51 protein-coding genes and 2 pseudogenes (2 of these 53 only partly in view) are annotated in these 57,671 nt (G+C 55.0%); 17 read left to right on the top strand and 36 right to left on the bottom strand.

Features of this window, described 5'->3' with window-relative positions:
- Window positions 1-218, bottom strand: partial view of a dipeptide ABC transporter ATP-binding protein gene (locus FBY13_RS20995; RefSeq protein WP_255474521.1) — the 5' portion only. The gene continues 1,690 nt to the left of window position 1, outside the view; only the first 218 of its 1,908 coding nucleotides appear in the window; it begins with the start codon at window positions 216-218; the stop codon falls past the left edge of the window.
- On the bottom strand, window positions 181-1,140 hold the full coding sequence (locus FBY13_RS20990; protein ID WP_145395062.1) for an isoaspartyl peptidase/L-asparaginase family protein: 960 nt from the start codon (window positions 1,138-1,140) through the stop codon (window positions 181-183). The genes FBY13_RS20995 and FBY13_RS20990 overlap by 38 nt, the downstream gene beginning before the upstream one ends.
- Before the next feature lie 216 nt (window positions 1,141-1,356).
- Between FBY13_RS20990 and moeA the strand changes: the two genes are divergently transcribed.
- Complete coding sequence (gene moeA / locus FBY13_RS20985) at window positions 1,357-2,592, top strand: molybdopterin molybdotransferase MoeA (RefSeq protein ID WP_063878896.1); 1,236 nt, start codon at window positions 1,357-1,359, stop codon at window positions 2,590-2,592.
- Window positions 2,592-3,350 (top strand): molybdopterin-synthase adenylyltransferase MoeB, encoded by a 759-nt coding sequence (moeB, locus tag FBY13_RS20980; protein WP_063878895.1) that lies wholly within the window; start codon window positions 2,592-2,594, stop codon window positions 3,348-3,350. The genes moeA and moeB overlap by 1 nt, the downstream gene beginning before the upstream one ends.
- A gap of 144 nt (window positions 3,351-3,494) precedes the next feature.
- On the opposite strand, the gene FBY13_RS20975 is transcribed toward moeB, so the two are convergent.
- The 7 genes from FBY13_RS20975 to mntR all read right to left on the bottom strand — a co-directional run bounded on the left by FBY13_RS20975 (window position 3,495) and on the right by mntR (window position 12,505).
- A complete protein-coding gene (locus tag FBY13_RS20975; protein ID WP_063878894.1) occupies window positions 3,495-5,087 on the bottom strand; it encodes an ABC-F family ATPase in 1,593 nt (530 codons plus the stop codon).
- A gap of 332 nt (window positions 5,088-5,419) precedes the next feature.
- Window positions 5,420-5,821, bottom strand: coding sequence for an H-NS family nucleoid-associated regulatory protein (locus FBY13_RS20970; RefSeq protein ID WP_014606234.1), 402 nt, complete (start codon window positions 5,819-5,821; stop codon window positions 5,420-5,422).
- A gap of 710 nt (window positions 5,822-6,531) precedes the next feature.
- Window positions 6,532-8,058 (bottom strand): efflux transporter outer membrane subunit, encoded by a 1,527-nt coding sequence (locus FBY13_RS20965; RefSeq protein WP_096012191.1) that lies wholly within the window; start codon window positions 8,056-8,058, stop codon window positions 6,532-6,534.
- A gap of 1 nt (window position 8,059) precedes the next feature.
- A complete protein-coding gene (locus tag FBY13_RS20960) occupies window positions 8,060-9,628 on the bottom strand; it encodes a DHA2 family efflux MFS transporter permease subunit (RefSeq protein WP_063878891.1) in 1,569 nt (522 codons plus the stop codon).
- Window positions 9,625-10,770, bottom strand: a complete 1,146-nt coding sequence (locus FBY13_RS20955; protein WP_145395061.1) for an HlyD family secretion protein — start codon at window positions 10,768-10,770, stop codon at window positions 9,625-9,627. The genes FBY13_RS20960 and FBY13_RS20955 overlap by 4 nt, the downstream gene beginning before the upstream one ends.
- Window positions 10,771-10,912: 142 nt before the next feature.
- Window positions 10,913-12,022, bottom strand: a complete 1,110-nt coding sequence (locus FBY13_RS20950; RefSeq protein ID WP_063878889.1) for an SLC13 family permease — start codon at window positions 12,020-12,022, stop codon at window positions 10,913-10,915.
- A gap of 24 nt (window positions 12,023-12,046) precedes the next feature.
- Window positions 12,047-12,505, bottom strand: a complete 459-nt coding sequence (mntR, locus tag FBY13_RS20945) for a manganese-binding transcriptional regulator MntR (protein WP_013025174.1) — start codon at window positions 12,503-12,505, stop codon at window positions 12,047-12,049.
- 219 nt (window positions 12,506-12,724) lie between these two features.
- On the opposite strand from mntR, the gene FBY13_RS20940 reads away from it, so the two are divergent.
- On the top strand, window positions 12,725-12,913 hold the full coding sequence (locus FBY13_RS20940; protein ID WP_063878888.1) for a hypothetical protein: 189 nt from the start codon (window positions 12,725-12,727) through the stop codon (window positions 12,911-12,913).
- Window positions 12,914-13,394: 481 nt separating this feature from the next.
- Here the strand turns inward: FBY13_RS20940 and ompX are convergent, their stop codons facing one another.
- Window positions 13,395-13,907 (bottom strand): outer membrane protein OmpX, encoded by a 513-nt coding sequence (gene ompX / locus FBY13_RS20935; RefSeq protein WP_033737684.1) that lies wholly within the window; start codon window positions 13,905-13,907, stop codon window positions 13,395-13,397.
- 370 nt (window positions 13,908-14,277) lie between these two features.
- On the opposite strand from ompX, the gene rhtA reads away from it, so the two are divergent.
- The 5 genes from rhtA (at window position 14,278) to glnQ (ending at window position 18,538) form a co-directional block, all read left to right on the top strand.
- Entirely contained in the window at window positions 14,278-15,189 is a 912-nt protein-coding gene (gene rhtA / locus FBY13_RS20930; RefSeq protein ID WP_096012189.1) for a threonine/homoserine exporter RhtA, read from the top strand.
- Between the two features lie 322 nt (window positions 15,190-15,511).
- On the top strand, window positions 15,512-16,015 hold the full coding sequence (gene dps / locus FBY13_RS20925) for a DNA starvation/stationary phase protection protein Dps (protein WP_063878886.1): 504 nt from the start codon (window positions 15,512-15,514) through the stop codon (window positions 16,013-16,015).
- Window positions 16,016-16,335: 320 nt separating this feature from the next.
- Complete coding sequence (gene glnH / locus FBY13_RS20920) at window positions 16,336-17,082, top strand: glutamine ABC transporter substrate-binding protein GlnH (protein WP_063878885.1); 747 nt, start codon at window positions 16,336-16,338, stop codon at window positions 17,080-17,082.
- Window positions 17,083-17,159: 77 nt separating this feature from the next.
- A complete protein-coding gene (gene glnP, locus FBY13_RS20915; RefSeq protein ID WP_014593272.1) occupies window positions 17,160-17,819 on the top strand; it encodes a glutamine ABC transporter permease GlnP in 660 nt (219 codons plus the stop codon).
- The gene (gene glnQ, locus FBY13_RS20910; protein WP_096012188.1) at window positions 17,816-18,538 is read left to right on the top strand and encodes a glutamine ABC transporter ATP-binding protein GlnQ; all 723 of its coding nucleotides are present in this window, start codon (window positions 17,816-17,818) and stop codon (window positions 18,536-18,538) included. Before glnP ends, glnQ begins: the two co-directional genes overlap by 4 nt.
- A 35-nt stretch (window positions 18,539-18,573) precedes the next feature.
- Here the strand turns inward: glnQ and rlmF are convergent, their stop codons facing one another.
- Complete coding sequence (rlmF, locus tag FBY13_RS20905) at window positions 18,574-19,497, bottom strand: 23S rRNA (adenine(1618)-N(6))-methyltransferase RlmF (RefSeq protein ID WP_186440841.1); 924 nt, start codon at window positions 19,495-19,497, stop codon at window positions 18,574-18,576.
- Between the two features lie 239 nt (window positions 19,498-19,736).
- A complete protein-coding gene (locus FBY13_RS20900; protein WP_145395059.1) occupies window positions 19,737-20,843 on the bottom strand; it encodes an SDR family oxidoreductase in 1,107 nt (368 codons plus the stop codon).
- Between the two features lie 318 nt (window positions 20,844-21,161).
- On the opposite strand from FBY13_RS20900, the gene FBY13_RS20895 reads away from it, so the two are divergent.
- Entirely contained in the window at window positions 21,162-21,791 is a 630-nt protein-coding gene (locus tag FBY13_RS20895; protein WP_063878883.1) for a flavin reductase family protein, read from the top strand.
- Between the two features lie 3 nt (window positions 21,792-21,794).
- On the opposite strand, the gene hutH (FBY13_RS20890) is transcribed toward FBY13_RS20895, so the two are convergent.
- The 8 genes from hutH (FBY13_RS20890) to hutI form a co-directional block, all read right to left on the bottom strand.
- Entirely contained in the window at window positions 21,795-23,294 is a 1,500-nt protein-coding gene (gene hutH, locus FBY13_RS20890) for a histidine ammonia-lyase (RefSeq protein WP_145395058.1), read from the bottom strand.
- Complete coding sequence (locus FBY13_RS20885; protein WP_096012184.1) at window positions 23,291-24,085, bottom strand: ABC transporter ATP-binding protein; 795 nt, start codon at window positions 24,083-24,085, stop codon at window positions 23,291-23,293. The genes hutH (FBY13_RS20890) and FBY13_RS20885 overlap by 4 nt, the downstream gene beginning before the upstream one ends.
- A 1-nt stretch (window position 24,086) precedes the next feature.
- Window positions 24,087-24,818, bottom strand: coding sequence for an ABC transporter permease (locus FBY13_RS20880; protein WP_063878880.1), 732 nt, complete (start codon window positions 24,816-24,818; stop codon window positions 24,087-24,089).
- Window positions 24,819-24,829: 11 nt separating this feature from the next.
- Window positions 24,830-25,549: an ABC transporter permease gene (locus tag FBY13_RS20875; RefSeq protein ID WP_109717208.1), complete on the bottom strand. Its 720-nt coding sequence runs from the start codon at window positions 25,547-25,549 to the stop codon at window positions 24,830-24,832.
- A 12-nt stretch (window positions 25,550-25,561) separates the two neighbouring features.
- Window positions 25,562-26,410: a transporter substrate-binding domain-containing protein gene (locus FBY13_RS20870; RefSeq protein ID WP_145395057.1), complete on the bottom strand. Its 849-nt coding sequence runs from the start codon at window positions 26,408-26,410 to the stop codon at window positions 25,562-25,564.
- Between the two features lie 400 nt (window positions 26,411-26,810).
- Window positions 26,811-27,008 carry a hypothetical protein gene (locus FBY13_RS20865; protein ID WP_145395056.1) on the bottom strand — a complete coding sequence of 66 codons (198 nt, stop codon included), beginning with the start codon at window positions 27,006-27,008 and terminating at the stop codon, window positions 26,811-26,813.
- A 67-nt stretch (window positions 27,009-27,075) separates the two neighbouring features.
- Window positions 27,076-27,867, bottom strand: a complete 792-nt coding sequence (hutG, locus tag FBY13_RS20860) for an N-formylglutamate deformylase (protein WP_063878877.1) — start codon at window positions 27,865-27,867, stop codon at window positions 27,076-27,078.
- A complete protein-coding gene (gene hutI / locus FBY13_RS20855; protein ID WP_145395055.1) occupies window positions 27,864-29,081 on the bottom strand; it encodes an imidazolonepropionase in 1,218 nt (405 codons plus the stop codon). The genes hutG and hutI overlap by 4 nt, the downstream gene beginning before the upstream one ends.
- Before the next feature lie 84 nt (window positions 29,082-29,165).
- Here hutI and FBY13_RS20850 point away from each other — a divergent pair, with 84 nt between their 5' ends.
- Together FBY13_RS20850 and FBY13_RS20845 are read left to right on the top strand one after the other, a co-directional pair.
- Window positions 29,166-30,521 carry a formimidoylglutamate deiminase gene (locus FBY13_RS20850; protein WP_145395054.1) on the top strand — a complete coding sequence of 452 codons (1,356 nt, stop codon included), beginning with the start codon at window positions 29,166-29,168 and terminating at the stop codon, window positions 30,519-30,521.
- Window positions 30,518-31,063, top strand: coding sequence for a HutD family protein (locus FBY13_RS20845; RefSeq protein WP_145395053.1), 546 nt, complete (start codon window positions 30,518-30,520; stop codon window positions 31,061-31,063). The genes FBY13_RS20850 and FBY13_RS20845 overlap by 4 nt, the downstream gene beginning before the upstream one ends.
- Here the strand turns inward: FBY13_RS20845 and hutC are convergent.
- Window positions 31,047-31,802, bottom strand: a complete 756-nt coding sequence (gene hutC, locus FBY13_RS20840) for a histidine utilization repressor (protein WP_063878873.1) — start codon at window positions 31,800-31,802, stop codon at window positions 31,047-31,049. The two genes, FBY13_RS20845 and hutC, sit on opposite strands and share 17 nt — an antisense overlap.
- 303 nt (window positions 31,803-32,105) lie before the next feature.
- Here hutC and hutH (FBY13_RS20835) point away from each other — a divergent pair, with 303 nt between their 5' ends.
- Window positions 32,106-33,662 (top strand): histidine ammonia-lyase, encoded by a 1,557-nt coding sequence (gene hutH, locus FBY13_RS20835; protein ID WP_145395052.1) that lies wholly within the window; start codon window positions 32,106-32,108, stop codon window positions 33,660-33,662.
- 10 nt (window positions 33,663-33,672) lie between these two features.
- On the top strand, window positions 33,673-35,355 hold the full coding sequence (gene hutU, locus FBY13_RS20830; protein ID WP_145395051.1) for a urocanate hydratase: 1,683 nt from the start codon (window positions 33,673-33,675) through the stop codon (window positions 35,353-35,355).
- Window positions 35,356-35,501: 146 nt separating this feature from the next.
- Here hutU and FBY13_RS20825 read toward each other — a convergent pair.
- Window positions 35,502-35,669, bottom strand: a pseudogene (locus FBY13_RS20825) (MFS transporter); the annotation flags it as partial.
- Between FBY13_RS20825 and FBY13_RS20820 the strand changes: the two are divergent.
- Window positions 35,640-35,801 (top strand): annotated as a pseudogene (locus tag FBY13_RS20820) (substrate-binding domain-containing protein); the annotation flags it as partial. The pseudogenes FBY13_RS20825 and FBY13_RS20820 overlap by 30 nt on opposite strands.
- Window positions 35,802-35,943: 142 nt before the next feature.
- Window positions 35,944-37,107, top strand: a complete 1,164-nt coding sequence (locus tag FBY13_RS20815; RefSeq protein ID WP_096012175.1) for a M20 aminoacylase family protein — start codon at window positions 35,944-35,946, stop codon at window positions 37,105-37,107.
- On the opposite strand, the gene ybiB is transcribed toward FBY13_RS20815, so the two are convergent.
- From ybiB to FBY13_RS20795, 4 genes are all read right to left on the bottom strand, one after another.
- A complete protein-coding gene (ybiB, locus tag FBY13_RS20810; protein WP_063878868.1) occupies window positions 37,104-38,072 on the bottom strand; it encodes a DNA-binding protein YbiB in 969 nt (322 codons plus the stop codon). The two genes, FBY13_RS20815 and ybiB, sit on opposite strands and share 4 nt — an antisense overlap.
- Before the next feature lie 27 nt (window positions 38,073-38,099).
- The gene (gene dinG / locus FBY13_RS20805; protein WP_096012173.1) at window positions 38,100-40,262 is read right to left on the bottom strand and encodes an ATP-dependent DNA helicase DinG; all 2,163 of its coding nucleotides are present in this window, start codon (window positions 40,260-40,262) and stop codon (window positions 38,100-38,102) included.
- Between the two features lie 201 nt (window positions 40,263-40,463).
- Window positions 40,464-40,982, bottom strand: coding sequence for a GNAT family N-acetyltransferase (locus FBY13_RS20800; protein WP_145395050.1), 519 nt, complete (start codon window positions 40,980-40,982; stop codon window positions 40,464-40,466).
- Complete coding sequence (locus FBY13_RS20795) at window positions 40,979-41,542, bottom strand: helix-turn-helix domain-containing protein (RefSeq protein WP_145395049.1); 564 nt, start codon at window positions 41,540-41,542, stop codon at window positions 40,979-40,981. The genes FBY13_RS20800 and FBY13_RS20795 overlap by 4 nt, the downstream gene beginning before the upstream one ends.
- A gap of 147 nt (window positions 41,543-41,689) precedes the next feature.
- On the opposite strand from FBY13_RS20795, the gene FBY13_RS20790 reads away from it, so the two are divergent.
- Entirely contained in the window at window positions 41,690-42,424 is a 735-nt protein-coding gene (locus FBY13_RS20790; RefSeq protein ID WP_063881135.1) for a MerR family transcriptional regulator, read from the top strand.
- Between the two features lie 172 nt (window positions 42,425-42,596).
- On the opposite strand, the gene FBY13_RS20785 is transcribed toward FBY13_RS20790, so the two are convergent.
- The 8 genes from FBY13_RS20785 to bglX all read right to left on the bottom strand — a co-directional run bounded on the left by FBY13_RS20785 (window position 42,597) and on the right by bglX (window position 52,909).
- Window positions 42,597-43,328, bottom strand: coding sequence for an ABC transporter permease (locus tag FBY13_RS20785; RefSeq protein WP_096012171.1), 732 nt, complete (start codon window positions 43,326-43,328; stop codon window positions 42,597-42,599).
- A complete protein-coding gene (locus FBY13_RS20780; protein ID WP_109717200.1) occupies window positions 43,328-44,263 on the bottom strand; it encodes an ABC transporter ATP-binding protein in 936 nt (311 codons plus the stop codon). Before FBY13_RS20780 ends, FBY13_RS20785 begins: the two co-directional genes overlap by 1 nt.
- The gene (locus FBY13_RS20775; protein ID WP_145395048.1) at window positions 44,250-45,431 is read right to left on the bottom strand and encodes an ABC transporter permease; all 1,182 of its coding nucleotides are present in this window, start codon (window positions 45,429-45,431) and stop codon (window positions 44,250-44,252) included. The genes FBY13_RS20780 and FBY13_RS20775 overlap by 14 nt, the downstream gene beginning before the upstream one ends.
- Window positions 45,432-45,434: 3 nt before the next feature.
- The gene (locus FBY13_RS20770) at window positions 45,435-46,337 is read right to left on the bottom strand and encodes an ABC transporter substrate-binding protein (RefSeq protein ID WP_255474525.1); all 903 of its coding nucleotides are present in this window, start codon (window positions 46,335-46,337) and stop codon (window positions 45,435-45,437) included.
- Between the two features lie 209 nt (window positions 46,338-46,546).
- Window positions 46,547-47,080 carry an isopentenyl-diphosphate Delta-isomerase gene (gene idi, locus FBY13_RS20765; protein WP_145395046.1) on the bottom strand — a complete coding sequence of 178 codons (534 nt, stop codon included), beginning with the start codon at window positions 47,078-47,080 and terminating at the stop codon, window positions 46,547-46,549.
- Window positions 47,081-47,228: 148 nt separating this feature from the next.
- On the bottom strand, window positions 47,229-49,124 hold the full coding sequence (locus FBY13_RS20760; protein WP_063878859.1) for a methyl-accepting chemotaxis protein: 1,896 nt from the start codon (window positions 49,122-49,124) through the stop codon (window positions 47,229-47,231).
- Between the two features lie 179 nt (window positions 49,125-49,303).
- The gene (locus tag FBY13_RS20755; protein WP_096012167.1) at window positions 49,304-50,410 is read right to left on the bottom strand and encodes a suppressor of fused domain protein; all 1,107 of its coding nucleotides are present in this window, start codon (window positions 50,408-50,410) and stop codon (window positions 49,304-49,306) included.
- Between the two features lie 201 nt (window positions 50,411-50,611).
- Window positions 50,612-52,909, bottom strand: coding sequence for a beta-glucosidase BglX (bglX, locus tag FBY13_RS20750; protein WP_096012166.1), 2,298 nt, complete (start codon window positions 52,907-52,909; stop codon window positions 50,612-50,614).
- Between the two features lie 151 nt (window positions 52,910-53,060).
- On the opposite strand from bglX, the gene dld reads away from it, so the two are divergent.
- Window positions 53,061-54,764: a D-lactate dehydrogenase gene (gene dld, locus FBY13_RS20745; protein WP_145395045.1), complete on the top strand. Its 1,704-nt coding sequence runs from the start codon at window positions 53,061-53,063 to the stop codon at window positions 54,762-54,764.
- Between the two features lie 64 nt (window positions 54,765-54,828).
- Here dld and FBY13_RS20740 read toward each other — a convergent pair whose 3' ends face one another.
- Both FBY13_RS20740 and pbpG read right to left on the bottom strand, forming a co-directional pair.
- Window positions 54,829-57,294: a DUF3772 domain-containing protein gene (locus tag FBY13_RS20740; RefSeq protein WP_145395044.1), complete on the bottom strand. Its 2,466-nt coding sequence runs from the start codon at window positions 57,292-57,294 to the stop codon at window positions 54,829-54,831.
- A gap of 135 nt (window positions 57,295-57,429) precedes the next feature.
- Window positions 57,430-57,671: the 3' portion of a D-alanyl-D-alanine endopeptidase gene (gene pbpG / locus FBY13_RS20735; protein WP_063878854.1), read on the bottom strand. Its footprint extends 706 nt past the window's final position; 242 of the gene's 948 nt are visible here — the last part of the coding sequence; its start codon lies off the right edge, out of view; its stop codon occupies window positions 57,430-57,432.

Raw genomic sequence — 57,671 nt, 5'->3', positions numbered from 1 at the left:
GAGCCGGACTCTCCCACCAGAGCCAGTGTCTTTCCCCGGTAAACGTCGAGTGAAAGGTGGCGCACCGCCTCCGTCACGATGCCATCGTTCTGAAAACGCACGTTGAGATCGCGTACGGCCAGTACCTGATCGTCAGTTAACAGTGTTGCGCCGGGCGGCGTGTTCTGGACGGTCTCGCGGTCAGCTTTCACGGTAAATTGCCACCTCTGCGGCCTCATCTGCGCGGGCGCAAGCCCGGTACATGCCTTCACTGTTGAAGGGCAGCGCCACGTTGCCATCACGATCGATCGCAATCAACCCACCGCTGCCGCCTAACTCCAGCACGCTGTCGTGAATAACATTCACGCTGGCCTGTTGTAACGAGCGCCCGCCATAACGCATTTGTGCCGCCACATCGTAGGCGGCCAGCGTGCGAATAAACACTTCACCGGTGCCGGTACAGGATACGGCCACGCTGTCGTTGCTGGCATAACAGCCTGCACCGGGTAACGGCGAGTCGCCAATCCGGCCCACGTGTTTATTGGTCATACCGCCGGTTGAGGTGGCGGCGGCAAGGTTACCCTCATTGTCGAGGGCGACGGCCCCCACCGTGCCGAACTTACGATCCGGATCAAGCGGATCAACACTTTGCGCCGCGCCATCATGATCCAGCAGCGCGGTGTCGCTGCCGAGCGCGCGCTGCAGCTGCTCCCAGCGTTCGGGCGTAGAAAAGAAATCAGGTTCAACCTGTTCAAGGCCTTGCGCGCGGGCAAAATCTTCAGCGCCCATCCCCGTTAACAGGACATGAGGGCTGTTATCTAACAGCGCACGCGCCGCCAGTATTGGATTACGAATACGGGAAACGCCTGCGACGGCTCCGGCCTGTAACGTCCTGCCATCCATGATGCTGGCATCCAGCTCATGCGTCCCCTGCTGCGTAAACACCGCACCTTTACCGGCGTTGAATAATGGGCACTCTTCAAGCCGACGTACCGCCTCCGTCACCGTATCCAGCGCAGATGCGCCTTGAGCCAGCATGTTCTGCCCATGCGTTACAATCTCGTAAAGCGCCTGACGGTATGCCTGCTCTTTTTCTGCGCTCATCGCCGCACGGGTTATTGCCCCCGCACCACCATGAATGGCGATCGCTGCTTTAGCCATAGCGTTACCCTGTGGTTGCATCAGAAGGAAAAACACTGATTTTGAATGGTTTTAAGTCAATTTAGACCATTTTTGAATATAGAAAGCCCGCTAAAGGTTGTAAAGCGGAAACTGACATTGCGCTAATAACCTTTCGTTGTGGCTTATGCCGATGTGACTCTGAAAGGAAAAGTCACCATAATAGACAGCCATTGCAACAGACAGGCTAAGAATAGAATGGAAAGCTTTACTGCCGGACTGATTTCCCTTGAGGACGCGCAACATAAGATGCTGGCGCAGCTGACGCCCATCACAGAGTCGCTTGAGCTGACCCTGCCAGAAGCCGCCGGGCGCATCACAGCCTGCGCCATCACCTCACCGATAGACGTACCGCCCTTTAACAACGCCGCTATGGACGGTTACGCCGTCAGGCTGGCGGAGGTTGCCAGCGGACAGCCTCTGCGGGTGGCCGGTAAGGCTTTTGCCGGCGCGCCGTTTAGCGGAGAGTGGCCAGCGGGAAGCGTCATCAGAATTATGACGGGCGCGCCTGTTCCTGCCGGTTGTGACGCGGTCGTCATGCAGGAGGAAACCCGCCTGCAGGACAATAATATTGTCATCACCGCGCCAGTCAACGCCGGACAAAATATTCGACTGACGGGTGATGATATTCGTGCCGGTCATCAGGTTCTGGCGGCAGGCGTGCGCCTGGGCGCGGCCGAACTGCCCCTGCTGGCTTCGCTGGGCATCGCCACGGTAAAGGTTTTGCGTAAACTGCGCGTCGCTATTTTTTCAACTGGGGACGAGCTGCAACCTGTGGGCCAGCCCTTAGCGGCCGGGCAGATCTACGACACCAACCGCTTTGCGATTTCGCTGATGTTGCACAAGCTGGGATGCGAGGTCATCGATCTCGGCATTATTAAAGACGATCCCACTGCACTGCGTAGCGCCTTTACTGAAGCCGATCGCCAGGCTGATGTGGTCATCAGCACCGGCGGCGTCTCGGTGGGTGAAGCCGACTTTACCAAATCGATGCTGGAAGAGCTGGGGGTGATTAGCTTCTGGAAGCTGGCGATGAAACCCGGTAAACCTTTTGCTTTTGGTCGCCTGGCGAACAGTTGGTTCTGCGGCCTTCCCGGCAATCCGGTATCTGCCGTCGTGACCTTTTATCAACTGGTGCAACCGCTGCTGGCCACCCTGACGGGGCAAACCGCCTCCGCTCTGCCCGCTCGCCTGCGCGTACGTACGGCAACCGCGTTGAAAAAATCGCCCGGTCGACTGGATTTTCAGCGCGGCGTTCTGCGTCAGAATAGCCAGGGCGAGCCAGAGGTGATCAGCACCGGTGCGCAGGGCTCCCACGTTTACAGTTCTTTTTCTCAGGCCAATTGCTTTATTGTACTGGAACGCGAGCGCGGCCCGGTTGCAGCAGGTGAATGGGTGGACGTCGAACCCTTTAACCCGCTGCTGGAGGGATAATGTTGCCCGAACTGAGCCACGACGAGATGCTGCGCTACAACCGACAGATTGTGTTGCGTGGTTTTGACTTTGACGGTCAGGAAGCCTTAAAGGCCAGCCACGTGCTGGTCGTGGGGCTGGGCGGTTTAGGCTGTGCAGCCTCGCCCTATCTGGCAGCGGCGGGCGTGGGGAATCTTTCGCTACTGGACTTTGATACGGTATCACTCTCTAATTTGCAGCGACAGATTTTGCATCATGATGCGGATATTGGTCGCAACAAGGTGGAATCGGCCCGTGAAAGCCTGGCGGCCATTAATCCTCACTGTCAGCTGCATCCGGTGCACGGCCAACTGGACGATGAGGCACTCAAGGCGCTTATCGCCCAGCAGCAGGTGGTCGTGGACTGTACGGACAATGTGGTGGTGCGCGAGCAAATCAACCGGTTGTGTTATCAGTTGAAAGTGCCGCTGGTATCGGGTGCGGCAATCCGTATGGAAGGTCAGCTCAGCGTGTTTGACTGGCAACCCGGTGCGCCCTGTTACCGCTGCATCAGCCGTTTGTTTGGATCTCAGGTGCTGAGCTGTGTGGAAGCGGGCGTCATGGCGCCGCTGGTGGGCGTGGTGGGTGCAATGCAGGCGATGGAAACCCTCAAGCTGCTGACGCACTTCGGCTCCCCTGCTCGCTCACGTTTGCTGATGTACGATGCGCTGAGCGCTGAGTTTCGCACCATGAAGGTATCGCAGGACCCCGAGTGTGAAGTGTGCGGCCATCATGATTGAGCCGTTAATTGATAGGGTTCATGCGTAAAGCGGAGGGGGCTGCAGGTCAGTAAAAAAAGGATGTTAAGCCGGGTCGTCGCAGGCAATCTAACCTGACGCACAGACCCAAACGATAACGGGGTAGCTATCGCTACCCCGTTATGTTTATACGATGCCCTGACTGCGCAGGTAATCTTCGTAATTACCGGTGAAGTCCACAATACGATCGGCTTTCATCTCTATCACGCGCGTCGCCAGTGAACTCACGAACTCACGGTCGTGAGAAACGAAAATCAACGTTCCTTCATACATTTCCAGCGCCATATTTAATGACTCAATGGATTCCATATCAAGGTGGTTGGTTGGTTCGTCCATAATCAGGATATTGGGCTTTTCCATCATCAGCTTGCCAAACAGCATGCGCCCTTTCTCACCCCCGGACAGCACTTTGGCGGGCTTTTTAATATCGTCCTGTGAAAACAACAGACGGCCAAGGATGCCACGTACGGCCTGCTCATCATCGCCCTGCTGTTTCCACTGGCTCATCCAGTCAAATACCGTCAGGTCGTCGGCAAAATCGTCTGCGTGATCCTGGGCGTAATAACCAATCTTGGCATTTTCAGACCATTTAACGCTGCCGCTTTCCGGCGTCAGTTCGCCGACCAGGGTTTTTAACAGGGTGGATTTACCAATACCGTTAGCCCCTAATATCGCCAGTTTTTCACCGACTTCCAGCAGCAGATTTAAATTTTTAAACAGTGGACCATTATCAAACCCTTTGGTGATCGCTTCGACTTCCAGCGCATTACGGAACAGTTTCTTGTCCTGCTCAAATCGAATAAAGGGGTTCTGACGACTGGAGGCTTTGACCTCTTCCAGTTTTATTTTGTCCATCTGTTTGGCACGTGATGTCGCCTGGCGCGATTTAGAGGCGTTAGCACTAAAACGGCTGACAAAGGATTGCAGATCGGCAATTTGTGCTTTTTTCTTGGCATTGTCCGATAACAGTCGCTCACGCGCCTGAGTGGCAGCGGTCATATATTCATCATAATTACCGGAATAAACACGCAGCTCACCGTAGTCCAAATCGGCCATGTGAGTACAGACCATATTGAGGAAGTGACGGTCATGCGAAATGATAATCATGGTGCTGTCGCGTTCGTTTAACACCTGCTCCAGCCAACGAATAGTATCGATATCCAGGTTGTTGGTCGGTTCGTCCAGCAGCAAAATATCAGGATTAGAGAACAATGCCTGTGCCAGAAGAACACGTAATTTAAAGCCCGGTGCAATTTCGCTCATCGGGCCATAATGCTGCTCTACCGGAATACCCACACCAAGTAATAACTCACCCGCACGCGGTTCAGCACTGTAACCATCCATTTCACCATACAGGACTTCAAGGTCAGCGACTTTGTAGCCTTCCTCTTCCGTCATTTCGGGTAACGAATAAATACGGTCACGTTCCTGCTTCACTTCCCATAATTCATGGTGCCCCATGATTACCGTATCCAGCACGCTATATTCTTCGAAGGCAAACTGATCCTGGCGTAATTTACCGATACGTTCATTGGGATCGTAAGAGACATTGCCGCCCGATGGCACCAAATCGCCACCCAAAATCTTCATGAAGGTGGATTTTCCGCTGCCGTTCGCACCGATTAAACCGTAACGATTACCGCCGCCAAATTTTACGGAGATATTTTCGAACAGTGGCTTGCTGCCAAACTGCATGGTGATATTGCTGCTAACTAACACGGCATTGACCTTAGTGAAGAGAGTGGATGGAAAAACGGCGGCTATTATGCCAGATGTGACGTAGCGCACGCCAGCCTCCGGCAAGGATTGCCTGAATGCCCCTTGAAAACGCGACGCTTTTAATTATTGCCCCTGCCGATTTTCGCCTGCTCAGCACCGCGCAAACGCAAGCCGCGGTGGCATTCGCTAACGGCACGGCTTCTGCCTGACCCAACAGGCGATTAATTAACAGGCCGATGCCAGAAATAGTCAGAGAGTACAAAGGGGTTTTTTAAATAAAAAAAGCCGGAGACATAAATGTCTCCGGCTACCGCTTACAAGGATTGTGTCGATTAATCGATCAGGAAACTGTCCAGGCTTTTACCTTCATCCAGCGCTTTTTTAATTGCTGCTGGGGTACGGCCCTGGCCGGTCCATGATTTCTTCTCACCGTTTTCATCGGTATAAGAATATTTAGCCGGACGTGGCGCACGCTTAGTGCGTTTTTTACCCTGCTCCAGGGCACCTAATAATTCATTAGGATCGATGCCGTCAGCCAGCAGCATTTCGCGATATTTAGATAACTTCTCTTCTTTTTCACGATTCTGTTGTTCTTCAGCATGGGCTTCTTCACGGCGTTCAGTTACAACGACCGTCAATTTCTCAAGAATTTCTTCCAGATCGCTCAGTGGCAGTTCACGAGCCTGGGCACGTAATGTGCGAATGTTGTTTAGAACTTTAAATGCGTCACTCATCACAATATCCTTGATTAAGGGGGTTTAATTAAACTGTAGCGACAAGATTACCTAATTCAAATAAAAAAATAAATTAATTTATTACTACAGATAATTCCGATAGGTTTTTTAAATGCCCGTGAAGTATTCAGGATGCTTATGTGGAGAGATTATTAACCATGAATTAACACTAAATAGCGGCTATCCTCGCACAATGTAAACGATTTCATTGATTACGCTTACTGCATGAATCATGCCTCAGATTTTATAACGTTCTTGCCGGTTATTTTTATCATCCTCAACGAATTTGGATTAAATGCCTTGTCCGGCTGCCCGTTTTTCTTGCCGTCTTCAGAGTGAATTCCACTGAAATAGCCAGCGTATAACGGGGGATTTATCCCGTGGCTTGCGGATAACAGCGGGGTTAATTTTTCTAACTACGTTGATTATGCCGCCCTTCTCTGGCGTGTAGCTGACGTAAAAGCACGCGGACGCGTCAGAAAGAGGATAAAGGGCTGGCAGGCCTGGCACTCACACCCGCCGCGCATTTTTTTGCTGGGTAATGTTGGAAAGATAAATAGCAGAGGCTATTTCAGATGCGGGTTATCACGGGACTGCACAGGGAAGTTTGATGATTTTTATTTGACGGTATAACGCATAAATAATACATCTCGGGTATCAGTACGGCTTTTTTCCGGCCGTGTCCCGTTACAGGGCCACGGCCGGACCGGTTAATTCACCTGCGTTGCCGGACCAAATACGTCGTACTGCGGCAGTTGCACGTTCTGGTAGGTTTCCCAGCCACCGCCTAACGCTTTGTAGAGGGCGACAAGATCCAGTCCACTTTGCATGCGCGCCTGAGTAGCCTGTTCCTGCGCCTGCGCCAGTTGACGCTGGGCATCAAGTACCTCAAGGAAAGTCGATAATCCCTGGCGATAGCTGTCACTGGCGAGATCGAAGGTGCGTTGCAGCGCGCCAGTGGTTTCATCCAGTGCGGTGACGCGCTGCTGGTCGGCACGGTAACTGACCAGGGCATTTTCCACATCCTGCAGAGCCGTCAGCACCGTCTGACGATAGTTGAGTGCCGCGTTGGCCTGCTGAGCACGCGCCAGCTTCACGCTTGAAACCAATCTTCCACCCTGGAAAATGGGAATGGATAACGACGGCCCCACGCTGTAGAAATGGCTGCTCCAGTCATCAAGGTAGCTGACGTCAGTGTTACGGACACCCAACTGACCGGTCAGCGACAGACTGGGGAACAGCTGGGCGACAGAAACGCCAATCTCGGCGGTTTGAGCATGAAGTGTGGCTTCTGCCTGACGAATATCGGGACGACGTCGTGCCAGCGTAGAGGGAATGCCGACAGAGACAAACGCGGGTAATGTGGGCAGCGCTTTCGGCTCACTCAGTTCGGCATCCAGCGCACCCGGCGTTTTACCCAGCAGCACGGCCAGACCGTTCATCGCCTGGCGCGTTTGTGCCTGATACTGCGGCAACTGCGCCTGCAGGCTGCTTAACTGCGCCCGGGCATTTTCCACATTGGTCACCGGTGCCAGGCCGTTACGCTGCTGGCTTTCCGTCAACTGCCAGGTCTGATCGGCCACGGCAATCTGTTGTTGCAGCGTATTTACCGTTGCCTGCGCGCCGCGCAGCTGAAGCCATGCGCGCACCACTTCCGCTTCGAGCGACACCAGTGCGTCGTTGCGCTGCTCAATAGCCGCCTGCTGCTGGGCATTGGCTGACTCCACCTGGCGCCGCACTTTGCCCCACAGATCCAGTTCCCAACTGGCGTCGAAACTGCCCTGATACAAGGTGACCGGTTGCGTCAGACCGTTCAGCTGGCTGGCAACATTGCTGTCGAGCTGGTCGGCACCGTTCGCTTTCAGCAGCCCTTCCAGCCCCAGTTGCTGTCGTGTGACCTTGGCTGAACCGTTAAGGCTGGGAAATAATCCGCCCTGCGCCTGCGACAGTTGCTCACGCGCGCCGGCAATCCGTAATACCGTCTGTTGTAAGGACAGATTACCTTCGATAGCGCGTGCAATCAGGCTGTCGAGTTGCGGGTCCTTAAAGTTATGCCACCAGCGTGAATCCACCGCTGACGTTTGTGGCTTCGAATTTTCCTGCGAATCCAGGGCGTGATAGCTGCCCGGCATCTGGGGCTTAGGTGCCTGATAGTCCGGGCCGACGCTGCAGCCCGCCAGCGCTAACACCAGCATCAGGTTGAGCGGATTCAGGCGATGCGTACTCATAACTTTCATGTCAGTGTGCTCCTGCACTGCCTTCGCTTTTGACAGGCGACAGCAGCCAACAAAATGGAATCAAAATCAGGGCAACGATACTTAAGCCTGAAAAGACGTCGATATAAGCCAGAATGCGTGACTGGACAATCATCTCTTTATAGAGCTGACCGGTTGCCAACGTGACGGGATCGCCCACCGCAGAGGTGAAGTCGCGGATCGCCTGTGCCCAGTGCTGAACCGTAATATTGAACTGTTCATTCAGCGGCGTCATGTTGTGCACCATATGGGCCGAGCGCGCCTGCTCTCGCTCTGTAATCGCCGCCGTGGACAACGAGATGCCAATCGACCCCGCGACATTACGGAACATGGTAAACAGCGCCGAGGCGTCCGCATTTAACCGTTGGGGGATCGTAATAAAGGCAATGGTGGTCAGCGGCACAAACAGGAAACCCAGGCCAATGGATTGTGCACTGCGCATCAGCACCAGCGTGGTGAAGTCCACATTCGGCGTTAAGGATGCCGAATAGAAAAAGGCTAACGCCAGACAGCTAAAACCAAAGGCGATAATATAGCGGGTCTGCACCACCGGCATCAGTTTCAAGACCAGCGGAATGGTCAGGACAATCAACACCGCGCCAGGAGACAGCACCAGTCCCGACCAGGTGGCGGTATAGCCAAGATCCTGCTGTGCCAACTGCGGCAAGACCACCGAGCTGCCGTACAGTATCATCGCCATCCCGGCCATTAATAAGCCTGCGACCCAGAAATTGCGATCCTTCATCACCAGAATGTCGACCACGGGTTTGCGGGCATACATCAACCAGTAAATAGCCCCGACGATGCCAACAAGCGCCAGCACGGCAAACAAAACGATAAAGTGCGAGGCGAACCAGTCTTCGTCTTCACCGCGATCCAGCATGACCTGCAAACAGCCCAGGCCCAGCGTAATCAGGCTGATGCCGATATAGTCGATCTTGAGTTTACCCTTGGCCCATTTACGCTCCCACGGCGGATCTTCCAGCAAAGGTAAAATGGCCATGATGGTCAGCACGCCGACCGGGATATTGATAAAGAAAACCCAGCGCCAGCTGTAATTATCCGTAATCCAGCCGCCCAGCGTCGGGCCAATAACCGGTGCCACGATGATGGCGATAGAGGAAAGGCCGAAGGCTTTGCCCCGATCTTCCGGTTTGAAATAGTCGAGCAGCACCGACTGTTGTACAGGCTGAAGGCCACCGCCAAAAAAGCCCTGCAGGATGCGAAACAGAATGATCTGCCAGAGTTCAGTGGCGATACCACACAGGAATGAACAGATGGTAAACATCACGATGCAGATTAAAAAAAACTGTTTACGGCCAAACAGACGGCTGAAAAAGGCAGAGATGGGCAGCACGATACCGTTCGCCACCAGATACGACGTCAACACCCAGGTCGATTCATCGTAACTGGAGGAGAGTGAACCCGCGATATGCGGCAGGGCCACGTTTACGATGGTGGTATCGAGAATTTCCATAAATACCGCCAGCGTGACCGTAATGGCCACTAGCCAGGGATTACTGGCGGGTTTCCAGCTCTGCGATTCGCTCATTCCACGGTTACCTTCGGTTCAACCGATAATCCCAGTGGCAGCGGCCGGTTTGGATCAAGTCCTTTATCAATCACGATTTTTACCGGTACGCGCTGGACAATTTTCACGTAGTTCCCGGTGGCATTCTCAGACGGGAAGGTTGAGAAACGCGATCCTGTGCCCATCTGAACGCTGTCGACGTGGCCTTCCAGCTTCATATCCGGCCAGGCATCAACGCTGATCGTCACTTTGTCACCCGGATTCATCCGCTCCAACTGCGACTCTTTAAAGTTGGCGGTAATCCAGATATCCGGAGAAACCAGCGAGAACAAGGCGCTGCCTGCCTGCACCAGGGTGCCCATCTGCACGTTGCGCTTCGTCACAAAGCCATCGTAAGGCGCACGAACCTGTGTATAAGAGAGGTTTAGCTCCGCCACGTTGAGCTGGGCTTTTGCCTGCTCAACCTGTTCCTGACGTGCTTCAACATTGGTTTCCTGCTGGCGGATTTGCAGCGCAACCTGCGAGGCAACTTCCACCTGCGCTTTGGCACTTTGCAACTGGGCCTGCGCAGAACGCAACTGAGCAGAAGCAGCGTCAATATTGCGTTGGCTGGTAGCGCGAGGATCAACGCCACGCTGACGACGGTAGTCAGCCTGCGCATTCAGGTAATTTGCTTCGGCTTTCGCCTGGTCTGCCAGAGCCTGATCGCGCTGGGCCGGATACTGAACACGTGAGAGCGCGAGCTGCGCCTGGGCCTGGTGCAGTTGTGCCATTGCCAGACCAAGTTGAGCTTTAGCCTGGGCGCGCTGGGCTTCGTTGTCGCTGGGGTCGATTTCTACCAGTAAATCGCCCTTCTTCACCCGTTGGTTATCTTTCACCAGTAACTTGACGACATAGCCAGACGCTTTAGCGGCGATAGTTACCGCATTGCCTTCAGTGAAAGCATCGTCAGTGGTTTCTTCGTTACGGGTGGTAAACCAAAAGAAAAAGGCCACGATCACCATCACCACCACGATAACGGCCAAAATAATTAACGGTTTTTTACCGGGGCGTTTACGCGGTTTTTCATCGTTATTACTCGGGTTATCGTGGGACTGGCTGTTGTTATCCGGCGCGTGTTCTGCGTCTTCCTGATGTGAATCGCGGTTGTTGTTCTCGCTCATAGTTTCCGTCGCTGGCTAAGGCCCTCTATCCTGGGCGTAGAAAGTCCACTAAACATTAGATCGAAAACTGACAAAATCCAGTACAACTTTACGTAACTTGAGAAAGGCAGCACATCCTGCACCGTGGCAGGATGTGTCTGGATCAGGCGACGAGTTTTAGCAACAGCCAGCCGGTGAGCATGGACCAGGCGAGTAAAGGAACGGAGAACAGGTGGAAACGCCACCAGATGGCGCGATCTTTGGCCATACGTAACGCAATAAGGTTAGCAAGTGAGCCGGGTAACAAACCGAACCCACCGATATTAACTGCCCAGGCGAGCGCTTCCGTTGGCGGCACTTTTTGCAACAGCAGGATCGTCGCAGGGACATTACTGATGATCTGCGACAAGCCGATAGCCAGCAGATAGAGTTCCCCTTTGCCAAGATGGGTAATGGCATCGAAATGTGCCTGCATCACCGGTAAACGCGTCAGCAGGAAGACATCCAGGAACATCACGATGAAGACCACCAGCAGGCTCCAGTCGATATTCAGCAATACCTGACGTGCCATAATCAGGAAACACACCAGAATCAGCAACAGCGCCCAGCCGGTGACATGCCATTCCAGCGCGGCAATAAACAGCAGATACAACACCACACTCACGGCAAACAGGGGTTTATGCCAGCTGTGCTGTTCACTGTTGTCATGCTTTTCAATGGTGCGTTTGGCAAAGCTGAACCAGGTGACGACCAGCAGGCTCAGCAGAAGCCACACCGCCAGCGGTGTCATTTGCAAAATAAAACCGCCCACGCTCAGTGAGCCGTGGCTCCACAACAGAATATTTTGTGGATTGCCCACCGGCGTCAGCAGCGATCCGGCGTTTACCGCCAGGGCTTCAAAGATAATCAAGCGCGAGATAGGTAAATGCGAAAATTTGCGTAACGTCAACGTGAGTGGCACCAGAATAAACAGCGCCACATCGTTGGTTAAAAAGGTCGACAGCAGGGCCGCCGCCAGCACCATAAACAGCGCCAGCGTACGTTCATGCTTGAAGCCCGCAATTAATCGGCCACCCAACACATCAAAATAACCGCTGGTTTCCAACCCCTTCGTCAGGATAAGTAATCCACTCAGGGTAATGATGGTATGCCAGTCCACCGCGGCGGGAAGATCCGGCCAGCGATAATCAGCAAGAAACAGCAGAACAACCCCAACAACGACTAACAAGTGCAATATATGGTCATGCAAAAATGAGCGAAGCACGATGGGCATGATGTCCGGCGCCTTAACTGAGGGTTAATTGTTTTCGTAAAATTTCTGGAATACAGCCAGCGTTTCATCACTCACGTGATGTTCAATGCCTTCTGAATCGCGACGGGCCGTTTCCGGACTGATACCAAGCGCTAACAGGAAGGTTTCAACAATATGATGGCGGGCACGGCTCTCTTCAGCCAGCTTTTCCCCCTCACGTGTTAAAAAGACACCACGATAAGGCACCTGCTCAACCAGTCCGGCAGTACCTAATCGCTTTAACATTTTTGCTACGGTAGGTTGCGAAACACCTAAACGTGCGGCCATATCGACCTGACGTGCTTCACCAAATTCACCAATTAAATCAGAGATTAGCTCAACATAGTCATCAATTAGCTCACGACGATGCGCCTCGCGCACCTGCCGAAAACCTTCGACATGCTCTTCAATATCTTTCAGTGGTCCTTGCGGGGCAGAAACCACGCTTTTGGCACGACGACTCATTCAGCTTCCTCTTTATTTTTTCCACACCAGGCCTGCCATGTGGTTTTAGCTGCGCTCATTGTAAACCAGGCGCAAATAAGCTCAAATTTTTCGTCGTTAGCCTTGGCTAAATGATATAGCCAATGCTATATTTGTCGATAATGTAAACAGAGTGATGCATTAAAGCACGATTAAGCCGCTCTGCTTACCGTTGCGTTAAATTTATTGGGAGGTGATGTTATGAGCACCCTGAAAAGCTGTGTTGACTGCAGCAAATGCTTCCAGGCAGAAAAATCAACATCAGGTATGAAATCCTGGTGGTGCCTGCTGACCCGTTCCCCTTTTACACTGCGCCTGATGTTGATCAACAAACTTCTGGGGAATGAACCGGAAGAACGTCACTGTCAAAAACTGATCTGGCGCGGCTGATAGCTGATATCGCCTTTTGGCTGACCGCCTGAAGGCGCGGGCTTCTTCTGTTGCCGCGCTGACCACGCCTGCCGTTTATCTGTGCTCCCCATGTACGTCTGTACTGCTTCCGTCCCCTGAATCATCACTTATCTGCGCCCTTTATAACAGGCAGAGACCGTCGCCTGCGGTAGCGCGCCCTTCTCTGGCATCGGCGAAGTCCAGTTGCGGATGACGGTTGCGCCAGCGGCAGATTTCTCCGACGGGGCAGCACTCATGGGCAGGCAATCAGCCACTGTGATGCTGTGGCATCTGCGAGCAGGTCTTTACGCCCTATCCGTGCCTCTAAGGCTACAGTGATGCTGTGGTATCTGCGCGCAGGTCTTCACACCCGATCCGGCATTACCCGATGACTACTCAGATACTCTCTGACGGCTTATTTTTCGTTACCAATAAAAACGGCCCTGAAAAGGGCCGTTTTTTAAAACTCGACTACGCTAACTTAGAAGCTGTAACCTACGCCAGCGATCCAGGTGCCAACGTCAACGCTACGGATGCGGCTCTGCTCATAGCCAACGTCCAGTGCAACGTTTTCCATTGGGTTGAACTGCATACCCGCGCCGTAAGAGAAACCGTAATCGCTGGTGTCTGCTTTGTCGCGTGACGTGGTGTCGTTAGCCTGGTATTTACCGTAGCCAACACCAACCACACCGTAGATGCTTGCCCAGTCATTCAGACGGAATGCTGGACCACCGGTGATACCGTAGTACTGGCCTTTATTGTAGATGCCATCTTCGGTACGATCTTTCTCGGTGTAGGTGAATGAGCCGATCCAACCCAGTGGGTTAGAACCGTCTTCATAACGATATTTCAGGTTGAAGCCGTTTGCTTTGTTAGCAACGCCCTGGTAGTCGCTCTGTGCGTAGCCACCGGTTACGGTGCTCTGTGCCATGGCGGAACCTGTTGCTACTGCTAACACACAGGCTAATGCTGAAAGACATGCAATTTTTTTCATAACCACCTCAAATGTGAAAGTACTTCTCTCCTGACAACGCTGAAAATATAACAAAAAATAGCGAGAAACTCTGCCCGCATTTTGTTGTCTAACACATAGTTTGGTGTAACAGGAAGTTAATGAAGTATCCTATGTCATTCTTTTTTCTTATAAAATACGTCATATGATTGCAACAAACCTCTTAAACAAATTTTCATGCTTTAAGTTAATTCCTAAAAAATCCTGACATTAATTTACTTATCTGCCCGTAATTTTGCTCAAAAACCAACCAAACAGAAAAAATTAAAATCACTTTGCGCCCTCTTTTTGACCTGCATTTCCATTACACTGGTCATCTTGTTAGCTAAATTGATCGGGAAGCGCCTACAGGATGTCAGCCACTTCGTTAAAGTCATTTACGCCAGTCTTCATTCCTGTCGTCGTTCTGCTCATCTCTATGCTGTCACTCCAGGGCGGCGCTTCACTGGCGAAAACCCTGTTTCCCACTGTCGGTGCCACCGGCATTACTGCCCTGCGTCTGGGATTTGGCACGCTCATCCTGTGCGTCATATTTAAACCCTGGCGGTTGCGTTTTAGCCGGGAACAACGCACGCCACTCATTATTTATGGCTTGTCGCTGGGTGCAATGAACTTCCTGTTTTATCTCTCTATCCGCACCGTCCCGCTGGGCATTGCCGTGGGGCTGGAGTTTGTTGGTCCATTGACGCTGGCGCTGCTCGGCTCACGCCGTGCGCTGGACTTTATCTGGGTCATCCTTGCCGTGGCGGGACTCTGGTTTTTGCTGCCGTTTAGTACCGGCATTGCCTCCGTTGATCCGGTGGGCGCGCTGTTTGCGCTGGGTGCGGGTGCCTGTTGGGCGTGCTATATCTTATCGGGACAGCGGGCAGGCGCAGAGCACGGTGCTGCCACCGTTGCCATCGGCTCCTTAATTGCCTCCCTGGTGTTTGTGCCCGTCGGGTTGACGTTTGCGGCAAGTGGCATCTGGCAGTGGAGCGTCATTCCCGTCGCGGTTCTGGTGGCGTTTCTTTCCACGGCGCTGCCCTATTCGCTGGAGATGATTGCGCTAACCCGCCTGCCAGCGCGGATCTTTGGCACGCTGATGAGCCTTGAACCCGCAGTGGCGGCCCTGTCGGGCATGATGTATCTGAACGAGAGCCTGTCGGGAACGCAGTGCCTGGCGTTACTGGCAATTATCCTGGCGTCTGCAGGTGCAACCCTGACGATGCGTCCCAGAAAGAGCCAGCTGAATGAGATTGCAGTGGCGGATAACGCCAAGAAATAATGCGCGCCAGCCTGTTGAAAAACAGGCTAAATAACACTAAAAATCATCCTGATAATTATTTTCATCTAAAATGTAATAGAAAGTTAATATTTAGAACATCTACAACCTGCTCATTGAATAATTATTTAACCTTATGATTTTATAATACTTTTACTTGCTGGTAAATTTAACACTTTATTAACTCATTTACACACTGTTTGACCGTTGCAAAGGCGAATACTATTTCAGCCATTGATTAAGCCAATCCTGCAAAGCCCTGAATCACTGCTATACTCAATCTCGTACTTGATTAGGACAACCATTGAAAGAGAGGACCGAAACAATGAGTACCGCTAAACTGGTTAAAACAAAATCTTCTGATCTACTTTACACCCGTAATGACGTGGCAGATGACGAAAAGAGAGCCACCATTGAGGTGCTCAATCGCCTGGTAGTGGAGTTCATTGATCTGTCACTGATCACTAAGCAAGCCCACTGGAACATGCGTGGCGCAAACTTTATCGGTGTGCACGAAATGCTGGACGGCTTCCGCACCGCGATTACCGATCACCAGGATACCATCGCAGAGCGCGTGGTACAGCTGGGTGGCGTCGCACTGGGTACAACCCAGGTGGTGAACGACAAGACGCCACTGAAAAGCTATCCGCTGAATATTCACAGCGTTCAGGATCACCTGAAGGCGCTGGCCGATCGCTACAGCGTTGTCGCTAACGACACGCGCAAAGCCATTTCTGAAGTGAAAGATGAAGATACCGCAGATATTTTCACTGCCGCATCGCGTGATCTTGATAAATTCCTGTGGTTTATCGAGTCCAACATTGAATAATGTCAGACAGTAGACTGTAAACAGGCGGGGAAACCCGCCTTTTTTACGTCTGTGTTATTATAATTTCATGACTTTGTTAACAGTTTTCACTTCCTGCTCTTCCTGTTTTTCCCTTCTGATGCACACTACCTCTGCACCACCGTAGCACTATGCACCACCATGAAGCACCCAATTAGTGCAAACTCACTTCCCCGTGCAGAATCGTGTCAGCGATTTTGTGTCAGGCAGTCGATTTTATGTATTTTGCAAAGTTGGCATATTTTTTCATATGATAGCTCGCAAACCTGGGCCTTGACGCCTGGTCGTAATAAGGAAAAATGATGAAATCGTTGTTTAACATCTCTGTGGCCGCGCTGGCGCTGGCCTTCTCCCTCTCTGCTACCGCCGCCGAAAAGAAACTCATCGTCGCCACCGATACTGCATTTGTCCCTTTTGAATTTAAACAGGGTGATAAGTATGTTGGTTTTGATGTGGATTTGTGGGATGCAATCGCAAAACAATTGAAACTGGATTATACCCTGAAACCGATGGACTTCAGTGGCATCATCCCTGCACTACAAACGCGCAACGTTGACCTGGCGTTAGCCGGTATCACCATTACGGATGAGCGTAAAAAAGCGATCGAATTTTCTGATGGCTACTATAAAAGTGGTCTGCTGGTAATGGTTCGCAACAATGAAAATGACATCAAAAGCATTAACGACCTGAATGGTAAAGTGGTCGCAGTGAAGAGCGGTACGGGTTCAGTGGATTACGCTAAGAGCCACATCAAAACGAAAGACCTGCGTCAGTTCCCTAATATTGATAACGCCTATATGGAACTGGGTACCAACCGTGCTGACGCGGTACTGCATGATACGCCAAACATCCTTTACTTCATTAATACTGCCGGTAAAGGCCGCTTCAAAGCGGTAGGCGAATCGATTGAAGCACAACAGTACGGTATTGCCTTCCCGAAAGGCAGTGACGAACTGCGTGAAAAAGTAAACGGCGCGCTGAAAACACTGAAAGAAAACGGAACCTACAACACGCTTTATAAAAAGTGGTTTGGCACCGATCCTAAATAATAACTGAGTCTGCGTTCATTTTTCAGCAGGGAATATTTCCCTGCTTTTTTCCATCGCAACACAAGTGGAGTTTCACCATGGAGTTTGACTGGAGCGTCATTTGGCCAGCCATGCCAGCGCTGCTCGAAGGCGCGAAAATGACCTTAATTATTTCCATCATTGGCCTGGTGGGCGGGTTAATTATCGGTCTGGTCGCGGGTTTTGCGCGCGCGTACGGCGGCTGGATAAGCAATCATATTGCCCTGGTCTTTATTGAAATTATTCGCGGCACGCCTATCGTTGTGCAGGTGATGTTTATTTACTTCGCCCTGCCAATGGCCTTCCCGGATTTGCGTATCGATCCTTTCACCGCCGCCGTGGTGACCATCATGATTAACTCTGGCGCTTATATTGCCGAAATTACGCGCGGTGCGGTGCTGTCGATCAATAAAGGTTTTCGCGAAGCCGGACTGGCGCTGGGCCTGTCGAGCCGTGAAACCCTGCGCTATGTGATTATGCCCTTAGCGCTGCGCCGTATGCTGCCCCCGCTTGGCAACCAGTGGATTGTCAGTATTAAAGATACGTCCCTGTTCATTGTGATTGGTGTGGCCGAACTGACGCGTCAGGGCCAGGAAATTATTGCCGGTAACTTCCGTGCACTGGAAATCTGGAGTGCGGTCGCGATTATTTATCTTGTGATTACGCTGGTGTTGAGCTTTGTGCTGCGCCGCATTGAGAAAAGGGTGAAAATCCTGTGATTGAATTTAAAGACGTCTCAAAGCATTTTGGCAAAACCCAGGTGCTACACAATATCGACCTGAATATTAAGCAGGGCGAAGTGGTGGTGATTATTGGTCCATCCGGTTCCGGTAAATCTACCCTGCTGCGCTGTATCAATAAATTAGAAGAGATTACCAGCGGCGAGCTGATTGTCGATGGATTGAAAGTTAACGATCCTAAAGTCGACGACCGTCTGATTCGTCAGGAAGCAGGCATGGTATTCCAGCAGTTTCACCTCTTCCCACAGATGAGTGCACTGGATAACGTTGCATTCGGCCCGATTCGGGTGCGCGGTGCCAGCAAAGAAGAGGCGCATAAACTGGCGCAGAGCCTGCTGGCTAAAGTAGGCCTGGCCGAGCGCGCCCATCACTTTCCTTCAGAGCTATCCGGCGGCCAACAGCAGCGTGTGGCGATCGCGCGCGCGCTGGCGGTTAAGCCCAAAATGATGCTGTTCGATGAGCCGACCTCGGCACTGGACCCGGAACTTCGTCATGAAGTATTGAAAGTGATGCAGGACCTGGCTGAAGAAGGCATGACGATGGTTATCGTCACGCATGAAGTCGGCTTTGCGCAGAAAGTGGCATCACGGCTGATCTTTATCGATAAAGGCCGTATTGCCGAAGACGGTGATCCTGACAGCCTGATCAGTCACCCTCCCAGCGAACGTCTGCGCGAATTTTTACAGCACGTCTCCTGAGTGATTAACACAGCAGCCCGTTGCGGGCTGCTGTGTTAGCGAGACAGCCGTTGTGCGCGCTGGGCGGCGGGCATAAAGCTCCACGCCAGAAAACGGCTCTGCTTCTGCCCCTGCGCCATATTCACCACGCGCACGACTTCGGTCTCCAGTGCTTTTAGTTGTTTTTCCAGGGCAGGCAAATGCTCTTTACGCGACACCAGCGAGGTAAACCACACCACCTGGTTCGCCATGCCGACGCTTTCCGCAATCATTTTCCCCACGAAGGCTTTTTCACCGCCTTCACACCACAGCTCATTGTGCTGACCGCCAAAGTTAAGCGGTGCGGCAGGCTGTAAACCCAGATTACGCGATTTGCGTTGGGAACCTGCCGCCGCCTCTTCGGCCGAGGCATGAAACGGCGGGTTACAGATGACCGCATGGAAAAACGCATCTTTATTCACCACGCCATTCAGCACCGCCTGCGGATTTTTTTGTCGGCGTAAGCGGATCAGGCGCTGCATACCGGCGTTAGCGGCAACAATTTTACCGGCAGCTTTCAGCGCGGCTTCATCAATTTCGGTCCCGGTAAAACGCCAGCCATATTCAGCGGCCCCAATCAGCGGATAAATGCAGTTTGCCCCGCACCCAATATCCAACACGTCCGCCGAAGGGATTTTGCCTTGGTTATCCAGTGCCAGTAAATCTGCCAGATAATGCAGGTAGTCAGCACGTCCCGGCACGGGTGGACAGAGCGATCCCGGGGCCAGTTGCCAGTCAAGTCCGTAGAAAAGTTTGAGCAGCGCCTGGTTCAGCAACATCACCGCCTCAGGATCGGCAAAATCAACCGACATCACGCCATAACCATTAGGCCGGACTTTTGCGGCCAGCGGCGGATGTGCCGCCGTGAGGGCAGCAAAATCATATTCACCCTGATGGCGGTTTCGGGCGTGGAATAGCGACGGGCTGACTGACTTTTTCATACGTTCTCTCATGTTTTCAGGCGCGCGTACAATACGCTGTGGCTGGCAGAAAATAAACAGCATTCTCGGCTGCATGAAGACAGGGTGGCGGATAAGCCAATGTGCCCTGTGCGGTATAATCCCCTGTTTGCGGTATTAATGAGGGAATAAAAGCGCAGGCGAAGGAGAAAGACGTGAGCTTAGCAATAAAAAATGCGCCACCAGCAAGCGTGCTGGCGGCGCATCATAAGCCTGCGGGATTATTTAAAATCGACGCGCATTAAATCCTGGATTGGCATGCCTTTCGTGGTTTCTACGCAACGATCGATATAGCTGGTAAAGCCTGGCGGTGAACTCATACCCAGGCGCAGCAATTTGTCGTTAGAGAACACCACATTCAGGCGGGCGAACTCACCGTACAGGCGCATTGCGCGCAGCATCAGGCGTTCATTACAAGGCCCGTAAATCTTTTTGAAGTTCTTGCGCTCTTTAACGATCTCGCTGAAATCAACCTGCAGATAGTTAGGTGCCAGCGGTGCACTTTTTTCTGCTGTGGCAAACGCCGAATCAATTTCAGAGAAGGTATTGCTGCTGCGCTCACCGGCAGAAATGTGATAAACCATCTCTTTGGTACAGCCATGATCCAGCAGGAAAACCAATGATTTAGCACAGTAGTCCACGGGAATCACATCGACGCGGTCGTCGAGTGAGCAGAGGAATTTTTCCAGCTTCATCACCATCTTGAATACCCAGAAAATACTGCCTGACGGCGTACAACCTTCCTGAGAATGACCAACCACGATGGATGGACGGGCAATGACCAGCGGCAGGTGAGGCAGTTCCTGCTTGATCTTGTTTTCAATGTAGGATTTGGAATAGGTGTAATCGACAATGTGATCTTCACGGGAAGACAGCACCAGATCCTCTTTTACGATTTCACCCTGATCCGGCGCGGAAGACATGGCCGTACCAACGTGGACAAATTTCACGAACGCAGGCAGTGCTGCCATTCTGGCGGCCAGTTTGAAGGTTCCTTCAACGTTAACCCGCCAGATATCGTTATTTTCACCAAATGACGCAATCGCCGCGCAGTTAATGACGTGGCTGACCTGATCGATGCGCGCATCATCCAGAAACAGTTCAGGCGCCAGGAGATCGCCGACCAGAATCTGATCTGCGGTCAGGCGCTGAATAGCCTGTGCCGAACATGAAAACTTAGATAAATTATCTTTAACCCTCTCCAGTCCCTGGGTAGCATCGCTGGCTCTGATAAGCAGCAGCAACTCAACATCCTGGCGCATCAGCAATTCTGCCACGACTGCACCACCAACGAATCCAGAAGATCCTGTAACAAGAATTTTTTTCATATCGACCACGAGAACAATTGATGAGGTTGTATATTGCGCTATTTTCGTTAAACAAATACGAAACCTTTGCTAGCACGAAATGTATAAAATGTACTCGTTTACTTTTCGTTTACTTTTGCACCACCTGTTTTCAGTAGCAAAATCGGTAAATAATATTTAACTAACTGATATAAATAAAAATTCACCCGTTAGCACAGAAAGTAACGGCTGTTATTATTCAGGAATAATCCGGTGCCTGATCGAGGCCTTTTTACAGGTTTGCCACGGCAACAGCCATTTACCCACTACGCTTGAATCAGCTTTTACAGGGAGACAACCATGAACAAACGTTATTCTTATCAGCCTCGCGCCGGACATGGGCTGCCGCACGATCCGCTCAACGCCATTATCGGCCCACGTCCCATTGGCTGGATTAGCTCCATCAGCGCCAAAGGCATCCGCAATCTTGCGCCTTACAGTTTTTTTAACTGTTTCAATTACCAGCCACCCATTATTGGTTTCGCCAGTAGCGGCTGGAAAGACAGTGTACAAAATATTGCTGAAACCAAAGCGTTTGTCTGGAATCTGGCAACCCGGCCGCTGGCTGAAGCCATGAACGAAAGTTCCATTTCTGCACCCGCCGATCAGGATGAGTTTGCCCTTGCCGGTTTAACGCCCCTTGCCGCCTCGCAGGTTGAAGCCAGTCTGGTGCAGGAAAGTCCGGTGAATTTTGAGTGTAAACTGACGCAGCTTATTCAGTTGCAGGATGCGCACGGCAACGCCCTCGACAGCTGGCTGGTGCTGGGTGAAGCCGTCGCCATCCACATTGATGAAACGCTACTGGAAAACGGCATTTATCAGACGGCGAAAGCCGAGCCGATTTTACGCGCTGGCGGCCCCAGCGCTTATTACGGTATCAGTGAGGCGCAGCGCTTTGATTTGGTGCGCCCGGATGCGCGTCGGGGGTAAGCATCAGAGTGCATCCGCGGGATGCGCGCGGATGACATTTACTGCGCGGGCAATCTCTGGTGCCAGCCAGCGATCGTCCTGCCAGCTCGGCACCACCTGACGCAGTTGGCACCAGGCCTGAAGGGTTCTGCGTGCCAGCTGTGCTTCACCGTGAAACTCCAGCGCCTGGGCGGCCAGCAGGTATTCAATCGCCAGAATTTGATAAACGTTATTCACGGTCTTGAGCAATTTCAGTGCCGCACCGGTCCCCAGACTCAGGTGATCTTCCTGTAGCCCGGACGTAATGTAGTTATCCAGCACGGCGGGCTGCGCCAGCTGGCGGTTCTCAGCACAGAGCGAGGCTGCCACGTATTGCGCAATCATCATGCCGGAGTTGACGCCGGGTTGTGCAACCAGAAAAGGCGGTAAGCCGCTGACCAGTGGATTCACCAGACGGTCCAGACGTCGCTCCGCAATACTGCCCAGCTCTGCCAGCGCAATCGCCAGCAGATCGCAGGCCATGGCAACGGATTCACCATGTGGATTGGCTTGCGAGACCACGCGCCAGGCCTGGGGTGTACCCAGTACCAGTGGATTGTCGGTGCAGGCGTTCAGTTCGGTTTCTATCTGACGCTCTGCATGTGCAAACTGATCGCGACAGGCACCGTGTACCTGCGGCATGGATCGCAGGCTCAGTGCATCCTGCGTCCGAATGCCACTGCTTATCTTTAACAGCGGGCTGTCGCCCAGTAACCGCCGTAACCGCTCGCCACTGCGCTGGATACCCGGGCTGGCTTTCAGGGACAGCACCTCTTCGTCAAAAGCCACCAGTTGCCCTCTTAACGCTTCAAAACTCATGGCACCCGTGACATCGGCCCAGTCCAGCAAACGCCGCGCATCGTCCAGCGCCAGGCAGGCCAGTCCGGTCATGCACGGCGTACCATTAACCAGGCTGAGTCCCTCTTTTGCTCCGGGTCGATAAGGCGTGAGTCCGGCGCGCGTCAGGGCCTCGCTGGCGGGCAGGATCTGCCCTCCGCATTCCGCCTCGCCTACGCCAATCAGCGTCAGGCTAATGTGTGCCATATGGGTCAAATACCCCACCGACCCCTGTGAGGGCACCTGAGGAGTAATGTGCTGGTTCAGCAACGCCAACAGCCGTCGCACCAGTTCAACCGACACGCCGGATTTTCCGTGGCTGTAATTCGCTATCGCGGCGCATAAGATAGCGCGGACTTCCTGCTTCGCCAGCAGCGGTCCGACGCCGCAGGCATGACTTAATAAGGTATTGCGCGACAGCTGACTCAATTCTTCTTCCGCCAGCATGATATTGCACAGCGCACCCAGCCCTGTGTTAATGCCGTAGGCTATCTGACCACTCGCGACAATGTGTGTCACAATCTCCCGGCCCTGGGCAATGCGCTGCCAGGCATGCTCGCTCAGCACCAGTTCGGCATCATGGCGGGCCACCGCGACCACCTCCTGCCAGGTTACGGGGGCATCCCCCCAGATAACAACGCGACTCATAACACAGACTCCGGTGTATGGTGGCTGGAGATAAACTGCCTGAAGCGCGCCGAGCCGCCCTCGCCGAACATCTCATCTGGCGTGCCCTGGCAGTCAATGGTGCCCTGATGCATAAACACCACACGGTTAGACACGTGACGGGCAAACCCCATTTCATGCGTCACCACTAACATGGTGCGCCCCTCTTCTGCCAGACTGCGCATGACCTTCAGCACTTCCCCCACCAGCTCCGGGTCAAGCGCCGAGGTCGGCTCATCAAACAGCATCACTTCCGGGTCCATGGCTAGCGCGCGGGCAATGGCGACGCGCTGCTGTTGCCCGCCTGACAGTTGGGCCGGATAAAAGCCTTTGCGATTAAGCAGGCCGACGCGATCCAGTAATTGCTCAGCCTGGGCGATGCAGGTTTTCTTATCGCGTTTCAGGACATAGTGCGGCCCTTCAATCACATTTTGCAGCACGGTCATATGCGACCAGAGATTGAAGCTCTGAAACACCATGCCAAGGCGTGAGCGCAAACGTTCGACCTGTTTGGGATTAGCGGCCAGTTGATGCCCGCGCGCATGGCGCTTCATTTCAATGGTTTCCCCGCCGACGCTTACCACGCCGGAATCGGGCGTTTCCAACAGGTTAATGCAGCGCAGCAAGGTGCTTTTTCCCGATCCACTGGCCCCGAGAATAGAAATCACATCACCTTTATGGGCCTGTAATGAAATCCCTTTCAGCACCTCCATGGTGCCGAATGATTTATGAATATCGCTGGCGGACAGCGTAACGGTGGATGAATCCTGCATCTCATTCCCCTCCAGTGATGGGCTTAACGGCCGCTAACGGCTTCTTTGCGGGCTGATGAACCGGCGTCAGACGACGCTCCAGCAGGGCATACAGCTGCACGATAATAAAATTAAGGATCAGATAAATCGCGGCGGCACACAGGAACACTTCCATCGTGCGGTAGGTGCGCTGAATAATCTGCTGCGCCACCCCGGTGACATCCCACACGGTGACCAGGCTGGCAAGTGCGGTGGATTTGACCAGCAGAATGGCTTCCGTCGAATAGGCGGGCAAGGCATAGCGCAACATGACCGGTGCAATAATGCGCCTCAGTAGCAGCCAGCGCGACATACCACATGCCATACCGGCTTCCACCTGCCCGGCTGGCACCGCCAGCAACGCACCACGCAATATTTCTGCCGTATACGCTGCGGTACAAAGCGATAGCGCCAGCACGGCACAGCTGAACGGCTCTCGTAAAAATGGCCAGACAAAACTGTGCCGAATCACGCCAAACTGCCCCAGGCCGTAATAGATTAAAAACAGCTGGATCATTAAGGGCGAGCCCCGAAATACCAGAATATAGCCACGGGCAAAACCGCTCAGGATACGCCAGCGGCTCATCCGCAGTGCCAGAATGCCCACCGCCAGCACGCCGCCGCACAGGAATGAACTGATAAACAGGCCGAGCGTGACCGGCAGTGCGGCGCTTAACCTAAGAAAGGTATCAGCAAGAAAGGCAAAATCGATCATGGTGCAGTTCCTTAATGCTGTGCCGCTGTCCGGCTTTGCCAGGCACGGCCCAGCCGGGCTTCCGCGCGCAGAAAAGCCCGATTCGACAGTATGGTTAACAACAGATAGCATCCCCCGCCGATCAGGTAAAAAGTGAAGTAGTCACGCGTCGACCCGGCCGCTATCTGACTGGCGCGCATCAGTTCCACGATGCCGGTCACCGAGACCAACGCAGAGTCTTTCAGGCTCATTTGCCAGACATTGGATAAGCCCGGCAGCGCATAGCGCGCCACCTGAGGCAGCAGGATGCGCTGGCGAAGACGCCAGCGCGACATGCCTATCGCCAGCGCCGCTTCCACTTCACCGTGGGAGAGCGCCAGCCGAGCCGCACGATAGACTTCTGCCTGATAGGAGCCTGAAATAAGCCCGATCGCCAGGGCACCAATCAGAAACGGCGGCGCTTCAATAAACCCTTCCGCACCGAATAACTGACCGATCTGCGTGATCAGGCCCGATCCACCGAAGTAGAACAGGTAGATCACTAACAGCTCCGGGATGCCGCGAAAAATCACCGAATAGCCCTCGCCTAACCAGCGTAAAGGGCGATGAGACGACAGTTTCGCGGCGGCGATGGCTGAGCCCACGATGGCACCGACCATTAGCGCGACCAGCGACAACAGCAACGTGGTAAGCGTTGCGCTGACAATCAGCCATCCCCAGCCCTCTGCGCCAAAACCCAGCAGGTTCATCATGCTCGACCTCACTTATGGCGTAACGTCAGTTTTAAACCATTTTTCGCTAAGTTCTTTTACCGTGCCGTCAGCCAGCGCAGCCTTAATCGCGTCGTCCAGTTTGGCCTTCAGGTCGTTGTCCGCCATGCGCACACCCATGGCTTCGCCTTCACCCCAGATGGGACCGCCGAGCTGTGGACCGCTGAAGGTCAGGTTGCTGTTGTCTTTGCGTGTCAGCATCGATTTGGCAAAGGTCACATCATCAAACACGGCGTCAATACGTCCGGCCTGCAAATCCAGAATGGCATCGGCGGAGGTGGTGTACTCGCGTATGTCAGCCACGCCCTTGAAATATTTGTCGATAAAAGGCGTATATACCGTGCCGGAAGCAATACCGATGGTTTTGCCTTTCAGCGCGGCTTTTAACGGTGCCAGCGCGGCTTCAATCTCTTTCTCATCGTCGTGCAACTTCGTCACGCCCTTGCCCGGCGGCAACAGCGTGCCTTTGACGGTAATAAAGGTCGCGGGTGTGGAGGCGTAAGGCAGGGTGAAGTTGACCACTTTTTTACGATCCGGCGTGATCACGATGGCATCCATGATGACGTCATATTTGCCGGCATTCAGCCCGGCAATCATGCCATCCCAGTTCTGAACCACCAGCTTGCACTCGATGCCCATACGTTTGCACAGGTTGGCCATCAGCTCAGGCTCAAACCCCCCAAGTTTGCCGCCGGGCAGCGTCAGGTTCCAGGGTTCATAGCTGCCTTCCGTGGCTATCGTGATCGCTTTCCACTCTTTAGCCTGCACCGCAACGGTGCTGAGCAGCAGGCTGGAAAACAGGGTCGTGAGGCAAAAACGGCGAAACGCTACGTGGTGCTTCATACGGCTTCTCCTGGATGAAAAAGGTTTTAACAGCATCGATGTTGTTTTAACAAAAAATTCACAAGATGATGAGTCATGTATATACAAGTTAACGTTATCGAGTTCATTGTCGGCTTGATGTTTTTGTGAGCCAGACACGATAAATAACAACGGGGTTTCGTTCAGAGGTTACTTGTACATACAAGCTAGCAAAGGCCGTGCCAGATTGGTCGTTATTCTCCCCAGCAGCACAAGGGTTGTGTGTTGCAACAGCCGACAGACGGATGCACAACAAACGTGCAAAGGCTGCACGAATTTAGCGCAAAAACCGTCTGGCGGCAGGTTGTGGGTTCATGTTAAGCGGCGCGGATAAGCACCCTGGGTTTCTGTCAGCACTTCTTAGGGTTTTTGGGGAACCGTCTCAGGGTTTAACCTGACCGCTCAGGCCACCCGCCACCTGCGGACAGTACCTGAACGGGCGGTATCCCACGTGCAGCACGCTGTGCTGAGCGTCATCGTTCCGCGTTATCGGGAAAGGCGTAAAAAGCGGCTGCCGGTAGGCGCGCGTCACGCCCGGCGAGGCAATGCCATGACAATGGGACTGGCGTGACAGATACACATCACGCCCGTTTGTCTCATGTCGCCGAAACAACCCGCCTGGCTGTTTCGGTTGCTCGGATTACGTCTCAGCCCATTTTTCCCTGTTCGAGAAAGCTATGCAGCAGCGGCTTTAACACCTTCTTCAGCTGCGCAGCGCGCGCTTCATGCCAGGTAAACGGCGGGCTTTCATCCATATAGTTGATTTGCGACAGCTCCAGCTGCACGGCCTGAACCTGCTGCTGTGGCTGGCCGTAGGCGCGCGTGATATAGCCACCTTTGAAACGGCCGTTCACCACCCAACTGAACTGATCCTGCGCGCTGCACACCGAGGTCAGTCCGTTAATAACGGCGCTGCTGCAGCTGGCCCCGTCGTTCGTGCCGATATTGAGATCCGGCAGTCGGCCCTCAAACAGACGCGGGATTTCACTGGCAATGGAATGCGCATCAAACAGTAAGGCGTAACCAAACTGCGCTTTCATTTGCGCCAGCGTCTGCTGGATCTGCTGATGGTAAGGCTGCCAGATAGTCTGAACGTAGCCCTGGCGCTGCGCCTGCGTGGGGGTTTTACCTTCAGCAAAGGTGGGCGTACCGTCGAACAGGGTTTCGGGAAAGAGTCCGGTCGTGGCGGTGGTATAGAGCGGTTGATTATCGGACGGGCGATTGAGGTCGATAACAAATCGTGAGTAGCGGCCAATGATAATACTTGCCCCCATATCACGGACAAAATCATAAAGTTGAGGAATGTGCCAGTCGGTGTCAGGTAAACTGCGGGCGGCCTCGCTCAGTCCGTCCTCAACGTCCGGCGTCAACAGCGTACCGGCATGGGGAATACTGACCAGTAAGGGAATGCTACCCTGCGTGAAATGAAAAGGGGTCATTGTGTTTCTCCGCGATAGATGACGGTACAGGGCAGTTCGCCGCCCAGCCAGTAAATGAGTTCCGCCGGACGTGCCAGCGGCCAGTGGACAAAACTGGCCACTTTGCCCGCTTCGAGCGAGCCGTGACTCGCCTCCAGTCCCAGTGCCTTCGCCCCCCACAAGGTGACGCCCGCCAGTGCCTCTTCCGGTGTCATGCCAAACAGGGTGCAGCCCATATTCAGCATTAAACGCAGCGACAGGGCCGGAGAGGTGCCCGGATTGGCATCACTCGCCAGCGCCATGGGCACGCCATAGTGTCGAAACAGCGCCACAGGCGGACGCTGCGTTTCCCGCAACAGGTAAAATGCACCGGGCAACAGCACCGCGACAGTCCCCTGTTCAGCCATCGCCTGAACATCCTCTTCGGTGGCATATTCCAGATGATCGGCTGAGAGTGCGCCATAGCGCGCGGCCAGCGCCGCACCACCCAGCGCAGACAACTGCTCCGCGTGAAGTTTTACCGGTATCCCCAGTGCTTTAGCCCGCTCAAACACCTGCGCAACCTGCTGAGGTGAAAAAGCCAGATGTTCGCAAAAAGCATCCACCGCATCAGCCAGGCCTTCGGCTTTGACCTGAGGCAGAAGGCGTTCGCAGATAATTGCTATCCAGCCATCAGGATTCTGTTTAAATTCCGGCGGGAAAGCGTGCGCGGCAAGGCAGGTTGCCTGCACATCTGCGGCCACCGTGTTACGCAACTGACGAATAGCGCGCAGCATGCGTAATTCACTCTCTTCATCCAGACCGTAGCCGGATTTGATCTCGACGGTGGTCACGCCCTCGGCCAGTAAGCGATTCAGCCGCCAGCGGGCCGATGTAACCAGTTCCGCTTCACTGGCTGCGCGCGTGGCCCGAACGGTAGAGAGAATCCCTCCGCCCTGTGCCGCAATGTCCGCATAACTGACCCCGTTGAGACGCTGTTCAAATTCCTGACTGCGGTCCCCACCAAAAACCAGGTGAGTATGGCAATCGACCAGCCCCGGTGTGATGATACCGCCCGCCAGCCGGTGATGTTTTTGCGCGATAAAGGCAGGCATATCGGCTGCGGCCCCTACCCACACCAGCTTGTCTGCCTTCACCGCCAGCGCGCCCTGTTCAATAATCGCGTAGCGGCCGCCGCGCATGGTCACCACATCGGCACCGGTCCACACACTGTCTACCTGGAGTTCTTCTGCCATTCCTGCCTCTCGTTGCTCTCGCCGTTTACAGTCTGTTTTAAAGTATGTATATGTATATACAACTACATCCCTTGAGGATCAACTATGGCAATTTTTTTTGCGCCCCGCGCACTGCTGACGGATGGCTGGCATAAACAGGTCCGCATCAGCGTCAGTCCCGCTGGATTGATTGATGCCATCACGCCCGACAGTGATGACAGCCAGGCAACACGTCTGGACGGCGAGGTGATCCCCGCTATCGCGAATCTGCACTCCCATGCGTTTCAGCGCGCCATGGCCGGGCTGGCGGAAGTGGCGGGCGATCCGCAGGACAGTTTCTGGACCTGGCGTGACCTAATGTATCGCATGGTGCAGCGCCTGACGCCACAACAGGTCGGCGATATTGCCGCCCTGCTGTACATCGAGATGTTAAAAGGTGGCTACTGCCAGGTCGCAGAGTTTCACTACCTGCATCACGACGTTAACGGCCAGCCCTATGCGGATGATGCCATGCTGCAGCAGCTGATTGCCGCCGCCGATACCGCAGGGATTGGTCAGACGCTACTTCCGGTGCTTTACAGCTACAGCGGTTTTGGCGCGCAGCCTCCTGTGGCGGGACAGAAACGCTTTATTCAGCAGACCGACCACTACCTGCAACAGCAGTCGCGCCTGCAGACGTGGGTGAAAGACAAGCCGCTGCACAACGTGGGCCTCTGTTTCCACTCGCTGCGGGCAGTGAGCGAGGCGCAAATGCACGAGGTGTTAACCGCCAGCGATCGCTCGCTACCGGTTCACATTCACATTGCCGAGCAGGAAAAAGAGGTGAACGACAGCCTGGCCTGGAGCGGCGAGCGTCCGGTGAGCTGGCTGATGAATCGTTTTGAGGTCGATGCACGCTGGTGCCTGATTCACGCCACGCATCTTGATGACAGCGAAGTCACGCGCCTCGCTGACAGCGGTGCGGTAGCCGGGTTGTGCCCGACCACCGAAGCCAATCTTGGCGACGGCATTTTCCCGGCGGTGGACTATATCGCCCAGGGCGGCCGCTGGGGAATTGGCTCTGACAGCCATGTTTCGCTCAGCGTCCAGGAGGAGCTGCGCTGGCTTGAATACGCACAGCGTCTGCGCGACCGCCGCCGCAACCGCATTACGCTGGCAAACCAGCCCTCGGTTGGCGATTTGCTGTGGCAGCAGGCGGCGGCGGGCGGCGCTCAGGCCTGCGGGATTAAGAGTGGTTCCCTGGCCGTCGGGCAGCGCGCCGACTGGCTGGTATTACGTGATGCGGCCTGGCTGGGCAGCGTGGATGAACGCGCCCTGCTCAACCGATGGTTGTTTGCGGGCCAGCGCGATCAGATTCGCGACGTGTATGTGGCGGGCAACCGGGTGATTAGCGACGGGCATCATGCCGCAGAAGACGCCTGCGCAGCCCGTTTCGCTCAGGCAATGGCGGCCCTGCGATGAGACGTGTTTTTTCCCTGCAAAGTTTACCCGTTAGCCGCTGGCGCAACGGCGGGGGCGAAACACGCGAAATTATCCGCTTTCCCCCTGATGCCGCCGACTTCGCCTGGCGAGCCAGTATCGCGACCATTGCCTGCGACGGCCCGTTTTCGACCTTCAACGGGGTGGATCGCACTATTACGCTGCTAAACGGCAGCCCGGTCCTGCTTCACGGCGCGACATGCGAACACCACTTGCTGCCTGAAGTCCCCTGGGCTTTCGCGGGTGAATGGGCGCTGGAGGCCAGTCTGCAAGGCAACGAGCCGAGTCAGGATTTTAACGTGATGACGCGGCGGGGTGAATGGCGGGCGCAGGCCGACGTGGTGACGGAAGCCGTGGTGAGCGAGCACGGCGTGGCATGGGTTTTAGCCGGAAAATGGCACATCGCGGGTGACACGCGGTTAGACGCACAGCAGGGTGCATGGTGGGTGGATCACACCACCCTGTTACAACCCGACAGCAGCGATGCCAGGCTGTTGTTCGTACGCCTTACCCGTGTGCTTTGAAGCGCCCAAGCAGCTTGTACCGCGAGCCTGGATAAAGCAAGCGCGCGTAGGTCACAATCTTATTGTCGCTCCAGGTCTGGCGACGGATCAGGAGGCACGGTTCATGCTCATCAATCGCCAGGTGTTTACGTTGACGCGCATCTGGCATCACCGCCTCAACAATGTGTTCGCCTGCCGTTAACGGCGCAGCCCGCATCAGGTAGGTATAAGGCGTGAGCGTATGGTAATCCTGGGCCAGATAGTCCGGGGCCAGCTGTGGATTGACCAAACGGTCCTCTAACTGCACCGGCAACTCGTTTTCGTAATGCACGATGAGCGAATGAAACAGCGTTTGCCCAGTGGTCAGCCCCAGCAAAGAGGCCTGCTCAGGATCGGCTTTGTTCTGGCCCATCGTCAGGATTTTGCAACTGTGCTGATGACCGCGCTGGGCAATTTCATCGGCGATGTTGTGGACTTCGAGCATCGCCGTATAGCCTTTCATTTCGGCGACAAACGTCCCCACGCCCTGCATACGCACCAAAAACCCTTCGCTGGTCAGCTCACGTAAAGCACGATTAATGGTCATTCGGCTTACGCCAAGCTCATTGACCAGCTCGCTTTCGGAGGGGACCCGCTGATTGGCTTTCCAGTGTCCTTCACGAATCTGGCTGACGATGGCCTGCTTGACCCGCTGATAAATGGGCGCCGGTTCATCGCTCATGGCGGCCGCCAGTTGTGCAATTGCCGTATGCTCGGCCATAACGTCTTCCTTTCACTGATAATGCTCAGAGTTTACTGCCTGAAGGGCTGGATGTATATACATTCAGGCGCGCCATCAGCACTTTATCCGTGCACCTGTTGCCTGATAAAGGTGCAGGAATAACGGTGATCGTTTGCCCTCCCCAGAACTGACGCCCGATCATTTTTGTGATCGGTTTGGCACGCCGCTTGCAACTTGTATAGACAAGAATAGACAGTTATGTTTCACTCGCTTTATTCAGTTGATCAGGGTCAATAAAGATGCCCTGTGGCAACCCAACCCTTGTATAGACAGGAGCAGGTTATGTCAGGTTCGACTCAGGTATTACACCTGGTTCCAGGTAACGTCGATCTCGCGACGTTACGCGCAATTTATCAGGGCAACGTCACCCTCAGCCTTGACGATGATGCCCGCCGCGCCATTGCCGAGGCGCACCGTACCGTCGAAGCGATCGTTGCTTCCGGCAGTGTGGTTTACGGCATTAATACCGGTTTTGGCAAACTGGCACAGACACAAATCCCTGCGGCTCGTCTTGCAGACCTGCAACGTAACCTGGTGCTGTCTCACAGCGTAGGGTTAGGGAATTTACTGCCCGATAGTGTGACGCGGCTGGTTGTGGCCAGTAAAATTATCAGCCTTTCGCGGGGCCATTCCGGCGTGCGCATTGAGCTGGTCGACGCCCTGTTGGCTCTGTTTAATGCCGGCATCATGCCCTGCATTCCGGAAAAGGGCTCGGTGGGCGCCTCGGGCGATCTCGCGCCGCTGGCACATATGTCGCTGATGGTGCTTGGTGAAGGTCAGGTGCGGATCAAGGGCGAACTGATCCCCGCCACAGAGGGCCTGGCCAGCGTCGGCCTGACGCCTTTTGTACTTGGCCCTAAAGAAGGCCTGGCATTGCTCAACGGCACTCAGGTTTCCACGGCCCTGGCGCTGCGTGGCCTGTTTGAAGCCGAGAACCTGTTTGCCGCAGGCTTAATGGCGGGCGCGCTATCGTTAGAAGCCATCAAGGGGTCGTTAAAGCCTTTCGATGCGCGTATCCATCAGGCGCGCGGCCAGCACGGCCAGATTGCCGTCGCCGCCGCGGTCACCCACCTGATTGAAGGAAGTGAGATCCTGGGATCACATACACACTGTGGCCGCGTACAGGACCCCTACTCTATCCGCTGCGTACCGCAGGTGATGGGCGCCTGCCTGGATAATCTCACACATGCCGCCCGCGTCCTGCAAATTGAAGCCAATGCCGCCTCTGATAATCCGCTGGTTTTCAGCGAAACCGGCGAGGTGATCTCCGGCGGCAACTTCCATGCTGAACCGGTGGCGTTTGCGGCTGACATTATTGCGTTAGCCATTGCCGAGGTTGGGGCGATTTCTGAACGTCGGCTGGCCCTGCTGCTGGATACCGGCCTGTCCGGGCTGCCGCCTTTCCTGGTGCGCGACGGAGGCGTCAACTCCGGCTTTATGATTGCCCAGGTTACCGCAGCGGCGCTGGCATCCGAAAACAAATCACTGGCCCATCCCGGCAGCGTAGACAGCTTACCGACCTCGGCCAACCAGGAAGATCACGTTTCCATGGCGACCTATGCCGCTCGCCGTCTGGGCGAGATGTGCTTTAACAGCGCCGCCGTGGTGGGCATTGAAGCGATGGCGGCCGCACAGGGCATTGAGTTTCATCGTCCCTTGCAAAGTTCTGCCCTGATAGAGCAGGCCATCGACAGCATCCGCGAACGCGTGGCCTTCCTTGAGGAAGACCGCCTGCTGGCTCCGGACATCGAGGCGATGCGTCAGTGGGCAAGCCGCTGCGACTGGCCGCAGGCACTCACCGCATTGTTACCCAGCATGGGCACACATTCAGTTAAATAAGGAATCCGTAATGAGCGAAACCCTGACAAAAGCGGTGGCACGCGAGATTCGTGCGCCGCATGGAAATGAACTGCACTGCGCCAACTGGTTAATTGAAGCGGCTTACCGCATGATCCAGAACAACCTGGACCCCGACGTGGCAGAACGCCCGGAAGACCTGGTGGTGTACGGCGGTATCGGTAAAGCCGCGCGCAACTGGGAATGTTTTGAGCAAATTTTACGCTCGCTCCAGCTGCTGCAGCCGGACGAAACCCTGTTGATCCAGTCGGGCAAACCCGTGGGTGTATTCCGTACCCATGCCGATGCGCCCCGCGTCCTGCTGGCCAACTCCAATCTGGTTCCCCACTGGGCCAACTGGGATCACTTCCATGAGCTGGATAAAGCCGGGCTGATGATGTACGGCCAGATGACCGCAGGCTCCTGGATTTACATCGGTGCCCAGGGGATTGTTCAGGGTACTTATGAGACCTTTGTCGAGGCAGGACGTCAGCATTACAACAATGATTTAAGCGGACGCTGGATCCTGACCGCCGGTTTAGGCGGCATGGGCGGCGCACAACCCCTGGCAGGCGTGCTGGCGGGTGCCTGCGTGCTGGCGATAGAGTGCCAGGAGTCGCGTATCGATTTCCGTTTACGTACGCGTTACGTCGATCATAAAGCCACCTCGCTGGATGAGGCGCTGGCCCTGATTGACGCCGCCACCCAAGCGAAAAAAGCGATCTCCGTTGGCCTGCTGGGCAACGCCGCAGAGATTCTGCCAGAACTGGTGAAACGCGCGAAAGCTGGCGGACCTAAGCCCGATATCGTCACCGACCAAACTTCGGCCCACGATCCCATCAATGGCTACCTGCCACTGGGCTGGGACGTTGCACGCTGGCAGCAGGAGCGGGAAACCCATCCCAAAGCCGTAGAAAAGGCTGCTCGCGCGTCCATGGCGGTACATGTACAGGCGATGCTCGACTTTTGTCATATGGGCATTCCTACTGTGGATTACGGCAATAACATTCGCCAGGTCGCGCTGGATGAAGGCGTCAGCAACGCGTTTGACTTCCCCGGCTTTGTGCCTGCCTATATCCGCCCTCTGTTTTGCGAAGGCAAAGGGCCGTTCCGCTGGGTAGCGCTGTCTGGCGATCCTGAAGATATCTACAAAACGGATGCCAAACTCAAAGAACTCTTTCCTGAGCATAAGACGCTGCATCGCTGGCTGGATATGGCGCAGGAACGCATCGCCTTTCAGGGCTTACCGGCTCGCATCTGCTGGCTGGGGCTGGGTGAGCGCCATCTTGCCGCGCTGGCGTTCAATGAAATGGTACGCACTGGCGAGCTGAAAGCGCCGATCGTGATTGGTCGCGATCACCTGGACTGTGGCTCCGTCGCTTCGCCAAACCGTGAAACCGAAGCCATGAAAGATGGGTCGGATGCGGTGTCAGACTGGCCGCTGCTCAACGCTCTACTCAATACGGCGGGCGGCGCGACCTGGGTGAGCCTGCATCATGGTGGTGGCGTGGGCATGGGGTTCTCACAGCACTCCGGTGTGGTCATTGTGTGCGACGGTACGGAAGCGGCTGATGCCCGCCTTGGCCGCGTACTGTGGAACGATCCCGCGACTGGCGTGATGCGTCATGCCGATGCAGGCTACGAGCTGGCACAGACTTGTGCGACAAAACATGGTCTGAACTTACCCATGCAATAAACCACAATGCCGGTATTTTTTGGATACCGTTAAGCTGAAAAAACGCTGTTCCGGGGCGTGCATGTCCGGAACAGCGGAGTAAAACGCATGAACAGGTTTACTCAGACTTAGCGGAGTTCAGCGTAATACGATCTACAGGCCCGACAATAAAGGTAGGTGGGGAACCAGGTCAGAAAGAACCCGGTAAGTGAGGTTACGCAGAACGGCCCAATATCACCTCCTATCATCATGCGGTTGACACAAACGTTTTTGAACTGGGCCAGCGTGATTTTCTCTGAGACTTTTTTGCCGCCAGCAATCGGCCTGCCATCACCACCATTTGCGTCGATCGGGTGGCTATGGGCCAACGCGCCGCAACCCTGCTGGCTGACCGTATCGAGCAGCGCCCGGGTGAAGAGAGCATTATTGATATCGGCTTTCATTTAATAAAACGCGCGTCGGCATAAAATCTGCCACGCCTGCACGCTTGTTTATTACTTATTCCATTTTGATTTAGCGCATTGTCCATTTTATCGCTTCTGGCGATAGACGCGCTGTCGCGCGGCCTCTAAAGTGAAGCTTCCTGAATGATATGGAGCGCGATACTGCATGACTCTTTCCTCTGCCCTACTCGATGATGCGCTGCGCTGGCGCCACCAGTTTCACCGCGAACCCGAACTGGGCTATCAGGAACATCAGACCAGCGACAAAGTTGCTCATGAACTTGAGCAGGCGGGCTTACAGGTGTTTCGCGGTCTTGCGGGTACGGGTGTGATTGGCACGCTGGAAAATGGCACCGGGCCGGTTATCGGCCTGCGGGCGGATATGGACGCACTGCCAATTAACGAAAAAGGCGATACCGCCTGGCGCTCCAGTAAACCCGGCGTGATGCATGCCTGCGGGCATGATGGTCACACCGCCATTTTGCTGGCGGCGGCGAAACAACTGGCTGCCACGCGCCAGTTTAGCGGCACGGTTCATTTTATCTTTCAGCCAGCGGAAGAGAACCTTGGCGGTGCCCGCAAGATGGTTGAAGAGGGGTTGTTCACACGTTTCCCTATGGATGCCGTTTACGCCATGCACAACTGGCCGGGCTTACCGCTGGGTTCGCTGGCGGTGAACGCCGGTGCGATGATGGCCTCGCTGGACGCCTTTGAAATTACCCTGAGTGGTAAAAGTTGCCATGCTGCTATGCCGGAAAGCGGTGCCGATCCAATGGTGGTAGCAGCTGAGCTGATCCTGGCCCTGCAAACCATTCCGTCACGTCGCCTGTCGCCCCTGTCTTCTGCCGTGGTGAGCGTCACCCAGATTCACGGCGGCGAAGCGATTAACGTCATTCCAGAACAGATTGTTCTGCGCGGCACCGTGCGTTGTTTGCAAGACGATGTACGCAATCGGGTTCATACGCTTATCGATGATTTTGTGACGACGCTGCCGAAACCCTTTGGCGTTTGCGGGGCGATTCGCTGGCTGCCTGGCTATCCGGTGACCACCAATCATGCCGGCCCGGCTCAGCAGGTGCATGACGTCGCCGTCAGGACTTTGGGCGAAGAACAGGCGCGCTGGCAGGTGAATCCCTCTATGGCTTCGGAAGATTTTGCCTGCATGCTGGAAGCCTGCCCCGGAGCCTATTTCTGGCTTGGCGCAGATGGTGCCACCCCATCCGCACCGCTACACAATGCCCACTACGATTTCAACGATGCACTGATTCCCACTGGTATTCGCTTTTGGCAAAACCTGGTGGAACACGCACTGCCGCAGGATCGCGGTTAAAAACCGGCCGCCGTCAGTCTTTCCAGACCCGCGTCCAGCGACGCACACTGAGCGCTGGCGCGCAGGCAGCAGGCAATTTGCAGTCGGAGAGCCTCAGGAAGAGGACGCTGATGATTCAGCACCTCTTGCGTCCAGCGGGCCGTTTCGGCTGCGGATTTGTCAGTTGGCAACGACACGGCGACTTCCGGCTGTCTCTCCACCCAGACTTCGGCCTGCTGCCCGTCGCCACCCACATAGCTGATGGCCGGGCAGCGCTGCGGATTAGCATAAACCTCGCCTTCTGTCCCGTTCAGCAGAATCGCTGGCGCATCAATCGCGCTAAAAAAGGTTGCGACGCGCGGTACATACTCCGGGTGAGACACGCTCGACAGGCGCAGTGCCTCGCGTTCAGCAAACGGCGTAGCCAGCTTCGCCAGCGTATGGGCGCTGTTACGTACGCCCATCCGCCAACGTAACGACAGCTGTTTTGCCATGGGCGGACAGAGGTTATCGATGGTGATAAAGACCAGCTCACCGTTGTCGAGTTTTGACTGGGCCTGCTCAGCCGTGGCGACCGGCGCGATGCCCAGCGCCGCAAAGACGGCTTCGCTGGTGACACGCGTTGCATCCTCACTCACACCATGAACCAGCACGGGAAAACCGAGCCTGTTCAGCACCAGCGCCAGTAATGGCGTCAAGTTGCCCTGACGCCGCGCGCCGTTATAGCTGGGGATGACGATGGGCATCGGCCGACCGGCTGGCGCATGCAGGCGCATCACCCGCGACTGCATCGCCTGATAAAACCCGCGCATTTCCGCTTCGCCTTCGCCCTTGATTCGCAGAGCGATTAAAATGCTGCCCATTTCAAGATCCGGCACTTCGCCGTCCAGCATCGCGCCGTAGAGTGCCACAGCACTGTCGAAATCAATATCACGGGCGTGATTCTTACCCCGCCCCACTTCTTTGATAATTTTATTCAGTTCCATCACGCATTTCCGGTCAGTGGCAACGACTTAACGCCGCTTCGCACGCGGTTTACGCGTGCCGGTATGGGGTTTGGTGCTTATGGCCTCGGGTTCGGGCGTTACCGGCTGCTCAATCGAAAACACCGGCAGCGCCGCTAACAGTCGGCTCCCGTAAGCTTTACTCAACAGGCGGCGATCGTAAATAACGATCTCACCGAAACACTGATGGCTGCGGATCAAACGTCCTACCTGCTGAATCAACGTAAAAGAGGCGCTGGGTAAACTTTGCACCTCAAACGGATAACGCTTTAGGCTCTTCAGCCATTCACCCTCGGTTAAAATTACCGGACTGTCTATGGGTGGAAAAGCAATTTTATGAATATGGACCTGGCTAAGCAGCTCGCCTTTTAAATCCAGCCCTTCTGCAAACGACTGCAGGCCGATCAAGATGCTGGTATCGCCCTGTTCTACCCGTTTACGGTGCAGCGCGATCAGGCGACTGCGCGGCTGATCGCCCTGTACCAGCATCGTCAGACGGAATTCCGGTAGCGCCTCAACAAACTGCTGCATGGCGCGTCCGCTGGCAAACAGTACCAGCACTCCTTTGTGCTTTTCAGCCTGCATTTGCTGGCGAAAAAAAGCCGCCATTTCCGCGATATGTTCCGCTTCATTTGCCATCAGAGGTTCGTAGCGCATCTGCGGGATTACCAGCTTGCCTTGATCGACATGGCTAAACGGCGACTCCAGCGCCACAAAACGGTCGCCCGCCTTTTCATTTAGCCCGGACATCTCCTGCAGACGGCTAAAGCTGTTTAATGAGCGCAGCGTGGCGGAGGTCACGACGACGTGGGGGATTTTACGCCACAGCATTTTTTCCAGCTGATCGCAGACGCGAATCCCCGCGCAGTGGAACAACAGATGTGCCTGACCGTCACGCAGTTCCCGGGTAATCCATTTTGAAACTGGCGCACCAGAGGCTTTTTCCATGGCGGCCAGCCGCCACAGTTTGCTGATGGACTCAAACCAGCCAAAGTGGCGATTAAGCTGTAATAAATTGCGGTGTAAACGCACCAGATCGACGCTCCCGGTTTGTTCACTCAGGGCGTTAATCAGCCCTTCACTCAGCCCGCGTAGTCCGTCGCTCAGCTTGAACAGCCGCGCGCACAGCGCCAGCAGCTCGTCAGGTAATGCGCCCAGGACAAAGCGAAATTCGCCCGGCTGATTGTGCGGCGGGAGTAACGGGTTTAACGCCTCACCGATGGTGGCTAACAGTTCGCGGAGTTCATCGCAATGGGCTTTAAGACGTTCGGGGTTGGCCAGCGGTGGCGGCGATTTGGGCCGCATCTGGCTCATTATCGCCTCCACCAGCTTCACAAACAGATCAAGCTGCAGGCTGGTCCAGCCCGGCGTGATATCTGCGCTCATCTCCAGCGCATCACGCGCCACTTCCGGCAGATGGTGCCCTTCATCCAGGACCAGCATCAGGTTTTTGGCCGGGGGCAGCACCGATTCGTTTTCCATGGCCGCCATCACCAGCGCGTGGTTAGCGACCACCACATCGACCTGCTCGATTTCCCGACGCGCAATGAAGAACGGGCATTCGCGGTACCAGCGGCAGTGCACGCCAAGACAGCTGGCTTTGTCAGTGGACAGACGTTGCCACAGGCTGTCACTGACGTTTTCCTCGCTGTGATCGCGCAGGCCGTCCCACTGGTAGCGGTCCAGTGACTTTTGCAGCCGTCCGCACTGGACCTGTTCTTCTTTGGTGCTGCTGATCGCCTCATCGTCCAGGTAGAAAAGCAGGTCGGCCTGCTGATTATCGTCTGCCACCAGCGCAGCCAGATTACGCGGGCAGACATAGCGCCCGCGCCCAAAGGCCGCAGTAAAGGTTAAATCCGGAATGATTTTCTTGAGTAGCGGCAGATCTTTGCTGAAGATTTGATCCTGCAACGCCACGTTTGCCGTGCTGATCACCAGCCGCTTCTCTTCTGCGCGGCTGACGGCGATGCCGGGAATAAGATACGAAAGGGTTTTGCCCACGCCCGTTGGCGCTTCTACTGCCAGATGGCGGCCGTCATCACCCGACAGGCATTTCGCGACCTCCGCGATCATCTGCCGCTGGGCCGGGCGAGGAATAAAGTCTGGCACCTGTTGCTGCAGCGCTTTATACCACTGTGCTATCTGGCTTTTTAATGCTGCTGTCAGGGCCATGTTAAGATTACCGCTTTACTAAATGGCCTGTATTTTTACACAGTATCGCAGTGCCGTCAGCTTTCAGGTCTGTTTTTTCGTGCTGGCTTCCGAAACGGCGGCGGATGTTGTTGGCTAAATGCCTGGATGCACACCGCCGGTGAGCGTTGCCCAGGGCTTCAGACTGCATGAGGCTGACGCACCCGTTCCAGGCGCGGGCTTTTATTGCAGCAGCTTGAACATCACCGTTGTCGCGTCCAGTTCGCCATGAATGGACTGTGCGTAGGATGGAATCGACCCCGCGACCTGCCAGTGCAGGGCACGATAAAGATCGCTGGCGACATCGCCCGTTCGCGTATCCAGTACCAGTAAATTTTTCCCCTGCTGGCGTGCGCGTTGTTCGGCCTGCTGCATTAGCCTGCGCGCAATTCCCTGCCGTCGCGCCTGTGGGTGCACCAGCAGCTTGCTGACTTCGGCCCGATGGTCCCCATTGGGCATGGCGCTGTAGTTGAGCATAACGGTCGCCACGACGCGGTCATGCTGGCGGGCGACCAGCAGTTCACTTTGGCCTTTTTCCAGCCCATCAAGCTGTCTCTGCCAGAAAAGCTGCATGACCGCAGTGTCGTCAGGATCGATAAAACCCACGCTGGCCCCGTCGGCGACACAGGCCTGTAAAACCTGCACCAGTTCGGGTAAGACCTGCAGTGCCTCACCGGCACTGAGTTGCTGATATGTCATCATGATTTACACACCACCAGTAAGTAGCGAGCGCCTTCGGTAAGATGCGCCTGAAAAGCAGACGCGCCGGTCAGATGGAAGCGCAGGCTGTCGCCCGGCCCCAGTAACCAGCTCTGGGCACCCATCGTTATGGTCAGTTGCCCCTGACGCATCCAGATATGTTGCTCCATGCCCTGCAGCGGTGGGGCATCATATTCGATGCGCGCGCCGGGCCGCAGCGTGCCTTCTATAAGTTCACAGCGAAAATTATGGGCGGGCGGTGAGACGTTGCGGCGGCTAAACCCTGTCGCTTCATCGTTCCATACCGGCTGATGTTCAGGGGGGATCAGCAGATCGCTGCCCTCTTCGACTTCGCTCAGCAGGCGCGACATCGTCAGGCTATAGGCAACACACAACCGGTTAAGCAGTGCGGCCGTTGGGCTGGTTTCCCCGCGCTCGATACGCGATAATGTTGGCCGGCTAATACCTGTGGCGGTAGAGAGTTCATCCAGTGACCAGCCCTGTTTGAGACGCAATTCTGCCAGGCGAGCCGCTAACCGCTGTTCCGTATTATCAAAAGACATTCTTATCTCACTTATGAAAATAAAATCTCATAATTGAGATAGAACAACATTTAAGCGCAGCCGTCAAGTTGTACACCTAAAAATTGGTTGTACAACTTAACAGGCTTCGTTATGGTGGTCTCACTCAGGTCAGTGAAAGAGGTAAATATGACCGTATACAGTATCGGCGATGTCGCCGAGCGCTGTGGCATAAACCCGGTTACCTTACGCGCCTGGCAACGACGTTATGGACTCTTGAAGCCACAACGCACCGAAGGCGGTCATCGACAGTTCGATGAAGAAGATGTTCAGCGTATTCAGGAAATTATGCGCTGGATTGAAAGTGGAGTACCAGTGGGCAAAGTTAAAGCGCTACTGGAAGGTGGAGATGTTGACGCCCATGATGGCTGGACGGCCATGCAGGACGAACTCATCAGCATTCTGCGCCATGTAAGGCCGGCTAAGCTACGCAATAAAATCGCCTTAATTGGTCGCGAATATGCGGTCGATGCCCTAATCGATCATGTTTTTATGCCTATAAGGCAGAAGCTCAGTCTTGATCAAAATACCGCACGCACCATGTGCAGCCTGCTGGATGGCATTTTGATCGACTATGTGGCGTTTTGTCTGGCTTGCAATCGTAAAAAAGCCGGTCAGGAAGCGCTGATTATTGGCTGGGGCATTGAAGATCGTACGCGCATCTGGCTGGAAGGCTGGCGTTTATCCCAGCATGGCTGGCGCATTGATGTGCTCGCAGAACCCCTCGACGTTCCCCGTCCGGAGCTGTTCCCGGGGCTGAATATGTTTGTTTTTACGGGTAAAAGACTGACGCGCCGCCAGCAGGAACAGTTGGCACACTGGCAGGAACAGGGATTCTCTGTGCGTTTGCACGACGTACACTGAGACAAAAACGCACGCTCGGCACTATGACGGCTGCCTTGCGCGCGCTATCATCCCCGCCTCGACGTCATCACCCTCAGGTTATTTATGAACTGGAAAAAAACCTTTTTTGCCACGCTGTTCGCCATTATGGCTATCGGCGGCACCAGTGGACTTATGCTGGTTGGCTATTCACTTATCGTTCATTCACGCTAAAACGGCGCTGGAGCCGCTCAAAAAGCCGATCACTAACGATGGCCAGCAGCGCCACCAGCAACGCTCCCTGAATCACGTAGGCCGTATTAAAACCACTTAAACCGATGATGATGGGCGAGCCCAGGCTTTTTGCCCCGACCGTGGAGGCAATCGCGGCCGTGCCAATGTTGATAATGACGGCGTTGCGTATCCCCGCAATAATCACCGGCGCCGCCAGCGCAAGTTCCACCTGCCACAAACGCTGCCAACTGCTCATGCCTACACCGACCGCGATCTCACGGCTGCTGGCAGGGACACCATCAAGCCCCGCTAAGGTTCCCTGCAAAATCGGCAGTAACCCATAAAGCAGTAATGCCACAATAGCAGGCCATGCGCCAAACCCCATGACGGGCACGGCAATCGCCAGGACCGCGACCGGCGGGATCGTCTGTCCGGCAGCGGCAAGGGTTTCCAGCAGCGGCCGGAAAGCCCGCCCCGCGTGGCGAGTCACCAGTACGCCACTTCCCACGCCGAGCATAATGGCCATCAGGCTGGCGGTCACCACAAGAAACAGGTGCGCCAGGGTGAGCTGCCAGAAGCTGTCCTGCTGATAGAGCGGACGGGCAAGATCGGGAAACCAGGCAGCAAACAGCGGACCGCTGTAAGGCATTGCCGCCAGCAGCCCCAGATAGAGCAGCACCAGCCACAGCAGAGGATCGGCTAACCGTCGCATCACTGGCCCTCTGAGTGATGAAGCAGGTCGCTAAAGTAGAGAACGCCCAGGGGTTGCTGATGCGCATCTACCACCGGCAGTTTATCCGTGCCGCGGCTGATAAATTGCGATAGCGCCTCACGTAGCGTCAGTTCAGCGGTGACCGGCTCGGTCTCCAGCCATTCCCCACGGCGCACCGCACTTCCCACTTGCCCAAGCGCCAGCCGCCGCAGCCCCATTTCACTGCGCCCCAGAAAATCACGCACAAAGTCATTGCCTGGCCGGGTCAGCAGTTCTATCGGTTTGCCCTGCTGTACAATCTCACCGTCGTGCATAAGCACGATGTTATCGGCCAGGATCAGGGCCTCATCGATGTCATGCGTGACCAGCACGATAGTGCACCCTGAGAGATGGTGAATGCGCAGCATCTCCTGTTGCAGCGCACTGCGCGTCACCGGGTCCAGTGCGCCAAAAGGCTCATCCATCAGTAGCACCTCCGGATCGGCCGCCAGCGCCCGCGCGACACCAACGCGCTGCTGCTGTCCACCTGAAAGCTGATGCGGATAGCGGCTGAGTAAGGCAGGATCTAAATTCAGTAGCGCGATCAGCTCGGCAATACGTTCACGCCGCCGTGCTTTTGACCAGCCCAGCAAAGCGGGCACGGTGGCTATATTCTTTTCAATCGTCCAGTGTGGAAACAGACCAATCGACTGAATGGCATAGCCCATACGACGGCGCAATGCCTGCGCATCAAGTTGGCGAATCGACTGGCCCGCAAAACGGATGTCTCCCTGGTCATACTCCACCAGGCGGTTAATCATTTTCAGTGTGGTCGACTTACCGGAGCCTGAGGTGCCCAACAGCACGCTAAAGGTGCCCTGTTCGACGGTCAGCGACAGGTTTTTCACCGCGGCTTTACCGGCAAAAAACGTGGTGACATTATCAAACTGAATCATCTTTTCTCTCCAGCAGGGAAATCAACAGTCGAAATAACGCATCCAGCGTCACCGCCATCGCGATAACCGGTATCACGCCCAGCAGCACTAAATCCAGCGCGTTGCTCAGCAGCCCCTGGAAGATAATCGCGCCGAATCCGCCGGCACCGATAAGGGCTGCCACCACCGCCATGCCCAGCGTCTGCACCACCACCACCCGCACACCTGCCAGCCATACCGGCAGGGCCAGCGGCACATCTACCGCGAAAAACTGTTGTCTGCCAGTCAGCCCCATGCCGCGCGCACTTTCGCGCACCTCCGGCGGCACCTGTTGCAGTCCGGTGATGACGCTGCGTACCAGCGGCAACAGCGCATACAGCACCAGCGCAATCAGCGCGGGCGCCATGCCAATGCCGCTGATTCCCCACATGCCTGTCCATGGAAAGCGTTTTGCCAGCCCCGCCAGCGGGGCGATTAATAAACCAAACAGCGCCACGGAGGGCACCGTCTGAACCACATTCAGCACCCCGAATACGCTGCTTTGCCAGCCAGGATAGCGGTAAAGTGCACTCCCCAGCGGGAAGGCGATCAGCAAAGCAGGCAGCACGGTCGCGGCTAATAGCGTCAGATGACGCAGTAAGGCCGCATCAAACACCGCCTGGCGATTGGCATACTCTTTCAGTAAGGAAAGATGGGCCAGCTGGCCGCTGAACAGCAGCCAGAGGGGAAGAAGCCATACCAGGAGATTCAGTAACAGCTGCCACACTTTATGACGGGTTAACGCCCGTGCGGTGTCCGTGATCAGCAACAACGTGACGGCACTGGCGCACCACATGCCGCTTGCAAAACGGGTGCGCGCTAACCGGCTGCCCTGTTCGGCCAGTATCCTGGCCTGATCGCCGCTGAGCCAGATCATCGCGGCCAGCAGCAGGGCTGCGCTCATTAACTGCAGCGCAAAACGGACACGCGTTGGTCTGGCCCACACCAGCAACCACAGCAAAGCCAGCAGGGGCAGAATCACCATGCCATGCGCCGTTTGCCAGAACATCAGCGGCTGCCCTGCCACCAGACGATTGGCGGCAAAACTGACAAACGGCAGGCAGCTCAGCATCAGGCTCAGTAACAGAACCAGCACCAGGGCGACCGGCTGTCGCCTTGACCGGTTTAGCGCTTCCTGCGATAGCAACATCGGCTACAGCAGCTTGTTCTGAACTAACCACGCTTTCGCCACGCTGTTGGCATCCTGGCCCTCGACTGCGATTTTGGCGTTCAACTGCTGCAATGTTTTTTCATCCAGCGCGCTGAAAACGGGTTTTAGCCACGCGTCCATTTGGGGGTAAGCCTTGAGGACCGCTTCACGCACGACCGGTGTGGGAGCATAAATGGGCTGAACGCCTTTAGGATCGCTCAGGGTTTTCAGACCCAGCGCGGCAACCGGGCCATCGGTACCGTAAGCCATGGCGGCGTTGACGCCGGAGGTTTGCTGCGCGGCGGCACCAATAGTGACAGCAGTATCGCCTCCCGCCAGCGACAGCAACTGATCCTGCTTAAGCGTAAAACCATAGGCTTTTTCGAATGCGGGCAGTGCATCGCCGCGTTCGATAAATTCCGCTGAAGCCGCCAGCTTAAAGGTGCCGCCTTTTTTTAAATAGACGCTGAGATCGTCCAGGGAGTTAAGCTGGTTTTTCTCGGCTACATCATTGCGCACCGCGATGGTCCAGGTGTTGTTAGCCGGTGCGGGCGTCAGCCACACCAGATGGTTTTTCTCGGCATCCAGTTTTTTGACTTTTTCATAGCCTTCCCGGGCATTTTTCCAGGCACTGTCTTTTTCGTCGTTAAAAAAGAAGGCGCCGTTGCCGGTGTATTCCGGATAGATATCCAGCTCTCCTGCGGTAATTGCCCCCCGCACCACCTGAGTGGCACCGAGCTGGATTTTATTGACGGTTTTGACGCCGTGCTTCTCCAGCACCAGCAGAATGACATTGCCCAGCAGGGAACCTTCCGTATCAATCTTGGAGCCCACCCGTACCGGATCGGCAGCGTGCGCCATCCCCAGACTAAGCAGTAAAACGCTGATGCCGACCAAACCGCGCATGTTTGCCATGTTACTTTCCTTATTAAATCATTCACCTGGAGTTGCGGTTGGCCGTGTGAATACCGTAACAGGCGCGCCCACCGTTTTTATTCGCTGCAATATTTTATTCGCTGCAATAAAAGCGTAGCCTGGCAATCGCATTGCGCGACCTGTTTTGTCCTGAAATCCGATGCCACTAAACCCTGACCGCACTGGTCAGGGTGCGCAGGTTAGGCCGGGAAGTTGAAACGGTCGAGATAGGCAGGAATACGGGGAAACGTATGGAGGAACCAGGGCGTAAACTGCTGCGGCTGCTGCTGCATTTGCTGTGCAATGTCCTGCATCGAGCGATAATCAAATGCGTCCGCCTCTTGCGGATTAAGCTGTGGCAGCTCGTCGCTGACCGCGAAAAACACATGACCGTACTCATGCTCTGTCAGCCCGTTACTGAGCGGCAGGTTATAGCTCAGCTCAAAGATGGGGGAAAGCGACAGCGTCATCCCCATTTCTTCACGCAGACGGCGTTCGGCCGCATCTTTGGTGGATTCATGAGGATAAGGATGTCCACAGCAGGTATTACTCCACAATCCGCCGCAGTGATATTTATCACTGGCGCGACGCTGAAGCAGTAGCTCTTGCCGGGCGTTAAAAACGTACACCGTTACCGCGCGGTGCAGTAATCCTTTTTCATGCACTTCCAGCTTTTCCATTTTGCCGGTGGGACGATCAAGATGGTCGACGAGGATAACTTCAATAGCAGACATGAGGATTCCTTGAGTTTATTCCTCATTATTCTGGCACAAGATCGGAGGGGTTGAGGGGATAAAATTGTGCTGTTTATGCACAAATCTGACAGAGGACGGCCCTGACGGCAGAAAACGTCAGGCCAGCCGAGGCTGGCCTGACTGTCGATTACAGTTTGAAACTCTGTACGACCTGTTCCAGTTGAAGACTCTGCGCTTCCATCGCCTGAGCGGCAGAAGACACCTCTTCCACTAACACGGCGTTCTGCTGAGTCGTCCCGTCAAGCTGGGTGATCGCGACGTTAACCTGCTCGATGCCCATGCTCTGCTCACGGCTGGCGGCCATGATCTCGCTCATCAGCGTCGTCACGCTGCTTACGCCCTGCACCAGTTCGTCCATGGTCTGGCCTGCCTGTTCAACCAGTTGACTGCCTGCATCGATATTAGCGACTGACTCTTCAATCAGTTTTTTAATTTCGCGGGCTGAGTTGGCTGAGCGCTGCGCCAGGTTGCGCACTTCCGATGCGACCACGGCAAAACCCCGGCCTTGTTCGCCAGCACGTGCCGCTTCAACAGCGGCGTTCAGGGCCAGGATATTGGTCTGGAAGGCGATGCTGTCGATGACGCTGATGATATCGACCACCTTACGCGAAGAGTGGTGAATCTCGCCCATGGTCGTTACCACCTGACGGACAACCTCCGTTCCACGCGCCGCAACCTTCGAAGCCTCACCGGCCAGCTGGTTAGCATGGGTAGCATTGTCGGCGTTCTGGCGGACGGTGCCGGTCAGCTGCTCCATTGAGGCCGCCGTTTCAACAATCGAACTGGCCTGATCTTCCGTTCGTGACGAAAGGTTAGTGTTGCCGCTGGCAATTTCACGCGACGCTGCGGATATGGCCAGCGCACTGCTGCCCACCTGCTGCATTAACCCCTGTAGGTAACTGATAAAGTGGTTAAAGCTCTGCGCTACCGCATTAAACTCCGGGCTGTTACTGGCTGGCAGACGCTGGGTTAAATCGGCACCGCCGGTCGACAAGGCTTCGATATTTTGGTTGAGCATGCTCAAACGCTTCATCATTGCGCGCATAAAACCCAACAGCACCAGCAACAGAATAATGGCCAGTGGGATCTGCACCAGACCCAGGCGCATCAGCATATTGTGAGACTGGGCTTTCAGCAGGCTGGACGATACGCTACTGGCCAGATACCACGGGCTGCCCGGAATGGCCTGCAGAAACAGCGTTTGCTCGCCGTCATTGCCGCTGTAAGTGGATTCCGTTGACTGCGTGCCTGCACTGGCAAGCAGCGCTTTGAGTGGTGCAGCCATGGGGTTTTGCAGGTCGCTCAGGTTTTCGAGTTTTGGCGTGCCGTTAACCAGCGCCGCATTTCCCACGACTTTGCCGTCGGCCTCAACGATCAGTACGTCTCCATGAATCGCCTCGCCCATTTTTTTAGCCAGTTGGTTGAAGAAACCCAGCGTAACGTCGATGGTTGAAACGCCCCAGACGGAGCCGTCGCGGTAGATTGCCATGGCGCAGTTGGTACGCGGCTGTGGGCTGGCGGCGTCCTGATAGGCTTTAGCCCAGGCGCACTGCCCTTTTGGTGCCGCCATACCGTCTTTATACCAGGGCTGCTCCCAGTATTTGTCGGCTGCATCAGAGTTCCAGTAGGTATTAACCTGCAGCTTGTTGCTGGTATCGCGTGCAAAAAAGCTGCTGTCTTTCTCTTTACCCGCCTCCCGACGATTGGGTAAAGGCCAGATCCCGCCGCCGAAGACGTTACTGTCCTGATACTGGTTGACCAATGCTGGTAATAAGGTGTCGATGGCGGCGCTGTCGATCACCGACGCGGCCTCGGTGATGGCACGTTGCTGTGCCTGCACACGGTTCATTTGCTCAACAATGCCCGTTGCCAGGGAATCCACCTGATAGCGAATCAGGCGGCTTTCATTGTCGACCAGTTGCGGTGCGACAAACTGGTTGATCACCCAAACAGTGATCAACACTAGCGCAACAAAGAAGCCGATGAGTGTTGCTGTGAAGCGGGATTGCGTGGTCTTTAACATCATTGTTCCCCTGGACCTTTCGTGGCGCTATTGCCTGATCGGGGTTAACGGCACGGCAAAGGGGAACTTGAGTAGACCAGATCACAAATTTAACAAGTCATTTAACAATAAAGAAATTTAATTACGCCATGTCAGTAACTTTTTTAAGCCAGGCGGTATCACCGCCCTGTCTGCGGTGATTATTCTGTCTTCACGACCTGCTCGCGCGGGCGGAATATATGCGTATTCCCGCTGGCGGAGAGCCGCTCACGCAGGTGCTGCCCGCCCTGGGCTTCGCTCTGGGCAAACTGGCGTTCCGCTTCGGTGACTGGCGTGGCCCACAGCAGCGTTGGCCGGTCACCCTCGCGCCGCGGCAACGAAAACTGGGCACTTTCCGGGGCCAGTTCGTTCGCTAACAGGTAACTTTCAAACCCCACCGGTGCCACCTCGGACGCCAGCGTATGTCCCTCACCCAGCCAGGTCAGTCGCGCCCAGGGCAGATGCACAAATTCCGCCAGTGCACTGGCCATCTGTACCGCATTGCTTTCTGTCATCACCTCGCCATCGACCGCCATCGCCAGCTCTGCGCGGCGATACTGTGGTGCCAGCTCATCAAACAGAAAATCGACCTGCGGCATGGGACGAATGCTCATACCCAGCGTCAGGAAATACCAGATGCCCTGGTGATAGTGCTGAGACAGGGCCATGGGCGGCCAGTTACCCTGATCGATAGCATAGTATTTTACCGACTCACCAAACTGCGCCTGATAGCAGGCCAGTAAATCCTGTTGCACCTTGTCCCATTCACTTCCGTCGTGCCATTCACGCCAGAACTGGCGCTGCTGTTCGGCAAGCGCATAGTAATGATTGGTGGAGGCAGACCCGAGCGGTGCGGTAAGACGGTTCTTTTTGATACAGCCCGCTGAAAAGCTGACCTGTTTATCCTGATACAGGCTCCAGCCTGGGATCACCGCCAGCAGTTGCCCGTAGTACCACAGTGCCGCACCCGCATCGCCCGGTTCCCAGAGTATTTGCAGGCCCGCCGCATCCAGTGGCGGTTCAGCGTCCAGATTACGGCAGTATTCCGCACTCAGCAGAGGGGCAATGCCCTGCTCCATGGCCTGATGATCTTCCTCGACAGGGGCAGGTAGCAGGTTACGTAACCAGCAGCCACGCACCGCAAACTGGCTACGAAACAGATCGGTGGGCCAGATATAGAAATAAGCAGTACGCGCATCCTGTTCGACAATGGCCGTCAGGGTGCGCTGCTGATTGTGGACTTCAGCAATCAGTGATTGATACGTCATAGCGCCTCGACAATACTTGAGGAATCCATTTTCCCCGAGGTTAGAGCAGGATCACGTCTGTCGCTATGACAGGCAAGGGTAAAACTCTCAAAGTGGATGTGTTCAGGCAGGATGAGAAGCAGAGGGGTAAGAACCGCGCCCCCCGAAGGGCAAAACGGTTCTTACATCTGCAAGGCCAGGGACGCTGGCCCGTGCTGAGGATTACTGGTAGGTAAACTGGGTGTTTTGCGTACGGACAGAGTCCAGACCAATCATCACGTTGAATTTGCCCGGCTCGGCAACCTGCTTCATCTGCTGATTCCAGAACTTCAGCGCATCAACGTCAATCTTGAAGGTGACCTGCTGGGATTCACCCGCTTTCAGCATAATGCGTTTAAAGCCGTGCAACTCTTTTACCGGACGGCTGATGCTGGCAACCGGATCGTTCAGGTAAAGCTGAACTACGGTTGCACCATCCACTTTTCCGCTGTTAGTCACGGTGACGCTGGCATCAATGCTGCCGTTGTGCGCCATCGTTTCGGATGACAGCGTGACCGGCGATACGGTGAACGTGGTGTAGCTCAGACCATAACCAAACGGATAAAGCGGGCCGTTTTCCGCATCATAATAGTGTGATGTGTACTTGTTCGGCTTGGCAAAATTGTAAGGACGACCGGTTGGTAAATGGTTGTAATAGATCGGAATCTGTCCCACTGAACGGGGGAAGGACATCGGCAGTTTACCCGATGGGTTGTAATCGCCAAACAGCACATCCGCGATAGCATTGCCCCCTTCCGTGCCGCTGAACCAGGTTTCCAGCATGGCATCGGCCATTCTGTCTTCATCAACCAGCGTCAATGGGCGACCATTCATCAGTACAATCACCAGCGGCTTGCCTGTGGCTTTCAATGCGGCTAACAGCTTCTGTTGCGAAGGTGGGATCATCAGATTACTGCGGCTGGACGCCTCGTGCGCCATGCCCTGCGCTTCCCCTACCGCCGCCACGATCACATCAGCCTGCTTCGCCTTTTCGACGGCCTCATCAATCATGGCCTGCGGCGAACGCGGATCGACGGCTACGGCCGGTTCATACATGTTGAGGAAGTCCTGAATGCCTTTGTTATCTGACACATTGGCACCTTTGGCATACAGCAACGTGGCTTTGCCTTCCGTCGCGTTTTGCATGCCCTGCAGCAGCGAAACTGACTGTTTGGCGACGCCCGCCGCCGACCAGCTTCCCATCACGTCACGCTGGCTGTCGGCAAGCGGTCCGATTAAGGCAATGGTGCCGGATTTCTTCAGCGGTAAGGTATCAAGGCGGTTTTTCAGCAGCACCATACTTTTGCGCGCCACGTCACGGGCTTCAGCACGGTGTAAACGGCTTTCCGCGTTGGTATCCTGTGGATCGCTCTCTTTCGGTCCAAGGTGACTGTAGGGATCGTTAAATAATCCCATATCGTATTTCACGTTTAATACGTGCCGTGCCGCATCATCGATTTCGGCTTTGCTGACGACGCCACGCTTCACTAAGTCGGGCAAATACTGGCTATAGTATTCATCGCTCATACTCATATCGACGCCAGATTTAATGGCAATACGTACCGCGTCCTGCGGATCGCTGGCCACACCATGCTTGATCAACTCTTTGATTGCACCGTGGTCGCTGATGGTGATCCCTTTGAATTTCCATTCATGACGCAGCAGATCTTTTAGCAGCCAGCTGTCGGCCGTGGCGGGCACGCCATTAATTGAATTCAGCGCGACCATCACGCCGCCGCTGCCGGCATCCAGCGAGGCTTTATACGGCGGCAGGTAATCCTGGAACATGCGCTGCGGGCTCATATCCACGGTGTTGTAATCCCGTCCGCCTTCCACCGCGCCGTAGAGCGCAAAGTGTTTCACGCTGGTCATAATGTTGTAGCGGTCCGCGGGGCTTTTGCCCTGCATCGCCTGCACCATGGTGCGTCCCATGGCAGAGGTTAAATAAGTATCCTCACCGAAGCCTTCTGAAACCCGGCCCCAGCGTGGTTCCCGGCTGACGTCAACCATCGGTGCCCAGGTCATATTTAACCCATCGTCCGCCGCTTCATAGGCGGAAATACGGCCCACATCGTGCACGGCGTCGAGATCCCAGCTTGATGCCAGTGCCAGCGGGATAGGGAAAATCGTTCGCTGTCCGTGTACCACGTCATAAGCAAAAAACAGGGGAATTTTCAGGCGACTCAACTGCATGACCTGATCCTGCATCGCGCGAATATCCTGACGCGTTACGGTATTAAAAATGGCGCCAACCTGACCTTTATGGATCATCTCACGCACGGCTTCTTTTGGCGTATCCGGCCCCACGCTGATTAACCGTAGCTGGCCGATTTTCTCGTCCAGGGTCATTTTTTTCAGCAGGTTGTTCACGTAGGCATCACGCGCCTGTTCAGTCATGGGATGGTGAGCGGTGGGCTCCCCGGCAAATGCAGGTTGCATAGCAAGGGAAACAGCGAGGCTAACAGAGCAAATCCATTTCATCAGGTTGGGTTCTCTTAAGTAACTGCGCAATATCGACTAAATGCAGGATGCCATCTTCAGAGCATAGCATGTAGCCTGCCGCTATCACACTGCGCCCAATGCAACTCACGTGCTACAGTAATGACGCATGCATAAGACAAGGGAATTGCCCATGATGACACCTTCTGCCCTGATCGCCGATCTCCGCCGCCTGGTCGGCTCTGGTAACCTACTTACCGAGGCTGCTCACACCGCCCGCTATCGCAAAGGCTTCCGTTCTGGTGACGGAGATGCTCTGGCCGTGGTCTTTCCTGCGACGCTGCTGGAACTGTGGCGCGTACTGCAAACGCTGGTTAATGCGGATGCCATTATTCTGATGCAGGCAGCCAATACCGGCCTGACTGAAGGATCGACGCCGCAGGGGAACGACTACGACCGCCCGCTGGTGATTATCAGTACTCTGAGGCTGGATAAGCTACAGCTGATCGATAAGGGCAAACAGGTGCTGGCTTTTCCGGGCAGTACGCTGTATCAGCTGGAAAAAATGCTTGCGCCGCTGGGCCGTGAACCGCATTCCGTGATTGGATCATCCTGCATTGGCGCGTCGGTGCTGGGCGGCATCTGCAACAACTCCGGCGGTTCGCTGATCAAGCGCGGCCCGGCGTACAGTGAGATGGCGTTGTTTGCCCAAATTGATGCCCAGGGACGGCTGAAGTTAGTCAACCATCTCGGTATCGATCTGGGTACCTCGCCGGAAGAAATTCTGGGACGGCTGGACGATGACCGCTGGCAACCGAACGACGTTTTGCATGACGGCCGCCATGCGTCCGACCACGACTATGCCGAACGCGTGCGCGACGTCCATGCCGATACGCCCGCCCGCTTTAACGCCGATGCCCGCCGCCTGTTTGAAGCGTCCGGCTGCGCAGGTAAGCTGGCGGTGTTTGCGGTGCGCCTGGATACTTTTGCGCGCGAACCCCAGCAGCAGGTGTTTTATATCGGCACCAATGATGCCAGCGTCCTGGGCGATCTGCGCTGTCATATGCTGGCGAATTTTAAAAACCTGCCCGTCGCCGCTGAATATATGCATCGGGATATTTACGACATCGCCGAAGTGTATGGCAAAGACACCTTCCTGATGATTGATAAGCTGGGCACCGACAAGATGCCGCTGTTTTTCACGCTCAAAGGCCGGGTTGATGGCTGGTTAAATAACCTGTCGTTTATCAAACCCCATTTAAGCGATCGACTGCTGCAACGCCTCAGCCGTCTCTTTCCTGCACATCTTCCCAGGCGCATGAAACAGTACCGTGATAAATACCAACATCATTTGATGCTGAAAATGTCGGGCGACGGCATTGCGGAAGCACGCGACTACCTGCGTGAGTTTTTTCGCGAGGGCGGTGGCGAGTTTTTCGAATGTGAAGGCAAAGAAGGGGCGCACGCCTTCCTGCATCGGTTTGCCGCAGCAGGCGCGGCGGTGCGTTATCACGCGGTTCATGCTGATGAGGTGGAAGATATTCTGGCGCTGGATATTGCTCTGCGTCGTAACGATAAAGCGTGGTTTGAAAACCTGCCTGATGAGATTACCCAGTCATTAAGCCATCGCCTCTATTACGGGCACTTCTTCTGTCATGTCTTCCATCAGGATTACATTGTGAAAAAAGGCGTTGACGTGCATGCGTTAAAAGAAAAGATGTTGGCCATTTTGCATACTCGCGGCGCGGAATATCCGGCAGAGCATAACGTCGGGCATCTTTATGAAGCCCAGCCGCAGCTGGCCTCGTTTTATCGCAAGCTCGATCCGACAAACAGCTTTAATCCGGGAATTGGTAAAACCAGTAAACTGAAAGGCTGGGCGGTAAAGCAGCCCTGATTGCGCAAAAAGCATATCGACACCGAGAAATACGGGCGGCTGGCAAAAATGGCCGCCCGTTTATTTAGCGAGGCTGCTCGTCTGACGTCAGGTCAGAAGCCGCGTCAGCAGCAACCAGCTGGCGGCGCTCAATAATCATGGTTTGCGGCGTAGACAGGACAATGCCCTCTTTGCGTAAGCGGGTCAGAATATCGAACAGCAGATCGCTCTTTGCCCCGGCGATCTGGCGCTGACTGGCGACGTTGCCGGTGACGCTCAGCACAATGCCTTGGGACGTAAGATCTTTGAAAGACACCGAGGGTTCCGGGTTCTCCAGGATGCGCTCGTTTTCCTCATACACTTCCAGCAGGATCTCCCGTACCCGCACCGGATCAATATCCAGCGGGAACGTGAGCGTAATGGTCACTACGCCCTGGGCATTGCCCATGGTGGCGTTACGCACGTTTTGAGAGATGAACTGCGAGTTAGGTACGATCACCGTCGATTTATCCCCTAACTGAATTTCGGTGGCACGCACGTTGATGCGGCGAATATCCCCCTCAACCCCGCTGATCGTCACCAAATCCCCAACTTTGACCGGGCGTTCGGTCAGCAAAATCAGACCGGAAATAAAGTTTTTAACGATTTCCTGTAGACCGAAACCAATACCTACCGACAGGGCACTGACGATCCAGGCCAGTTTGTTCCACTGTAGTCCCATGATTGACAGCGTCAGCAAAATAATCAGGACATAGCCTACGTTGCTGAACAGCGTCACCAATGACATGCGCATGCCGCTGTCCATCGTGGTCTTTGGCAGGAAGTCGTTATCAAGCCAGCGACGTACCGAGCGCAGGATGTAAATGCCGACGATCAGGCACAGCAGCGCGTTAACCAGGTGCGCCGGGACAATATTCAGCGACTCAAGGCCCTTACCGCCCCAAAACTCAATCGCCTTTTGCAGCAGCTCAATCGGGGTTGAGGAGGCAAAGGTGCCGTTCAGCAATGCCAGGGCCACGAACAAGATCAGGAAGGTTTTGCCGATCGCCGCAAGAATGATGGCAACCTGCTGCAGGTGGCGCTCATCAATATTCAGTGAGCCCTGAATGCGCTTGCCCGTGGTGTTATTGACTGAGAACAGGCTTTCACAGCCGTCGTTAATCAGATGGCTGAGTATGTAAAACGAACCAAACAAAATGCCACACCACACCAGCTCGTAGCTTAAAAACCGCGCCAGCGTGACGTAACCAATCACCAGCGACCCCAGAATCGTCAGGGAGGTCAGCGTCAGGGCCATCTGAATCAGCCCGACCAGCGTAGAGCGCGCTTCCGGCGGCGTTCCTTCCTGGGCCAGACGCCGACGTACGCGCTTGGTGCGCATGCTGATTGCCAGCGCCGTGCTGCCGATGAGCAAGGCGGTCAGGCCATTGGCAAAAATACTGGTATTCAGGCTGGTACCGGCGGTGTAGTTAAAGGACTCCACCGTCTGGAAAATAAACACCAACAGTGCGGTAATCGGCGGGAAAGGTTTCAGGGCCAGCGCCACCTCATTGGAAATGGTGGGTAAACGCCAGCTTGGGCGACGCGTGGACAGGAAGGCACGCCCCAGCCCGGCAATCAAACCGCTATAAACGCTTAATTCGACCAGGCGGTAGATAAAATCCTGCACGTCGCTGGACACTTCATCACGGCGGGTAAAGGCCTGGGACACAAACGCAAAGGTCAGTACCACCGCCGCCAGGCTGGTCAGGGCCACGGCGGTCGCTAAAAAGCTACGGCGCAGGCGTCCTTCCGGCAATTTGTTGATGCTGACCCAGGCTAAAAACTCTTCACCATAGCGGCGTCCCAGCGTCATCACCAGCACGGCGGCCAGCAACCAGCCAATCGTGCCAAGACGCCAGCCCGATTCCCAGGACAACGAGGCGGTATTCTTGAGCTCACTTAAGAAATCGCCAATTTTTTCATCGTCAAGATCCTGGCTGCTAAATACCGGCGACCAGAAACGCGGCCCAAAAATGCTGCCGGAGTTAAGTGCCAGTTTGTTTTTTAGCTGATCGCGACGCAGATTGACGATTTGCGATGACAGCATCAGGGCACTGTTTTTAATGCCTTCCGCCTGCTTAATCTGATCGTCGAGCTTACTTTTCTGACTTTCCAGCGCGCTGCGTTTGCGCGTGACGTCTGCCGTCTCTTTTACGCCACTCTCCGGCTTGGGTGCCGGACCAAGCACCGCCAGCTGAGCTTCGAGCTGCTGACGATCGGGCTGCAAAGCCTGAGCAAGCGTATCGGTATTGCCTGACAGCTCCAGCGCCATTTCATTAAGTCGGCTGAGCTTGTTCTCGTCACTTTCAACGGACACCTGGCTCTTAATTTTGTCGAGGATTTTCTGCATCTTGGGCAGATCGACAGACGCGTTGACCTTGGGCTTGTCATCGGGCTGCTGCGTCGCGGGGGTCGCCTGAGCCGGATCATCCGCGGCAACGCTTAACGCAGGCGCAAGGGTGAACGACGCTAAAAATATCAGAATAATAAACGATCGTAACGTAAGCATATGAATGAGATTCCGGCACAGTAATCAGGCGAATCACCCTCGCCATTTGCGGGTAGTTTAGGTGGTCGCCTGCCATGAAACTATAGGAATACCGATCAATATCGACCGGGCCGCCAGCAACGACCCGGCGAGGTTTTATTCTTCAGTAGAACCGCTGGCGGCGTTGCTGGCAACCTCACCCGCTTTCTGTTTTTTGTAGGCCAGCGCAGCAGCCGGAACCGGCGCAGCTTTGCCCGTTTCCAGCCAGTCACGCAGACGATTAGCATCAGCAAAATGGGTATATTTACCAAATGCGTCCAGTACCACCAGCGCGACCGGCCGGTTTTTAATCATGGTGCGCATGACCAGACAGTGTCCCGCTTCATCGGTGTAGCCCG

The sequence above is a fragment of the Pantoea sp. SJZ147 genome (genome assembly GCF_007828605.1).
Taxonomy (GTDB): Bacteria; Pseudomonadota; Gammaproteobacteria; order Enterobacterales; family Enterobacteriaceae; genus Pantoea; species Pantoea allii.
This window is presented reverse-complemented; position numbering and strand designations above follow the sequence as displayed.

Coding starts and splice junctions, on each gene's coding strand:
- FBY13_RS20990 (WP_145395062.1), bottom strand. CDS start 1,140: ATGGCTAAAGCAGCGATCGCCATTCATGGTGGTGCGGGGGCAATAACC.
- moeA (WP_063878896.1), top strand. CDS start 1,357: ATGGAAAGCTTTACTGCCGGACTGATTTCCCTTGAGGACGCGCAACAT.
- moeB (WP_063878895.1), top strand. CDS start 2,592: ATGTTGCCCGAACTGAGCCACGACGAGATGCTGCGCTACAACCGACAG.
- FBY13_RS20970 (WP_014606234.1), bottom strand. CDS start 5,821: ATGAGTGACGCATTTAAAGTTCTAAACAACATTCGCACATTACGTGCC.
- FBY13_RS20965 (WP_096012191.1), bottom strand. CDS start 8,058: ATGAAAGTTATGAGTACGCATCGCCTGAATCCGCTCAACCTGATGCTG.
- FBY13_RS20960 (WP_063878891.1), bottom strand. CDS start 9,628: ATGAGCGAATCGCAGAGCTGGAAACCCGCCAGTAATCCCTGGCTAGTG.
- FBY13_RS20955 (WP_145395061.1), bottom strand. CDS start 10,770: ATGAGCGAGAACAACAACCGCGATTCACATCAGGAAGACGCAGAACAC.
- FBY13_RS20950 (WP_063878889.1), bottom strand. CDS start 12,022: ATGCCCATCGTGCTTCGCTCATTTTTGCATGACCATATATTGCACTTG.
- mntR (WP_013025174.1), bottom strand. CDS start 12,505: ATGAGTCGTCGTGCCAAAAGCGTGGTTTCTGCCCCGCAAGGACCACTG.
- FBY13_RS20940 (WP_063878888.1), top strand. CDS start 12,725: ATGAGCACCCTGAAAAGCTGTGTTGACTGCAGCAAATGCTTCCAGGCA.
- ompX (WP_033737684.1), bottom strand. CDS start 13,907: ATGAAAAAAATTGCATGTCTTTCAGCATTAGCCTGTGTGTTAGCAGTA.
- rhtA (WP_096012189.1), top strand. CDS start 14,278: ATGTCAGCCACTTCGTTAAAGTCATTTACGCCAGTCTTCATTCCTGTC.
- dps (WP_063878886.1), top strand. CDS start 15,512: ATGAGTACCGCTAAACTGGTTAAAACAAAATCTTCTGATCTACTTTAC.
- glnH (WP_063878885.1), top strand. CDS start 16,336: ATGAAATCGTTGTTTAACATCTCTGTGGCCGCGCTGGCGCTGGCCTTC.
- glnP (WP_014593272.1), top strand. CDS start 17,160: ATGGAGTTTGACTGGAGCGTCATTTGGCCAGCCATGCCAGCGCTGCTC.
- rlmF (WP_186440841.1), bottom strand. CDS start 19,497: ATGAAAAAGTCAGTCAGCCCGTCGCTATTCCACGCCCGAAACCGCCAT.
- FBY13_RS20900 (WP_145395059.1), bottom strand. CDS start 20,843: ATGAAAAAAATTCTTGTTACAGGATCTTCTGGATTCGTTGGTGGTGCA.
- FBY13_RS20895 (WP_063878883.1), top strand. CDS start 21,162: ATGAACAAACGTTATTCTTATCAGCCTCGCGCCGGACATGGGCTGCCG.
- hutH (WP_145395058.1), bottom strand. CDS start 23,294: ATGAGTCGCGTTGTTATCTGGGGGGATGCCCCCGTAACCTGGCAGGAG.
- FBY13_RS20885 (WP_096012184.1), bottom strand. CDS start 24,085: ATGCAGGATTCATCCACCGTTACGCTGTCCGCCAGCGATATTCATAAA.
- FBY13_RS20880 (WP_063878880.1), bottom strand. CDS start 24,818: ATGATCGATTTTGCCTTTCTTGCTGATACCTTTCTTAGGTTAAGCGCC.
- FBY13_RS20875 (WP_109717208.1), bottom strand. CDS start 25,549: ATGATGAACCTGCTGGGTTTTGGCGCAGAGGGCTGGGGATGGCTGATT.
- FBY13_RS20870 (WP_145395057.1), bottom strand. CDS start 26,410: ATGAAGCACCACGTAGCGTTTCGCCGTTTTTGCCTCACGACCCTGTTT.
- hutG (WP_063878877.1), bottom strand. CDS start 27,867: ATGACCCCTTTTCATTTCACGCAGGGTAGCATTCCCTTACTGGTCAGT.
- hutI (WP_145395055.1), bottom strand. CDS start 29,081: ATGGCAGAAGAACTCCAGGTAGACAGTGTGTGGACCGGTGCCGATGTG.
- FBY13_RS20850 (WP_145395054.1), top strand. CDS start 29,166: ATGGCAATTTTTTTTGCGCCCCGCGCACTGCTGACGGATGGCTGGCAT.
- FBY13_RS20845 (WP_145395053.1), top strand. CDS start 30,518: ATGAGACGTGTTTTTTCCCTGCAAAGTTTACCCGTTAGCCGCTGGCGC.
- hutC (WP_063878873.1), bottom strand. CDS start 31,802: ATGGCCGAGCATACGGCAATTGCACAACTGGCGGCCGCCATGAGCGAT.
- hutH (WP_145395052.1), top strand. CDS start 32,106: ATGTCAGGTTCGACTCAGGTATTACACCTGGTTCCAGGTAACGTCGAT.
- hutU (WP_145395051.1), top strand. CDS start 33,673: ATGAGCGAAACCCTGACAAAAGCGGTGGCACGCGAGATTCGTGCGCCG.
- FBY13_RS20815 (WP_096012175.1), top strand. CDS start 35,944: ATGACTCTTTCCTCTGCCCTACTCGATGATGCGCTGCGCTGGCGCCAC.
- ybiB (WP_063878868.1), bottom strand. CDS start 38,072: ATGGAACTGAATAAAATTATCAAAGAAGTGGGGCGGGGTAAGAATCAC.
- dinG (WP_096012173.1), bottom strand. CDS start 40,262: ATGGCCCTGACAGCAGCATTAAAAAGCCAGATAGCACAGTGGTATAAA.
- FBY13_RS20800 (WP_145395050.1), bottom strand. CDS start 40,982: ATGATGACATATCAGCAACTCAGTGCCGGTGAGGCACTGCAGGTCTTA.
- FBY13_RS20795 (WP_145395049.1), bottom strand. CDS start 41,542: ATGTCTTTTGATAATACGGAACAGCGGTTAGCGGCTCGCCTGGCAGAA.
- FBY13_RS20790 (WP_063881135.1), top strand. CDS start 41,690: ATGACCGTATACAGTATCGGCGATGTCGCCGAGCGCTGTGGCATAAAC.
- FBY13_RS20785 (WP_096012171.1), bottom strand. CDS start 43,328: ATGCGACGGTTAGCCGATCCTCTGCTGTGGCTGGTGCTGCTCTATCTG.
- FBY13_RS20780 (WP_109717200.1), bottom strand. CDS start 44,263: ATGATTCAGTTTGATAATGTCACCACGTTTTTTGCCGGTAAAGCCGCG.
- FBY13_RS20775 (WP_145395048.1), bottom strand. CDS start 45,431: ATGTTGCTATCGCAGGAAGCGCTAAACCGGTCAAGGCGACAGCCGGTC.
- FBY13_RS20770 (WP_255474525.1), bottom strand. CDS start 46,337: ATGCGCGGTTTGGTCGGCATCAGCGTTTTACTGCTTAGTCTGGGGATG.
- idi (WP_145395046.1), bottom strand. CDS start 47,080: ATGTCTGCTATTGAAGTTATCCTCGTCGACCATCTTGATCGTCCCACC.
- FBY13_RS20760 (WP_063878859.1), bottom strand. CDS start 49,124: ATGTTAAAGACCACGCAATCCCGCTTCACAGCAACACTCATCGGCTTC.
- FBY13_RS20755 (WP_096012167.1), bottom strand. CDS start 50,410: ATGACGTATCAATCACTGATTGCTGAAGTCCACAATCAGCAGCGCACC.
- bglX (WP_096012166.1), bottom strand. CDS start 52,909: ATGAAATGGATTTGCTCTGTTAGCCTCGCTGTTTCCCTTGCTATGCAA.
- dld (WP_145395045.1), top strand. CDS start 53,061: ATGATGACACCTTCTGCCCTGATCGCCGATCTCCGCCGCCTGGTCGGC.
- FBY13_RS20740 (WP_145395044.1), bottom strand. CDS start 57,294: ATGCTTACGTTACGATCGTTTATTATTCTGATATTTTTAGCGTCGTTC.